Raw genomic sequence first — 55,211 nt, 5'->3', positions numbered from 1 at the left:
CCGATCTGCTCGAGCAGCACGTAGCGACCGGCCACGGGACTCGCTCGGCGCAGCTGCACGGGCGGAAACTAGCCGCGCTCGGCGTACGCCGGGGCGGGCTCTCCACAGGCCTCGGGCCCGCCGCTCGGATTCGTCCTGGCGCCCGGCCCGCTGCTAGCCTTTCCTGTCCGTCGCGGCCAGACGCCACGGCGTGACCAACGCACAAGCCCTCCTGCCACGGAGAGACCGTGGCCGCTGAGCCCACAGGAGGTGGAACTGCTTTGCGTGCCTATGAAGTGATGGTCATCCTCGACCCCAGTCTCGAAGAGCGCACCGTCGGTCCGTCGCTCGACAAGTACCTCAACGTCATCCGCAAGGACGGCGGGTCGGTCGAGTCGGTCGACATCTGGGGCCGTCGTCGCATGGCCTACGAGATCAAGAAGAACCAAGAGGGCATCTACGCGGTGGTCAACCTGACCGCCGAGCCCGCCACCGTCAAGGAGCTCGACCGCCAGCTCACGCTGAACGAGTCGATCCTGCGGACCAAGGTCATCCGGCCCGACAACAAGTAGGCCCGTGCCGCGGGCGCCCGGTCCGGCCGGGTCGCCTGTGGATGAGCCCTTCCCACCGTCGGTGCCTGCGGCAACGATGGGTGGGACCCACAGCGGGACGACACAGCGGGACGACAAGGAGACCCAATGGCAGGCGAGACCATCATCACCGTGGTCGGCAACCTCACCGACGACCCCGAGCTGCGCTTCACGCCTTCGGGCGCCGCGGTCGCCAACTTCACGGTGGCCTCGACTCCGCGCAACTTCGACAAGAACACCAACGAGTGGGTCGACGGCGAGGCCATGTTCCTGCGCTGCTCGATCTGGCGCCAGGCGGCGGAGAACGTCGCCGAGTCGCTCCAGCGGGGCATGCGCGTCGTCGTCCAGGGTCGCCTGAAGGCCCGCTCCTACGAGGACCGTGAGGGCCAGAAGCGCACGGTCTTCGAGATCGAGGTCGACGAGGTCGGCCCCTCGCTCAAGTTCGCGACCGCCAAGGTCAACCGCACCAGCCGCCAGGGCGGCGGGGGCGGCTACTCCGGCGGAGGCGGCCAGGGCGGACAGGCCGGCCAGGGCGGACAGTCCTCGCCCGCGGCCGACCCGTGGGCCACCCCGGCCCCCGCGGCCGGTGGCACCGGTGGCGGCGCTCCCGCCGGCGACCCGTGGGGCGCACCCTCGGCGCCGGCCGACGAGCCCCCGTTCTGACCTCGACAGCACCCATCCCAACCGACCATTCCGGCCCCGACGCGGGGCCGGGCTTCTGAGGAGGAAGCACCACAATGGCCAAGCCCGTACTCCGCAAGCCCAAGAAGAAGGTCTGCCAGTTCTGCAAGGAGAAGGCGACCGGTGCCGACTACAAGGACACCGCCCTGCTCCGCAAGTTCATCTCCGACCGCGGCAAGATCCGCGCGCGTCGGGTGACCGGCAACTGCGTCCAGCACCAGCGCGACGTCGCCATCGCGGTCAAGAACGCCCGCGAGGTGGCCCTGCTGCCCTACACGTCCACCGGTCGCTGAGAAAGGGGATCTGCGCGATGAAGCTCATCCTCACCCAGGAGGTCACCGGCCTCGGTGCCCCCGGCGACGTCGTCGAGGTCAAGGACGGCTACGGCCGCAACTACCTCGTCCCCCGTGGCGAGGCGATCCGCTGGACCCGCGGCGCCGAGAAGACCATCGACTCCATCAAGAAGGCCCGCACCGCCCGCGCGGTGCGCGACCACGACTCCGCCGAGGCCATCAAGGCCAAGCTCGAGGGCGGCCCGGTCGCGGTCAAGGTCCGGGCCGGCGAGGCCGGACGCCTCTTCGGTGCCGTCACGGTCACCGACATCGCCGAGGCGATCAGCGAGGTCTCCGGCCAAGAGGTCGACAAGCGGACCATCGCGGTCGGCAACCCGATCAAGTCGCTCGGCGCCCACGAGGTGACCGTCCGGCTGCACGACGAGGTGTCCGCCACGGTGGCCCTCAACGTCATCCCTGCCTGACCCGCACGCACGCTCGACGGCCCCGCCGGCTCCTCGTGAGCCCGCGGGGCCGTCGTACGTCGGGTGCCCGCCCGCCGCGTCCGGGCGTCAGCGCGCCACGATCGCGTCGACCGCGACCGCACCGTGCCGGGGGACCTTGAGCGCCTTGATCTGGACCACGCCGCTCAGACGGGTGGCGTCGGGGGCGCGCAGCTCGAAGACGTGCAGCCGCTCCCGCGTCGCCGACCGCAGCCGCACCTTGATCCACGGGTTCCTGCCCACCCGCACCGCCACCTTGCCGAGCCGCGGGCCGATCGGCGCGTAGAGCCGGAGCTCCCGCACGCCCACGACCTTGCCGAGACGGAGCCGGGCGCCCTTCGTCGCGGTGGCGACGTAGTCGCCGTCGTAGGACGCGCGGCTCCTGACCCTCTTCCAGGTCCTGGCCCCACCGGGCTCGAGGTCGAGGGGCACGAAGAAGGTGAGCGTGGCGGGCGTCGTGTCGAAGTGGCCGTCCTGGTCGACGGCCTGCGCGACGAAGACCTGGGGGCCGGGCTCGAGCCCGGTGAGCACGTTGAGCCCCGCCTGGCAGGGCACCGCCCGTGCGTTCACCGCGCAGTTGAACGACGCGGGCTCGCTGGCGCTGAGCTGGAGGCTGGGCCGCGCGGTCCGGGTGACGGGGTCGCCGGGCGTGATCTGGTCCTGCGGTCCCCCGCTGATCGCGGTGTCGGGCGCGTCGTCGGCGCCCGCCGCCGAGGCCGGCGCCGCCACCGTCGGTGCGAGCAGCGCCAGCACCGCGGTGGCCGGGACGACCAGCGCGAGGCGTGCCCGGCGGCGCCTGGGGGAGGGGGGCATGCGAGCAGGTTAGGGGGTGGTCGGTGCCCGCCCGCCCGTGGTCCCGGGACTAGTCACCGTAAGGGCCGGTGCGGCGGTGCTGGCCCGCACGGTACTAGTCCCTACACACCGGTGGATAAGGATGTGGATGAGCCCTTGACCGGCGACGCCCGCGGCCTTTGTCGACAAAGCCACCGGGTGATCGCGAGGTGACCGTCCGGTGACCGGACACCGGGGCGATCTATTTTCGCTCCACACCGGTGGACGGCCGTCCTCGCAGGTCAGAGCGCTGCGCACGGTGAGGTCGACCGTCAGGTCCACAGGGCTTTCCCCAAGCTGTGCACAGGGTTGCCGAGTGTCGTCCACGCGGATCGCCGGGTTCTCCCCAGGGGGTGTGGATGGCAGGCTTCCCAGGCGCGCCGAGGGGTGCCTAGGTTGCTCCGAGCGCATCCCGCGAACCGCGCCCCGCAAGCGCCGTCCGACCACCCGCCAGGCCCGCTCCGGGCCGGGTCGATCGGCGCTGTCGGCGGTCGGCCCTACCGTCGGCGACGTTCCCCCGTCGTCCCATCCGTCACACCCTCCCCACCCTCCCCGACCGCTCGCCACCACCCAGGAGTATCCCGTGAGCCTGACCGAGTCCGACGCCTGGCAGGCGCCCGGAGGCATGCCGGAGCCGGGGTCGGGTGGCGACCGGACGCCGCCCCAGGACATGGCGGCTGAGCAGTCGGTGCTGGGCGCGATGATGATCTCCAAGGACGCCATCGCCGACGTCGCCGAGGTGCTCCGCGGGGCCGACTTCTACCGCCCGAGCCACGAGACGATCCACGACGCGATCATCGACCTCTACGGCCGCGGCGAACCCGCCGACATGGTCACCGTCGGCAACGAGCTGCAGCGGCGGGGCGAGCTCCAGCGCATCGGCGGGGCGCCGTACCTCCACACCATCACGTCCGCGGTGCCGATCGCCGCCAACGCCTCCTACTACGCCGGCATCGTCCGCGAGAAGGCGATCCTGCGCCGGCTGGTCAACGCCGGCACCCGCATCGTGCAGTTCGGCTACGCCGGCGAGGGCGACGTCGACGACCTCGTCGACCAGGCCCAGGCCGAGGTCTACCAGGTCACCGACAAGCGCAGCAGCGAGGACTACGCGCCGCTCTCCGACATCATGGACGGCGTCCTCGACGAGATCGAGGCGATCGGCAACCGCGAGGCCGGCCTCTACGGCGTCCCGACCGGCTTCGCGGATCTCGACGAGCTCACCAACGGCCTCCACGCCGGCCAGATGATCATCGTCGCGGCGCGGCCTGCGGTCGGGAAGGCACTGGCACTCGACACCCCACTGGCCACCCCTTCGGGTTGGACGACCATGGGTGAGGTCCAGGTCGGTGACCAGCTCTACGACGCTCAAGGACGTCCGACCACGGTCGTGGCCGCGACCGACGTGATGACAGACCGCCCTTGCTACGAGCTCACCTTCTCCGACGGCTCGTCGATCATCGCCGACGCGCAGCACCAGTGGCTGACGGAGACCCGGGCCGCACGCAAGTCCACGTGGGCCGCGGACAACCAGTACAACCGGATGCGCAACCAGCACGTGTTCGCCAGCGTCGTCACGACCGAGCAGATCGCGGCGACCGTCAAGATCAACGCGGAGGGGCGGGCCAACCACGCGGTGCTCAACGCCGCCCCGCTGGAGGGCTCGTGGGCGCGACTGCCGCTGCCTCCCTACGTCCTGGGCGCGTGGCTCGGAGACGGGCACAGCGCGAGCGCCCGCATCACGTGCGAGACGGACGAGATCCCGATGTACATCGAGGCCTACGGCCTCCGCGCGGAGCCACGGGGAAGCATGCTCTACCAGCTCCTGCTCCCCGAGCGTGACGCGGTCACCGATGGCATCTGTCCCGACTGCGGCCGTCACTTCTTCGGCACCAAGATGTGCCACGAGTGCCAGACCGACCACGGCAGCGTCGCCGCGATCCTGCGCACGATGGGCGTGCTCAACAACAAGCACATCCCACCCGCTTACCTGCGCGCGTCCGAGCCGCTTCGGCGCGAGCTGCTCGCCGGGCTGATGGACACCGACGGCTACGTCCTGAGGCACAACGGGGCCTGCCAGTTCGCCGTGACCAGCAAGCGACTCGCGGACGACGTCCACGAGCTCGTCGTGAGCCTCGGATACAAGGTCTCCCGGACCACGAAGCAGGTTCGGGGTCGTAGCGAGGAGACCTCGACCTGCTACATCGTCAACTTCTCCACCTGCGACGACGTCTTCCGTCTCTACAGCAAGCAGCGGGTGCACAAGGAGCACCGACCTGCCACGACGGCGCGGATCGGGCGCCGGTACGTCACGTCCGTGCGACGGGTGCCGAGCGTCCCGGTCCGCTGCGTGCAGGTGGACAACGAGGACCATCTCTACCTCGCCGGGCGCTCGATGATCCCCACGCACAACTCGACGCTGGCCTTGGACCTGTGCCGGGCGGCGTCGATCCACAACAACCTCACCAGCGTCTTCTTCAGCCTGGAGATGACGAGGTCCGAGATCACCATGCGGCTGCTCTCGGCCGAGGCCAAGGTGCCGCTCAACCACATCCGCAACGGCCAGCTCAGCGAGGACGACTGGACCAAGCTGGCCCGCAAGATGGGCGAGGTCTCCAGCGCGCCGGTCTTCATCGACGACTCGCCCAACATGACGATGATGGAGATCCGGGCCAAGGCCCGCCGGCTCAAGCAGCGCCACGACCTGCGGCTGGTCGTCATCGACTACATGCAGCTGATGACCTCCGGCAAGAAGGTCGAGTCCCGCCAGCTCGAGGTCTCGGAGTTCTCCCGCCAGATCAAGCTGCTCGCCAAGGAGCTCGAGGTCCCGATCATCGCGCTCTCCCAGCTCAACCGTGGTCCCGAGCAGCGGTCCGACAAGCGCCCGATGCTGAGCGACCTGCGCGAGTCCGGCAGCCTCGAGCAGGACGCCGACATGGTCGTGCTGCTGCACCGCGAGGACCTGTACGAGCGCGAGTCGACCCGACCCGGCGAGGCCGACCTGATCGTGGCCAAGCATCGCAACGGCCCGACCCGTGACATCACCGTGGCCTTCCAGGGCCACTACTCGCGCTTCGTCGACATGGCCCACTGACCACCGCCGACGACCCTCGGCGGAAAGTTCTCGGTGGCCGCATGTCACCACACCCGGCGTTCGAGGCGTCTACCTGACGTGGACAAGGGAGCGGGCGACGACGAAGCGGCGAGCTTCGACGCGTTCGTGCGGGCGTCGGGCACCCAGCTCTACCGGACGGCGTACCTGCTCTGCGGCGACCACCACCTCGCCGAGGACCTCACCCAGAGCACCTACGCGAAGGTCTTCGCACGGTGGCGGCGCCTGGTCCGCAGCGACAACCCCGTCGGCTACGCGCGCACCACGCTGATCAACACCTACCTCTCCCACCGACGGCTGCGCCGCAACACCGAGACGCCGACCGAGGCCGTGGCCGACGCGGCGTACGCCGTGCCCTCCGGTGGTCCCGACGGCGACGTGCTGGCGACCAGGCACGACCTGATCGCCGCGCTACGACAGCTCTCGGCGCTGGACCGGGCGGTGCTGGTGGCGCGGTTCTGGGAGGACCGCAGCGTCGCCGAGACCGCGACCGACCTCGGCATCAGCGCCGCGGCGGTCAAGCAACGAAGCCACCGCGCCCTGGCGCGGCTACGACCACACGTGCGATCGCTGCACGAGGAAAGGACCGGCCATGAGCGCTGACCACGACCACACCGACCTCGACCACGAGCTCGGCCTCACGACCGCGCTGCGCGACCGCATGGAGGACGTGCGACCCGACCTCGACCGGCTCACCACCGTCGCGCGGTGCCAGGGCACGCGGATCCGGCGACGGACGCGGATCGCCTCCGCGGCGGGCGTCCTGGCCGTCGCCGCGGTCGTGGGCGGGATCGCCGTAGCGACCTCCGGCGGCGACCACGCCACCAGCCCCCGCGGGCAGCAGCCCGGCTTCGCCGCCGAGCCGTCGGCGTCGTCGTCGACCGGCCCGACCGACCCGGCCGCCCCGAGCGCGACGCCCGGGGCCGCCGTGCCGCCCGCGACCACGACGACGGCGCCGGGCGGGCCGCAGACCCTCACGCCGCCGCGACCGGAGACGTCGCCGGTCGCGCTCGCCCTGCCCGGCTGGACGTGCGCGCCGCCCGCGGACGAGAAGTTCATCTGCACCACCGACGACGGCCGGGCCGTGCAGGTCACCTGGCGACCGGGCAAGGACCGCCACTACTGGGGCGACAGCCCGGACAAGTCGGCCGACTTCATCAGCAACGTCCACGGCCGCTTCTTCGTGACGGTCGACGCCGCGCGCGGTACGCCGAGCGCCGCCGCGGTCACCGTCGGCCAGGCACTCGTCTGGCGCTAGGACGTGTCTCTCCATTCATGGCGGCGCCGGACGCCGTCCAGAGCACGCGCTGGCAGCGTTGCCGACACTTCGGAGACGCCCAGTCTGCGCGCGTGCCGGCGCCTTGCCAGCGCGCGCCTGGACGACGCCGGCATCCACCAGTAAGTGAGAGGCACGGCCTAGTTGTGATGCCCAGGGAGGTTGTCCGGTCTGGGCATCACACCTAGCCCTCGAAGTCGAAGCGGGTCGCGCCGCCGGGCTCGACGGTGGCGAGCACCACCGCCGAGACCGGCGTGATGCGGTAGACGTGCCACGGCGGTCTCCCGGCCGAGGGCGCGCTGAAGTCCGCGGTCAGCGCGGTGCCGGACTCGTCGACGCGGCACGGCCAACCGCCGGCGGCCCAGGCCTCGGCCAGCCGGGCGACGGTCGCCGGGTCGGTCACGACCTCCGCGGTGCCGTGGACGACGAGGTCGAACTCCTGGACGGCGAGGGCCAGCGAGCAGCGCGGGTCGCGGTCGAGGTTGCGGCCCTTGCGGGTGCCGCGGCCGGTCTCGAACCACCACGACCCGTCCAGCCACTCCGCGCCGATGCCGGTCGTGTGCGGCGCGCCGTCCGCGTCGAGCGTGGTGAGCCAGCAGGTGTGCCGGTCGGGCCCGCCCGACCCCGGTGCCTGGGTGAGGTCACGGGAGAGCCGGTCGGTCACCGTCGACCACTCCACGGACGGCAGGTCGTAGAGCCCGGCGAGGTTGTGGGAGCGCATGCAGGTCTGACCCGCCGTCGGACCCGAACTCACCGGACCACCCGTCCGGGCCATCCAGAACCACCCTCACAGGTGCCCGGATTCGTCTGCCGCTGCGCGGGCGCGCATGGCACGATCCCGTGGTGGCCCGGACCCCTCGGCCAGTTGCGCGGTCGTGGCAACCTGACGCCGCGCTGCTGGACGGCCTCACCATCGCCGCGGTGGCGCTCGACCCCGACGGCACGGTCGTCTATGCCAACGCCACGGCGGTCGACCTGTTCGGGTCGCCGTTCGACCGGCTGGTCGACGCCGACGCGCGCACCCGGCTCTTCGACGAGCCCGAGCGTGGAGCGGTCGACCAGGTCCTCAAGCTGCTCGCGCGCACCGGGTCGTGGACCGGTGAGCTGACGATGCTCGCCGGCGGCACCAGCCCGGTCGCGATGCGTACGTCGTGGAGCCCGCTGGGCGGGGACGTCGAGGGCGGGGCGCTGGTGCTGATCGAGGGCACCGAGGAGTCGTCCGACGCCTACGCGCCCGGCCAGCCGCTCGGCAGCAGGTTGCGCCGGTTGGCCGAGGTGACCAGCGAGCTGCTCGCCGCGGCCGACGTCGAGGCGGTCGCGGGCGTCGTCACCGACCACATGATGAAGGCCGCCGGCGCGACCGCCGCGTCGCTGTCGCTGATGGTCGACGACGAGACGATGGCGCTGATGGCGCTGCGCGGCGGGTTCGAGGACGCCGCGAGCCGCTGGGCGACGTACTCCGTGCACAGCAACATCCCCACCGCCGAGAGCGTGCGCACCGGCCGGCCGGTGCTGGTCCGCCGGGGCGAGGTCGAGCAGCGCTACCCGGACCTCGGCGGCCTGGCCGACGGCACCGGGTCGGTGCTCTGCCTGCCGCTGGCGGTGGCGGGGGGCCGGGTCCTGGGCGCCGTGTCGCTGTCCTTCCCGGGGCGGCGCGCGCTCAGCGAGGCGGAGAACCTCTTCCTCAAGCTGCTCGCCGACACCTGCGCGCTGACCCTCGAGCGGGTGGAAGCGCAGGGCGCCGCGCGTGACCGCGAGGCGAAGCTCGCGTTCCTGGCCGAGACGAGCGCGAAGCTCTCGAGCGACCTCGACTACGAGGCGACGTTGACGGCGGTCGCCGAGGCCGCGGTGCCGTGGTTCGCCGACTGGTGCGCCATCGCCCTGGCCGAGGACGGCCTGCTGCGCACGATCACCGTGGCGCACACGCACCCGGAGCGGATCGCGCTGGTGCGCGAGCTGCAGGAGCGCTACCCGAACGACCCCGCGACCGACCAGGGAGGGTACGGCGTGCTGCGCTCGGGCCGGAGCCAGCTGGTGCCGGAGCTCACCGACGAGCTGCTCGCCGCCGTCGCCCGCGACGAGGAGCACCTCGAGCTCATGCGGGCGCTCAACCTGGCCAGCGGGCTGTCCTGCCCGCTCAAGGTCGGCGACCGGACCTTCGGCGTCATCACCTGGGTCGCGGGCGAGGGCGGCCGGCGGTTCTCCGAGGACGACCTGGCCTTCGGCGAGGACCTCGCCCAGCGCGCGGCGATCGCGATCGACAACGCGCAGCTGCACAGCCAGGTGCGGACCGCCGCGCTCGAGCTGCAGCGCGCGGTGCTGCCGGACTCGCTGCCCGAGGTCGCGGGCTGGTCGACGAGCGTGCAGTACCACCCCGCCGGACGGACCGACGCCGGCGGCGACTTCTACGACGTCGTACCCCTCGAGGACGGCCGGCTGGCGATGTTCGTCGGCGACGTCATGGGCCGCGGCGTCCAGGCCGCGTCGGTCATGGCGCAGATGCGCTCGGCGATCCGCACGCTCGTGGCGGTCGACCCGACGCCCGAGGTGGTGCTCGCCGGCATGGACCGGGTCTTCGACGCGCTGCACCTCGAGCAGCTCGTCACGATGGTCTACGCCGTCGCCGACCCGGCGCGGCACCTGCTGCAGGTCATCAACGCCGGCCACCCGCCGCCGGTGCTGATCGCGGCGGACGGGCACATCGAGGTGCTCGAGCACCCGAGCACCCTGATCCTCGGCGTGGGCGGGGGAGAGCGCGCGGTGCGCTCGGCGGAGCTCCGGCCCGGCGACCGCCTGCTGCTCTACACCGACGGGCTGATCGAACGCCGCGGTGAGGACGCCGACCGGTCGATGGCCCGCCTCATCACGGCCCTGCGGACCGCCCGCTCCGACGCACCCGACGACTGGCTCTCCTCGGTCGTCGAGGAGCTGCGCGACCCCACCCGCGACGACGACGTCGCCGCACTCCTGGTCGCCCTGGACCCGCTCGCCCCCTGAGGTCGGCGTCTGCGGGATAGTCCCTGACGTTCGTGTTGCCGACACGCGGACCGGGCGACAGGTTCGTCAGGGACTATCGGCCCTGAGCGTCCCCCGAGCCGTCAGACCCAGTAGGTGTCGTGCCGGAGCATGAACTCGACGCGCTCCTCCTCGGTCAGGGGGTGCTCGGCCTGGGCGGCGAGGGTCTCGAAGTAGTCCTCGCGCGGGGCGCCGGGCGTGAACATCAGCAGCATCGACGACCGGTCGGCGCCCCGGAACCCGTGCAGGCCGCCCTCGGGGACGAAGAAGAAGTTGCCCGGTGAGCCGGTCTTCCAGCCCGTCCCGTCGTAGAGCTGCACCTCGCCGGTGAGCACGTAGAACGACTCGGTGATCGCGCGGTGGAAGTGCGGGTCGGGCCCCGACTCGTCCGGCCCGAACGTCCAGCGGTAGAGGCCGAAGGTGCCGTGGGTCTGGTCGCCGGTCGCGAGGTACTCGCAGGTGCCGCCGGAGCGGTAGGTGATCTCGGGCTCGGCGTCGTCGGGCCGGATCCACCCCGACACCTCGCCGGTGGTGCCGCGGTAGAGGTCCGGCGGGTACGGGCGGTGCAGCGGGCCGGTCATGACGCTGGTTCCTCGCTTCCGTAGGGGCGGGTGATGATCTCGAGCCAGTGGCCGTCGGGGCCCTCCCAGTAGAGCCCGCGACCGCCGTCGTCGTGGTTGACCTGCCCGGGGCGGCGCTTGAACGGGTCGGCCCAGAACTGCCGGCCCTGCTCGCGGATCCGGCCCCAGATCGCGTCGAAGTCGTCCTCGCCGACGAGGAACGCGTAGTGCTGCGACTGGATCTCCCCGTCGTCCTGGAGGAAGTCGAGCGACGCCCCGTTGTCGAGCTGCAGCACGGCGAAGGGGCCGTACGCCGCGGGCTCGGCGAGGCCGAGGACGCCCGCCACCTCGCGGGCGGACGACCAGACGTCGCGGACGTGGACGAGGGTGTGGTTGAGCTCCACGCTCATCGAGCTGCACCTCCCGGGTGGTGGCCGCGGCCGGGCTGGGCGGGCGCGGCGGGTCGCAGGAACGCCATGACCAGGACCGCGCCGACGACCAGCGTCACCGCGGCCCCTCCGGTCGCGGTGGCGAAGCCGTGCACCAGCGCCGCCGTCGGCGTCCCGACGAAGTCGCCGGTCGCGTCGACGGCCACGGTGTTGAGCACCGCCGTCCCCACGCTACTGCCGATCTGCATCGCGGTGTTGGCGGTGGCGGCGGCGATGCCGGCCTGCCGCGGGTCGACGCCGCTGGTGGCGACCCCGATCGACGGGGTGAACACGCAGCCGATGCCGAGCCCGACCAGCACCTCGGCCGGGAGGATGACCGACGCGTAGCCGCTGGTCGGGGTGAGCTGGGTCAGGAGGCCGAGTCCCACGGCGGCGACCACCAGCCCCGGCGCCACCAGCACGCGCGGGGCGACGCGGTCCATCAGCCGGCTGGCCAGCCCGTAGGAGCTGCCCGCGACGGCGAGGCTCATGGGCAGGAACGCGAGACCGGTGCGCACCGGGCTCCAGCCCAGCACTACCTGGAAGTGGTAGGTCAGCATCAGGAACATGCCGAACGTGCCGACGACGCTGATCGCGGTGGCGACGTACGCCGTCGCGCGGCCGCGGTCGCGCAGCACGCTCAGCGGGAGCAGCGGCGCGGCCAGCCCGCGCTGGCGCAGCACGAACGCCGCGATCAGCCCGAGTCCGGCGAGCCCGGGGAGGAGCACCTCGAGCGACCCCCAGCCGTGGGCGGCCGCCTCGCTGGCGCCGAGCACCAGCCCGGCGAGGCCGCCGGTGGCGAGCAGGCCCGACACGACGTCGACCGGCACCGGGTAGCCGTCGTCGCCGGGCAGCACGCGCCGCCCGACCACGAGCACGACGACGGCCACGGCGACGTTGACGTAGAGGCACCAGCGCCACCCGGCGTACTGCGTCAGCACGCCGCCGAGGAGGAGGCCCACGACGGCGCCGCTGCTCGCCACCGCGCCGAAGACACCGAAGGCCTTGCCCCGCTCGCGCGGCTCGGTGAACGTCGACGCGATCAGCGCGAGCGCGGCCGGCGCCATGAACGCCGCGCTCGCGCCCTGGAGAGCGCGCCCGGCGACGAGCACCTCGAACGTCGGCGCCGCGCCGGCGAGGGCCGAGGCCAGCCCGAAGCCGGTCAGCCCGATGGTCAGGGCCCGGCGGCGGCCGACCCGGTCGGAGATCTTCCCGCCGAGCAGCAGCAGCCCGGCGAACGAGAGCGTGTAGGCCGTGACGACGTAGGAGCGGTGGGCGTCGTCGAAGCCGAGCGCCCGCTGCGCGGTCGGCAGCGCGACGTTCACGATCGTCGCGTCGAGCGCGACCATCAGCTGCGCGAGCGCGATGACGCCGAGCGCGGCCCAGCGGTGGTCGGGAGGCGCGGCCGTGCCGGCCGGCGCGGTGGTGATGGTCATGGGATGTCCTTCCCTTGAAACGGAGCGTTGTCCTCCGTTTCACTGTCCGCCGGTGCCGCGACGATGTCAAGAGATCTGGAGAAAAAACCTCCGGTTCGGTAGGGTGGTCGTCGTGACCATGCGCGCCGACGCCCGCCGCAACCTCGAGCAGCTGCTCGCGGCGGCGCGTGACCTGGTCGCCGAGAAGGGCGCCGGCGTCGCGCTCGACGAGGTGGCCCACCGGGCCGGGGTCGGCATCGCGACCCTCTACCGCCGCTTCCCCGACCGGAGCGCCCTGCTGCGCGGGGTCGTGCTCGACGCGCTGGAGCAGACCCGGCTCGCCGCCGAGCAGGCGGCCGAGGAGCACGACGACGCCTTCGAGGCGCTCGCGGCCTACCTGCGCGCGGCGCTCGAGCTGCGGGTCTCCGCGGTCATCCCGCAGGTGCTCGACGCGCTCGACCTCGACGAGCCCGAGCTGGCCACCGCCTGCGAGGCGTCGGCGCGGGCGACCGAGCGACTGGTCGACGCCGCCCACGAGGCCGACAGCCTGCCCGCCGACGTGACCTTCGCCGACGTCGGCATGATGCTGGTGCGCATCGCTCGCCCGCTGCCCGGACCGATGCCCGAGGAGCTGAAGCACGAGCTGGCCCGGCGACACCTCGAGCTGTTCATCCGCGGGCTCGGCGGCGAGCATCGCTCGCTCGACGGACCTGAGCTCTCCCGCGCGGATCTCGCGGACCTGGCGCACCCAGGCAATACCTTGTCCGGGTGAGGCGCCCGTGACGACCTACCTGGGCATCGACCTGGCGTGGGGGACGAAGAACCCCACCGGCCTCGCGGTGCTCGACGACGACGCACGCCTCGTGCACCTCGAGGCCGTCCGCACCGACGACGAGATCGCGGCTGTCCTGGCGCCGTACGCCGAGGGCCGGGTCGTCGCCGGCATCGACGCCCCGCTCGTCGTCACCAACCCGACCGGGTCGAGGCCCGCCGAGCAGGCACTGAGCGCCGACTTCCGCCGCTTCCACGCGGGCACGCACCCGTCCAACACCGGCAAGCCCGAGTTCGCCGACGGCACCCGCGGCGCGCGGGTCGCCGAGCGGCTGGGGCTGGTGGTCCACGAGACGGCGCTCGAGGTCTACCCGCACGCCGCCCTGGTCGCGCTGTTCGGCCTCGACCGGATCCTGACCTACAAGGACAAGCGGGGTCGTGACCTCGAGCACCTGCGCTCCGAGCTGTTGCGGCTGCTCGGCCTCCTCGAGAGCGTCGTGGTGACCGGCGAGCAGTGGAGCGAGCTGGTGGTCTCCGTCGAGGAGGCGTCCCGCAAGAGCCAGCTGCGCGTCGTGGAGGACCAGGCCGACGCCGTCGTGTGCGCCTACGTCGCGTGGTACGCCGACCGGCACCCCGACCGGGTGACGAGCTACGGCGACCCCGACACGGGCGTCATCGTCACGCCCACGCTCGGCCTGCCCGCAGTGGCCGCCCGCGAGGCTCCCGACCGCGCCGCCGTCCAGGCCTACGCCGAGCAGCACCCGGCGCTCGTCGAGGCGGCGCGGCGGACCGCCACCGTCATCGGCTCGATGCTCGACGAGGCCGGCATCAATTACCTGACCATCGAGGGCCGCGCGAAGAGCATCGCGTCGTTCGCCGAGAAGGCCAGCCGCACGCAGGACGGACGCCTGGTCTACCCCGACCCGTTGCGCGACATCGGCGACCAGCTCGGCATCCGCGTGATCACCTACGTGCGCGACGACGTCGAGGCCGTCGCCGGCCTGCTCGCCGAGCAGGTGCCCGTGCTCGACGACCGCGACTTCGGCGAGCTGACCGCGAGCCAGGGCCGGTTCGGCTATGCCAGCCGGCACCTCCAGCTCGAGATCGACGGCCGCGTGGTGCAGGTGCAGCTGCGCACGGTCCTGCAGCACGCGTGGGCGGAGTTCGAGCACGACATCCGCTACAAGGGCACCGTGCCCCCCGAGCACACCAGCGAGTTCGACCGGAGGTTCACGCTCGCCGCCGGCCTGCTCGAGCTGGCCGACCAGGAGTTCTCGGCGATCCGCGCCGGGCTCCGCGGCGCAGCCAGCACCGAGGGCGGCGACGACGACCCCAGGATCGCGGCGCGCGAGGTGGCGGCGTTCCTCGCCGGCCAGTATCCCGACGCGGGCTGGTCGCGCACCGACCACTACGCGTGGATGTCGCGCCTGCTGCTCGAGCTGGGGATCACGACGCTCGAGGAGCTCGCCGACCTCCTGCGCGCGACCGACGAGCAGCAGATCCGCGACCGGATGGGCTACCGCTACCCGCCCGGAGCCGTGCGCCGCCTGGACGACGCGCTGCTGGCGGCCTTCGGCGAGCGCTACGTCGCGCTGCCGAGCAACGAGCACCGCCGCGAGCTGCTCACCGCACGTCTGGAGCGCCTGCGCGGAGCCGAGTGAGGTCCTGGACAGATCTCGCCATCTGTCTCATGCTCACGACATGACGGCCACGACGTCTCCGAGCTTCACGCCTGGCGGTGGAGCGGCGTGGGCCAGTCCGTGGGCGATGTACGCCGGGCTGCGCGACCACGACCCGGTCCACCACGTGGTCCCTCGCGGCCGGCCGCACGACGACTACTACGTGCTCTCGCGGCACGAGGACGTCCTCCGCGCTGCCGTCGACACCGACACCTTCTCGAGCGCGCGCGGCCTGACCGTCGAGTACGGCGAGCTCGAGAAGATCGGTCTCGCCGACAACCCGCCGATGGTGATGCTCGACCCGCCCGAGCACACGGCGTTCCGCAGGCTCGTCTCGCGTGGGTTCACGCCCCGGGCCGTGCGTGAGATCGAGCCCGACGTCCGCCGCTTCGTCGCCGCCCGCCTCGACGCCTTCGTCGTCTCCGGCGGTGGCGACATCGTGGTCGAGCTCTTCAAGCCGCTGCCGAGCATGGTGGTGGCCCACTACCTCGGCGTCCCCGCCGAGGACCGCGACCGTTTCGACGGCTGGACCGACGCGATCGTGGCCGCCAGCTCGGCGGGCGACCCGACCGGGGCGGCGGACGCGACGGCCGCCATGCTCGGCTACTTCTCCGAGCTGATCGAGCGCCGGCGCCGGGAGCCGGCCGAGGACCGCGGCGACGACACGGTGTCGCACCTGGTCGCGGCCGGTGTCGGCGACGACGACGCGGGCCTGCTCAGCATCCTCGGTTACGTCTTCGCGATGGTGACCGGCGGCAACGACACCACCACGGGTGCGCTCGGCGGGGCGGTGCAGCTGCTCGCCGCCCGCCCCGACCAGCGGGCCCTCCTCGCGGCTGATCCGGGCCTGCTCGGCAGCGCGGTCGAGGAGTTCCTGCGGCTCACCTCGCCGGTGCAGGGCCTGGCCCGCACGGTCACCCGCGACGTCGAGCTGCACGGCGTGACCGTCCCGGCCGGACGCAAGGTGCTGCTCTGCTACGCCGCCGCCAACCGCGACCCCCGCAAGTACGGCGCCGACGCCGAGCGGCTCGACGTACGCCGCCACCCGACGCAGATCCTCACCTTCGGCCAGGGCAACCACCACTGCATCGGCAACGCCGCCGCCCGCCTGATGGTCCGCGTGGCGCTCGAGGAGCTGCTCGCCCGCATCCCGTCGTTCACAATCGACCTCGACGGGGTCACCTGGGCGCCCGGCCGCTACGTCCGCCGCCCGCTCACCGTCCCCCTGGCCGCGGCATGAGCTGGCTCGCGGACGACCGCACGAGGCTTGCGGCCGAGAGGATCCTCGACGCCGCGGGCGAGCTCTTCACCGACTCCGCCGCCCACAGGGGCGGCATCGGCGCGGTCGCCATGGGCGACGTGGCGCGGGCCGCCGGCTGCTCCCGCGCCACCGTCTACCGCTACTTCGCGGACCGCCACGAGCTGCACCTGGCCTACGTCCATCGCGAGGCCCGGCGCGTCGGCGGGCTCGTGGCCGCCGACGCGGCCCGGGTCGAGGACCCGCAGCAGCGGCTCGGCACCGCGATCCTGTCCGCGCTGGCGCGGGTGCGCGAGGCGCCGGCCCTGTCCGCCTGGTTCGCACGCGCTGACGCCGCGGCGACCGCTGAGATGGCTCTCGCGTCGCCGGTCGTCGAGGCGCTCGTGCGCGGGGTCGACACCGATCCGCTGGCCGCGCGCTGGCTCGTGCGGGTGATCGTCTCGCTGTTGATCGTGCCGGGCCGCGACGCCGCCGAGGAGCGTGCGCTCGTCGAGCGGTTCGTGGTGCCCTCGCTCAGCGGTGCCGCTTCGCCTTCGTGATCGTGAACCTGGCCGTCGCGGGCCTGCGGTCGGGCACACCCTGAGGACTGACCGCCCGCACCTGCAGCCGGTGCTTGCCGATGCCGAGCGTCCGCTTGAAGGGCGACGAGCACCTCTTCCACTTCTTGTGGCCGTCGAGCCGGCACTGGAACGTCGAGCCGGCGATCGAGGAGGTGAACCGGATCGTCACCTTCACCTTGTGACGCGTCGACGCGTGCTTGGGCTTCCTGGTGATCCTGGTGTCGGGCTCGGGGCAGACCGCGGTGGTGAGCGCCGAGCGCGGGCACGCGTCCTGCGTGTAGTCGCCGAACCCGTCGCCGTCGGCATCGGGCTCGAAGGAGGCCGCGATGTTGGGTCGGTAGCTGCCGACGAACGAGCCCGTGGGCGCGAAGACGGGGTTCACGTCGGCGTCGAAGGGCGCCGACGCGACACTCGTGTCTCCGGCCGTGCCGACGGTCAGGCAGGCCATCAGGTTGGTGGAGTACCACAGCGCCAGCCGCTCGCCGGCCCTCATGCGCAGCTGGACCCCGAACGCGTTGAGCTTGTTGACCGACACCGTCATCTTCGCGCTCTTGGCGACGACGATCTTGTTGCTCGTCGAGGGCGCGTCGGCGAGCACCAGCGCACGCACCTGCCCGGCCGTGCCGTTGGCCTGGTGGCTGAAGCCGGTCACGACGCCGTCGACGGGTGCGACGTACGCCGGCCCGGCGGAGCCGCCGGCCAGGACCGCGGCCGGTGCGGTCGCGTTGCAGACGGCCACCGCCGGTCCGGCCTGGCCGATCCGCGGCGGCGTGACGCGGCTCGCGGGGACGGCGCCGGCGCCCGCGGGCGCGAGCAGCCCGACCGCCAGCGCGGCCACGGTGGCGAGGACGAGGGACGGACGCACGGCCATATGGTGGCCCACGACCCCGCATCGCGTCAGTGCGTCGAGTGCCGCGGGCGGACTACCGTCGGTGGGCATGACACCCGCGGAGCTGCTCTCCGACGCCTTCGACCGCATCCGCCAGACCGCGACGGCCGCGGTCGACGGTCTCACCGACGACCAGCTGGTCGCCCGCCCGGCACCCGGCGCCAACTCGATCGCCTGGCTGGTCTGGCACCTGGCGCGCGTCCAGGACGACCACGTCGCCGAGGTCGCCGGCACCGAGCAGGTGTGGACCGCGCAGGACTTCGTGGGCCGCTTCGGCCTGCCGATCCCGCCTGACGCCACCGGCTACTCGATGACGAGCGAGGAGGTGGGGCAGGTCCGCGCGAGCGCCGACCTGCTCGCTGCGTACGTCGAGGCGGTCCACGAGGCCACGGCCGCCTACCTGGCGACGGTCAGCAGCGAGGACCTCGACCGGGTCGTCGACGAGCGGTGGGACCCTCCCGTGACGCTCGGCGTCCGCCTGGTGAGCGTGCTCAGCGACGACCTGCAGCACGCGGGCCAGGCGGCGTACGTGCGGGGTCTGCTGACCTCCGGCTGACCTGCGACTGGCCTGCGTCAGCGCGGCGCGATCCTGCGGAACTTCACGGTGGCCGGCTTCGCCTCGACGATGCCCGCCGGGCTCGTCGCGGTGATGCGCACCTTGTGCTTGCCGAGGGAGTAGCGCTTGCGGAACGGCGAGGAGCACGGCTTCGCCGGCTTGCCGTCCACCGAGCAGGTGAACGTCGACCCGGGGACCGACGACACGAAGCTGATCTTGATCTTCGCCTTGGGCGTCGCCTTGGGTGCGGACTTGACCCGCGTGTCCGGCGCCGGGCACGCCGCCTGGCTGCGGGCCGACTGGGGACAGAGGTCCTGGGTCACGTCCCCGAACCCGTCCGCGTCCGCGTCGGACTCCCAGACCGCGGCGGCGTTGAGCAGGTAGGAGGCCGGGGTGCCGGTGAAGGGGACCGGGTTGTCCGGGTCGTAGGTGGCGAGGTACTCGAGCGAGCTGCCGGCGTCGGCCACCCCACAGGCCATCGACGGGTTGGTGAACTGCATACCGAGGGTCGCACCTGCGGGCACCGGGATCCGGGTTGGGAACGTGTTGAGCACGGCCGGCGTGACGGCCGCCAGGGCGCTCTTCCCGACCTGCGCGTAGGTGCCGGCTCCTGCGGGGACGAACATGACCGCCCTGACGCTGCCGACGAGGGGCGTCGTCCTGGCGGCCGTGGAGAATGAGGTGATCACACCGGCCGCCGGCACGACGTACGGCTGGGGGGCGGCGCTCGACGCCTGCACCGCGGTGAACGCCGAGCCGCAGCTCGCGGCGGTGTCGGGGCTCGCCGCGACCTGCCCGATCGTGGCCGACGTGCCTGCTCGGGCATGGACCGGGGCGACTGCGCTGACCTGGGACGCCTCAGGTGCGGCCGCCCCTGGCGGCGACGCGAGGGAGGCCAGGGCGAGGCCGGCGACGAGCGCGCCGGCCGTGGTGAGGGTGCGTCGTCGGGAGGGCATGGGTGGACGGTAGTGACACCGGGAGCCGCGGCGCATGGCCCAAGTAGGCCATTGCGCCGTTCGTCCGCGATCGACGTCTGGATCGATGACCTGGCGAGCGCGACGCCGCGGGCCGCCTGACCCGAACGGGCCGTGCTGGACCCGGGCTCCCCGGGGGACTACCGGCCGAGGCGGTAGCGCACGAATGCGGGCGCGAGCAGCGCTGCGACCACGGTGCCGATGACCACGAGGACTCCTCCGCCGGCCGCTGCCGCGGCGGTGCCGACCGCAGCGGCGCTGGCTCCGTGCACGACGTCGGCGATGCGTGGCCCGCCGGCCACGACGACGATGAACACGCCCTGCAGCCGGCCCCGCACGGCGTCGTCGGCGGCGCTCTGGAGCATGCTCGTGCGGAACGCCGCCGAGGCCATGTCGGCCGCGCCTCCGATGACCAGCATGAGCAGCGCGACGATCAGCATCGGCGTGCGCGCCACGTCCGCGAGGCCGATCGCGAGGCCGAAGCCGGCCATCGCCACGCCCCACACGAGGATGCACGCGATGACCGCGCGGCCCTGCGCGTCGACCCGCGAGACCCAGCCGCTGAACACGCCGCCGAGCACCGCACCGGCCGGGATCGCGGCGAACAGCAGCGCGAAGGCGAGCCCGCCCGCCTCCGGCCCGCCGAGGTCGACGTGCGCGATCTCGGGGAACAGCGCGCGCGGCATGCCGAAGACCATCGCGATGATGTCGACCACGAACGACATGAGCAGCACGGGCTGGTGCCGGAGGTAGGCGAAGCCCTCGACCACCGCGCGGACGCCCGGCGCGGCGGTGCTCGCGTCCACGACCGGCAGCCGCGGCAGGCGGACGACCGCGGCCAGCGTCGCGAACAGGGTGGCCGTGTCGACGAGGTAGAGCCAGTCGAGTCCGATCACCGGGATCAGCACCCCGGCCAGGAGCGGCCCGCCGATCGCTCCCGCCTGGAAGACGGTCATGTTCAGCGAGTTGGCGGCCGGCAGCAGCTCGAGGGGGACGATCTTGGGCAGCACGGCGCTGCGGGTCGGCTGGTTGACCGCGAAGAAGGCCTGCTGGACGGCGAAGAGACCGAGCAGCAGCCAGACGTTCGCCCCGCCGAGGAACGCCTGGAGCCAGAAGAGACCGCTGGTCACGATCAGGCCGGCGGTCGTGACGAGGAGGATCGTGCGCCGGTCGAAGACGTCGGCCAGCGCGCCGCCGTACAGCCCGAAGACGAGCAGCGGCACCAGGCCGAAGACCCCCGTGAGGCCCACGTACGCCGACGACCCGGTCTCGGTGTAGATCTGCGCCGGCACCGCCACCACCGTCAGCTGGGCGCCGACCACGGTGACGATGTTGGCGAGCCACAGCCGCCGGAAGTGCTCCTCCTGGAGGGGCCGGGTGTCGGCCACCAGGCTCCGGAGGTCCACCACCGCTCAAGTGTCGGGCAGCGGCGGGTCGCTCTGCGACGGGGGTGCTGCGGCTCGAGGTGACGCGGCCCGTGAGCCCGACGCCTCGCGAAGGTGCTGACCGAGCTGCGCGGCCGAGGAAGGGCCGCCACCTACGATCCTCGCGTGACCGAGCGCGCGCGATGGGTGATCTGGGCCGCCGGCGCGGTCTACGCGGTCGGCGTGGCACTGCTGGCCGTCGCGGTCTACGTCGACCTGCCCGGCTTCCTCGGCGCGTACGGCGACCCGCGGGCGGCCTGGCCGATCGCGGTCAACCTGGCCGCCGGCCTGCTCGCCTACGGGACCTGGCGCTGGGTCCACCGGCGCAGCAGCAGGCCCTTCGCGGTCGTCCTCCTCGGTCTGGGCATCGCGACCGTGCTGGTGCTGGCGTCGGCGTCGTACGGCCGCTGCCCGGAGGAGGGGCTCAGCACCGGCTGGAGCGTCGTGACCCGCGTGGTGGGGCTGCTCACCAACAACTACGCGGTCGACATGTTCTCGGCGCCCGGCTGCGACACCGGTGGCGTGCCGCTGGCACTGCAGTTCGCTCGCCTCACACAGCTCATCGTGCTGCTCGTCGCCGCGACGAGCGCGCTGGCCGCGCTGCTGCGCACGCAGGTCGACCGGGTGGCCGTGCGCTGGTCGCCGCGGCTCTCCGTGGTGCTGGGGGTGGACGCCACCTCGGCCCCGCTGCTGACCGCACTCGCCGCCGACTCCGACCGGTACACGCTCGCCGTCCTCACCCCCGACCCGCTGGCACCCTGGGTCGGCCAGGCGCGCGCGGCCGGCTGGCGGGTGGTGGTCACCGACCCTCGCAGCGTCGACGCCGTCGCCCGGCTGCTCGTGCGGCCGTCGAGGCGGCACGCGCTGCGCCGGCTGGCCGTGCTGGCTCCGGACAGCACCGAGGCGCAGCGCCTGATGGGCGTCGTGCAGACCGCGGTCGAGGGGCGTCGGACGGTGACGGGCAACCACCCCGTCCGCGCGCTGGTGCGGATGGACGAGGCGTGGCAGGCCGAGGACTGGCGGCGCCGCTACCTGTCCCGCATCCCGGAGTGGATCGTCGACACCATCAGCGAGAACGAGGTGACCGCCCGGCTGCTCGTCGACCACCTGGTCGAGCGCGGGGTCGACCACGTGCTGCTCGCCGGGCAGTCCGACCTGACCTTCGCGGTGGTGGCCGAGCTCGCGCAGCGCGCTCGCGAGGGCGGCCTCGGCACCGGGCGTCCCGGCCACCGCGGGGCTTCGGCGCCGGGAGTGACGATCGTCGGGGAGAGCGCCGACGAGGTGCTGGAGGAGCACGCGCTCTCCCAGCGCCGCTTCGGCAACGCCCAGCTCGACCGGGTGCACGCCGAGACCGACCACGAGCTCGACGAGGTGGTGGCCGAGGCCGTCGAGGAGCACGCCGCTCCGGCCCTGGTCTTCAGCGACGTGAGCCTCCCCGACCAGCGCCTGGCCTCGCGGCTCGGTGCGTCGTACCCACGCCTGCTGGTCTACTCGCGCCACGCGGAGGTCTCGGGCCTGGGCGCGGAGCCGCTGCTCGCGCAGGTGCGGGCGTTCGGCTCGACGCTCGACGCGGGTCAGGGCCGGCCCGTGGACAGCTGGGAGCGCATCGCGCGGCTGCTGCACGAGGACTACCTCCGCGACCACCCCGACGCCGACGACCCCGCGCGCCGGCCGTGGGCCGAGCTGGCGCCCTTCTACCGCGAGTCCAACGTCCGGCAGGTGCTGACCACGCTGGGCTCGGCGGTCGCCGTCGGGCGCAGCTGGGGCGCCAGCGCCGACGCCGCGTCGCCGCCGAGCGACGACCAGCTCGACGAGATGGCCCGCCGCGAGCACGACTCGTGGCTCGACCACTACCGGCGCTACGGGTGGACCTGGGGCCCCACCCGCGACCGCGCGACGAAGAAGCACCCCGACCTGCTGCCGTGGGACCGGTTGCCCGACGAGAGCCGGGCCAAGGACCGCGAGGGCGTCGTCGACAGCCTCGCCCTCCTGGAGACGCTGGGCTACCGGTCCTTCGACGACCCCCACGCCACCTGGGTGCGGCTGCGACGCCGCGGCGAGGTCACGGCCGTGCGCCGCGACGAGCCGTGGTCGTGGACGACCGCCGCCGGCGCGGTCATGCGAGGGCGGGCCGGCGACTGGGAGGTCATCGACGACGGCGGCTCCCGCTCGGTGGACGCCGCGATCTTCGAGGAGACCCACGAGCCGCTCGGCGGCGACCGCTGGCGTCGGGTGGGCGAGGTGCGCGGCCGCCTGGCCAGGCCCGGCGAGGTCGTGCACAGCCTGGAGGGCGACCAGACCGCGCGCCCGGGCCAGTGGGTGCTGCGCGGCGTCGCCGGCGAGGAGTGGCTGGTCTCCGCGGCACACCTCGAGTCGGCGTACGACCGCGTCGAGGGCTGAGCGCGACGCGGCCGGCCGGACCGGCCACCGGGCGCACGTCGCGGGGGCTCCGCTCAGCCGATCCCGGCGACCCGATCGAGCTCCTGCAGCAGGTCGTGGGCGGCGAGCTCGACCGCCTTGTGCCGCCACTCTGAGGCGCGGTAGACGCAGGCGATGAGCCCGCTGCGGTGCACCCGCCGCAGGTCGCCGTAGACGAACGCGTAGCGCGCCTTGGTCTCGTCGGCGGCACCCTCGGTGAGGCCGAGGTGCCACGCGGCGTACTCCTCCCACGTGTGCCGCTCGAGGTAGGCGGTGCCGGTCGCGGCACCGGGCTGGGCGTCGCCCCAGTCGGACTCGAGGACGTACTGCTTGCCCCGGATCAGCTCGCGGCACCGCGCCACCGCGGCCTCGTTGACGGAGTAGCGGGCCACGGTGTCTCCTCTCAGGCCGGGACGGGCTGGTCGTCCTCGCGAGGACCGAAGATGCACAGCTCGTCGAGCTCCTCGGCGGACAGGCCGGTACCCCACGCCTGCATCTGCGCGCGCGAGCGCCGCGAGAACACCGCCCGGAACAGCTCGTACGGCGCCACCTCGCCGGTGAGCCGGGACACCTGGGGCGCGACCGCCTCCGCGACCGGCGCCCACAGGTGGTCGGGCAGCCGCGGCAGTCCGAGCGACTCGTGCAGGTCGGCGTGGTGCACCGCGATGTTCCAGACCAGCGCCGGTCGCGGGTTGCCGGCGACCGACGCGGCCACCGCGTCCTCGTGCTCGCGCAGCTCCTCGACCAGGTCGGCGACCGCCAGGTGCACCCGCTCGTTGACGTGGCGCGAGGTCCACTCCGGGCCGGGCGCGCCGTCCATCCGGCCGGTGACGCCGTCGCTCGCCACCCCCGCCAGGTGCGCCAGCACCTCGTGCACGGTCCAGGCCGGCGTGCCGTCCACCTTCGAGGCGAGCTGCTCCCCGGTCAGGGTCGGCGCCAGCTCGCTGATCGCCGCGACGTGCTCGCGGTAGAAGGCTCCCCAGTCGGTCACCGTGGTGACGCTAGCCCCACCCCGGCCCACTGAGACACCCTCCGCCCGAGGCCGGAGGACGCGCGGCGAGGCGCTCAGCCGCCGGGCGCGAACAGGCAGAACGGGTGGCCGGCCGGGTCGAGCAGCACGCGCACGTCGTCCTGCGGCTGCCACTCGGCCTGGCGCGCGCCGAGCGCCTCTGCCCGGGCGACCTCGGCGTCGAGGTCGCCGACGCCGATGTCGAGGTGCAGCTGCATCTGCTGGCTGCCCCGCGCGGTCGGCCACGTGGGCGGCTCGTGCTGGGTCTCGAGCTGGAACGAGAGCCCGGCGCCCCCGCCCGGCGGCTTGATCACCACCCACTCGTCGTCCGCCTGGTGGTCCTCGTCGCGGTAGACCCAGCCGAGGAGCTGCCGGTAGAACTCCGCCAGCCCGGGTGGGTCGGGCGTGCCGAGCACGGTGCTGGACAGGTAGGGGTGGGCCGGCCGCGCCATCCAAGGACCTTAGACCTCGCGCCTGACCGGGCCACCGAGAATTTTCTCCCGCGGGTGTCGTTTCGCGGTTCCGGCGTTCGTGGTGGGGTTGAGGGCGCCACCCCGGCACCCCTGACGAAGGAGACCGAGATGACCCAGTACATGCTCGCCGTGCACGGCACGGTCGACGACCCCGAGTTCGACCTCGAGGCGATGCAGCCGGTGTTCGAGGCCGTGGACGCCGTCAACAAGAAGATGATGGACGCCGGCGTGTGGGTCTTCGGCGGAGGGCTCGAGCCGATCGACGTGGCGACGACCGTCGACAACACCGGTGCGGAGGCGATCGTCACCGACGGTCCGTTCGCCGAGGCCAAGGAGTGGATCGGCGGCTTCTGGATCCTCGAGCTCCCCGACCTCGACGCGGCCCTCGAATGGGCGACCGAGGCGTCGAAGGCGTGCCAGGGCAAGGTCGAGGTCCGCCCGTTCCAGCCCGAGCCTCCGGCGGCCTGACGACCCGGATGGACTCCACCGACAGCACCGGCAGCGCCGACAGCACCGACAGCACCGGCAGCACGGCGGCGATCGAGCGGATCTACCGCGAGGAGTACGGCCGGATCGTCGCGTCACTGACGCGGCGGTTCGGCGACCTCGACATCGCCGAGGAGGCGGCCGGCGAGGCGCTCCTCGCGGCCGTCGAGCGCTGGCCGCGTGACGGCGTGCCGCCGAACCCCGGCGGCTGGCTGACCACGACGGCCGGCAACCGTGCGATCGACAAGATCCGGCGCGAGTCCCACCGCGACGCCAAGCACCAGGCGGCCCTCATGATGACCGACGACACCCCGCACGAACCGACCGGCGTGGTCGAGGACGACCGGCTGCGGCTGATCTTCACCTGCTGCCACCCGGCCCTCGCACCCGAGGCGCGCGTGGCCCTCACCCTGCGCCTGCTCGGCGGGCTGACCGTGGCCGAGATCGCGCAGGCGTTCCTCGTCCCCGAGACCACGATGGCGCAACGGATCACCCGCGCGAAGAAGAAGATCAGCGCGGCCAGGATCCCCTACCGCGTCCCGTCCGCGGAGGACCTCGGGCAGCGCGTCGACGGCGTGCTCGCGGTGATCTACCTGGTCTTCAACGAGGGCTACCTCTCCTCCTCGGCCGACGCCTCGCCCATCCGCCACGAGCTGACCTCCGAGGCGATCCGGCTGGCCCGCATCCTGCGCCTGCTGCTGCCCGACGTCGCCGAGGTGGCCGGTCTGCTCGCGCTGATGCTGCTGACCGACGCGCGTCGTACGGTCCGGGTGGCCGGCGGCGAGCTGGTCCCGCTGCACGAGCAGGACCGCGGCGGCTGGGACCGCACGCTGATCGCCGAGGGACACGAGCTGGTCCGCGAGTGCCTGGCGCGGCACGCGGCGGGTGGCCCGCGACCGGGCCACTACCAGCTGCTCGCCGCGATCAACGCCGTGCACACCGATGCGCCGACCGCGGCCGACACCGACTGGGCACAGATCGCCACCCTCTACTCCCAGCTCTACGCCGTCTCGCCCTCGCCGATCGTCGCCCTCAACCGCGCGGTCGCGGTGGCCGAGCTCGACGGGGCCGAGGTGGCGCTGGCCGAGGTCGACCGCCTCTTGCTCGAGGGCTACCACGCCTGGCACGCGACCCGCGCGGACCTGCTGCGCCGGCTCGGTCGCTCGGCCGAGGCGCGGGCGGCCTACGACGCGGCCATCCGGCTCACCGAGAACCAGGCCGAGCGCGGCTACCTCGGCCGGCGGCGCGACCAGCTGGCCTGACGGCGGTCCAGACCACCTGCCAGCAACCTGTCCGCGGCGGCGCCACGGCGACACAGTGAGGTCCTTCGCTCGCATCCGGGAGGCCGCTCGTGCTCGTCCGTCATCTCACGTTCGCCAACGTCTGCTCGGTCCTCGCCCTCGCGGTGGCGCTCGGCACGGGCGGTGCCTACGCGGCCAACACGGTCCGCTCGAAGGACATCGTCAACGGTCAGGTCAAGACCGTGGACCTGAAGAACAACGCCGTCACCTCGGACAAGATCAAGGACGGTGGCGTGGGGCTCACCGACCTGCTCGCCGGGTCGGTCGACGGCAGCAAGGTCGCTGACGGGAGCCTCACCGGCGCCGACCTCGGGGCCGAGACGATCGGTGGCGGCCAGCTCACCAACGGCTCCGTGACCGGCGCCGACATCGCCGACGGCACGGTAGCCGCCGTCGACGTGCTGCTCGCCACCCTCACCGGCGCCCACATCGCCGACGCCAGCATCACGGCCGCGGACCTCGCCGCCAACTCGGTCGAGGCCTCGGAGATCGCGGACAACTCCATCGACGGCGGCGAGATCGTCAACGACTCGCTGGGGGCCGCCGAGCTGGCCACCGGGTCGGTGACGACCGCCGAGCTGGCCACGGGCGCGGTGGCCAACGCGGACATCGCGGCGAATGCCGTGGACGGCAGCAAGATCCAGAACGCGAGCATCACCTTCTCCGACATCGTCGGCGGTGCCGCCACGGGCAGCGTGTCCATCGGGGCGAACGCCGTCGCGAACGGCCGGTGCGAGACGGTCAGCATCGGCATCGGCGGCGCCACGGCCGGTGACGCGGTGGTGTTCTCGGTGCGGGGTGCGATGCAGGAGGGCGTGTTCTTCTACGGCGTCGAGGTCACGTCGGCGACCACCGTGCGCGCGGCGCTGTGCAACTTCAGCGGCGGCGCGATGTCGGCGATCAGCGACCTGCCGGTCCGGATCCTCACCTTCCACTGAGGGTCGCCTGCCGGGGTCTCCGCCGTTCGGCCCTCGCCGAATGGCCGCGCGCGCCGTCGCCACCGCCTCCTAGGCTGGGTGGCATGACGCCGCCGACCCCGCTGCAGCTGCCCCCAGCCGACGAGGCACTGGCCTGGGTCCGGGAGCGGACCGCGACCGGGCTGGCGGCCGCGCGCGAGCTCGTCGACGGGCTGCGCACCGATCCCCCGGCCGAGCCCGAGGGCGTGCTGCGGCGGTGGGACGAGGTGACGTTGACGCTGAGCAACGTGGGTGCGATCGCCGGCCTCTTCTCCAACGCGCATCCCGACCTCGAGGTCCGGACGGCCTGCGAGGAGGCCGAGATCGAGGTCGACAAGCTGGTCACCGAGCTGCGCCAGGACCGCGCCCTCTACGACGTGTTCGACGCGCTCGACCCGGCGGGCCTCGACCCGACCGGAGCCCGCCTGCTGGAGAAGACGCTCGAGGAGTTCCGGCGCGCCGGTGTCGACCAGGACGACGCCACCCGCAGCCGCCTGGCCGAGATCAGCGAGCGGATCACGGCGATCGACCAGGAGTTCAGCCGCAACATCCGCGACGACGTCCGGTCGGTCAGGGCGACCCCCGAGCAGCTCGCCGGGCTGCCGGAGGACTGGCTGGCCGAGCACCCGGTCGACGACGACGGGCTCGTCACCGTCACCACCGACTACCCCGACGCGGTCCCCGCCCGGATGTTCGTGCGCGACCGCGAGGTCCGCCGCCAGGTCACGGTGGCCTTCCTCGAGCGCGGGTGGCCCGACAACGAGCCGCTGCTCAAGGAGCTCTTCGACCTCCGCCACGAGTACGCCAACCTGGTCGGCTACTCCGACTGGGCGTCGTACGACGCCGCGGTGAAGATGATCGAGAAGGGCCCGGCGATCCCGGAGTTCATCGACCGCATCGCGCAGGCCGCGCAGGGTCCGATGGAGCGCGACCTCGCCGTCGTCATGGAGCGGTTCCGCCAGGACGTCCCCGACGCCGAGGCGATCACCTCTGCCGACGCCATCTACTACGAGGAGCTGGTCCGCAAGGAGCAGCACGACGTCGACTCGCAGCTGGTGCGCACCTACTTCCCGTTCGACAAGGTGCGGCAGGGCCTGCTCGACGTGACCGGACGGTTGTTCGGGCTGCGCTACGAGCCGGCCGAGGACGCCGTGCTGTGGCACGGCGACGTGACGGCCTACGACGTCTTCTCGACCGCCGACGGCGAGTCCGGCGACGGCGAGAGCCTGGGGCGGATCTACCTCGACCTGCACCCGCGCGAGGGCAAGTACAAGCACGCCGCCCAGTTCACGATCACCAACGGCGTCGCCGGCCGGCAGCTGCCCGAGGGCGCGCTGCTGTGCAACTTCAACAAGGGCCTGATGGAGCACGACCATGTCGTGACGCTGTTCCACGAGTTCGGGCACCTCGTCCACCACGTGCTCGGCGGCCACGTCGGTTGGACCCGCTTCTCGGGCGTCGCCACCGAGTGGGACTTCGTCGAGGCGCCGAGCCAGATGCTCGAGGAGTGGGCGTGGGACGCCGACGTCCTCCAGACCTTCGCGACCAACGCCGACGGCGAGCCGATCCCTGCCGACCTGGTCGCCCGGATGCGCGCGGCCGACGACTTCGGCAAGGGGCTGCAGGCCCGCCAGCAGATGTTCTACGCCTCGGTGTCCTACTGGTTCCACACCGAGCGGCCGGCCGACCTGTCGCGCAAGCAGGTCGAGCTCCAGGAGCGCTACTCGCCGTACCGCTTCATCGACGGCACCCACTTCTTCGCCAACTTCGGCCACCTCGGCGGCTACTCGTCGGCCTACTACACCTACATGTGGTCGCTGGTGATCGCGAAGGACCTGTTCTCGGCCTTCGACCCCGACGACCTGTTCGACGTCGACGTCGCCACGCGCTACCGCGACCGGATCCTGGCCGCCGGCGGCACGAAGGACGCCGCCGACCTGGTCGCCGACTTCCTCGGCCGGCCCTACACCTTCGACGCGTACGCCGCCTGGCTGGCGCGCTAGGCCGGGCAGTTTCACCGGGTACCCGGTGAAACTGCCTTGCCCAGCCGGCCTCGTCGGCGTACTATAACGATATATCGCGACAGAGACGCGATATCACACAGACATTCCGTCAAAGGAGTCCGGCATGGGACACCCAGGCTTCAACCGACAGTGGGCTCGTGCCGACGAGCCCGGACGACGACAGCGACGCGGCGGCCGGCGCGGGCCGTGGGGCGAGTTCGGCGGGTGGGACGGCCCCGGCCGCCCCGGCATGCAGGGACCGCCGCCGTGGGTCGCGGGCCTCTTCGGCCTCGGCGGGACCCACGAGCAGCGCCGCGGGCCCCGGGCCCGGCGCGGCGACGTCCGCTCGGCGATCCTCGACGTCCTGCGGGCGGCCGAGGAGAGCGGTGAGCGGGTCAACGGCTACCAGGTCATCCAGCAGATCTCCGAGCGCAGCGGCGGCTCGTGGCGGGCAAGCCCCGGCTCGGTCTACCCGACCATCCAGCAGCTGCACGACGAGGGGCTGGTCGAGACCGACGACGAGCGCGGCCGCAAGACGCTGGCGCTGACCACCGAGGGCAGGCAGTACGTCGCCGAGCACGCCGACGAGCTCGCCGGCGTGTGGCGACCCTTCGACCGGCATGCCAGCGAGGAGTCGCCGTTCTCGGGGCTGAAGCCGGAGATCGGCCAGGTCATGGGCGCGGTGTGGCAGATCGTCACCGCGGGGTCGGAGTCGCAGCAGCGCGCGGCCATCGACGTGCTGGTCGAGACCCGCCGCAAGCTCTACGGCATCCTCGCCGACGGCGACGAGGCCTCCGCCGACGACGCCGCCGACGAGGACGAGGACCGCGACGCATGACCGACCACACGATCCGGCTCAGCGACGCCGAGCGCGAGGCCGCCGCCGCCGACCTGGGCGAGCACTTCGTGCAGGGCCGGCTCACCGCCGACGAGCACGCGGAGCGGCTCGAGCAGGTCTGGAGCGCGAGGACGAGGGGCGAGATCGCGCCGATCTTCCGCGACCTCCCGAGCCCGTACTCTTCGAGGCTCGCTGCGCTCGCACCTCAGAGCGAGCGCTCCGACGAACCCAGGTACTGGAGCTCTGGCGTCCGTCCGTTTCGTCGCGGGCTTCCGGGCCCGCTCCTGGTGGTGCTGGCCGTGCTGATCGCCGTCTCGGCGCTCGCGCACCTGCCGCTGTTCCTGCTCGGCTTCGCGATCTTCTGGTTCGTGGTGCTCCGCCACCGCGGGCCGCGCCGGGCCTACGCCGCCGAGAGTTTCGGCCGGCGCCCGCGCTGGCCCTGACTCAGGCGTCGGGTGGCCGCCGGGCGAGCAGCTCGTCCACCCACGCGTAGCAGCGGAGCGAGAGCTCCTCCGGCGTCGCCGACGCGGCGCCCGGCACCAGCGCCTCGACGCCGTCCGCGATCTCTGGAGGCAGGTCCTCGCGGAGGTAGCGCAGGCCGAAGTCGTAGCGCCACGGGCAGTGCTCGATCCGCAGCAGCCGGACGAGCGTCCCGAGCGCGAAGCGCAGGTAGAAGTCGACGGCCTCGGCGACCTGGCCGCGGGCGACGGCCCGGTTGACCAGCCACTCGTCGACCATGCGGCGCTGCCGGGCCTGCTCGAGCGCCGCGGCGATGCCGGCGCTGACGTCCTCCTCCTCGAGGACCACGAGGCCGTCGGGGTCGTGCAGCACGATCGGCGTGCCGTGCCGGCGTACGTCGACGTGGGAGTGCGCGTCGGACAGGTCGGAGATGTGCAGGTCGATGATGCGCGTCGGCTCGAGGAGGAGACCGGGCCGGTCCTGGAGGTGGAGGAAGCACTGGCGGCCGTCGGGCCACACGTGCTCGGGCACGGCCCAGACCCCACGGACGTCGAAGTCGGCGCTGGCCCGGGCCAGCCAGCGGGTGTAGACGTCGGTCGACGTGCCGGGCGTGCACAGGACGTCGAGGTCGAGGTCCGACCACTGGTCGTAGCCGCCCGTCGCGGCGGAGCCACCCACCCACACGCAGTGCACGTCGGGGTCGGCGGCCGCCTGCTCGGTGAGCCAGGCGGTCCAGTCGGCGTAGCGGGACAGGTCCGTCATGGGGTGGGAGTCTGCTCGTCGGGCCGCCCGGGCGCGAGGCCTTTCGGCCGCCGCCGAAGCGCGGACCGCGGTGGGGTGTCAGTCCCGCAGCACCCGGTAGCGCAGGTGGGTCACGCCGCGCCCCTCGTGCACGACCGGGTCGGAGAGCCGGACCGGCCCGCGGGCCCCGGCGAACCACGGGATGCCCGCGCCGAGCACGACCGGGACGAGGCTCACGTCGATGACGTCGAGCAGCCCGGCGTCGAGCGCCTGCCGCGCCACCGAGCCACCGGCGACGGCCCCGTCGAGGTCGCCGGCCAGCTCGCGGGCCCGGGCGATCGCCGTCGGCACGTCGTCGGTGAAGACGTAGGGCACGCCCTCGGGGTGGGAGGGCGGCGCCTCGTGAGTGACGACGACGATCGGCGCCTCGTTGCCCGGGTGGCCGTCCCAGCCGTTGGTCAGGTCGTAGAGCCGCCGCCCCATCACGTGGCAGCCGGTCCGCGCGACCGCCTCCTGGAAGAGCGTCGCGCTGGGCTCGTCCATGTGGAAGGCCGGCCAGCCGTCGGCGACCCGGAGCTCCGCGCTGCCGTCCTCGTAGAAGCCGAAGAGGTCCTCGCAGCCGTCACCGGGGCCGGCGATGAAGCCGTCGACGGACATCGCGAGGTTGGCGATCACCTGGGTCATGGCAGCCTCCAGCGTTTGTCGTGGACTCGAGATGGAGACCGGGCGGAACGGCGAGGCTCATCGCCACCCATCGAACCCATCGCCTCTCGGGAGGTTCGCAATGTCGTCGTCCGCCCGCTGGACCATCGTCGTGGTCCTGCTCGCCCCTGCCGTGGTGCTGCCCCTGCTCGTCGGGATCTACGACCGCACCGACCCCGAGCTCTGGGGCTTCCCGTTCTACTACTGGTTCCAGTTCCTGCTGATCCCCGTGGCCGCGGTGCTCACCACGTCGGCGTACCTGCTGACCAGGTCGGAGCGACCGCCGCGGACCCGGGCCGAGAAGGCCGACGACCCCGCGGAGACCATCCGATGAACGGCGTCGCAGTCGGCGTCTTCGTCTTCCTGTTCCTGCTCGTCACGATCCTCGGCTTCGCGGCCGCCCGCTGGCGGCGGGCCAAGGACATGGGCAGCCTCGACGAGTGGGGCCTCGGCGGCCGCGGGTTCGGCACGTTCATCGCGTGGTTCCTCATCGGCGGCGACATCTACACGGCGTACACGTTCATCGCCGTCCCGGCGACGCTCTACGCCGGCAGTGCGGTCGGCTTCTTCGCCGTGCCCTACACGATCGTGGTCTACCCGCTGATCTTCCTGTTCCTCCCGCGGCTGTGGTCGGTCAGCCACCGCCACGGCTACGTCACGCCGGCCGACTTCGTCGAGGGGCGCTACGACAGCCGGCCGCTCGCGCTGGCCGTCGCGGTCACCGGCATCCTCGCGACGATGCCCTACATCGCGCTCCAGCTCGTGGGCATGCAGGTGGTGCTGGAGGTGATGGGGATCGGCAGCGAGGACGACAACTGGTTCGTCAAGGACCTGCCGCTGTTCATCGCGTTCGCGGTCCTGGCGGCCTACACCTACTCCAGCGGCCTGCGGGCGCCCGCGCTGATCGCGTTCGTGAAGGACACGCTGATCTACCTCGTGATCATCGTCGCGGTGCTCTACCTGCCGCACGAGCTCGGCGGCTGGGGCAACATCTTCGACACGGTGAGCAAGGGCTTCGGCGACTTCAACACCGAGAACGCCGATGCGATCGCGGCGGGCGAGGCGACGCCGAAGGCGATCATGCCGCCGGAGACCCTGCACCTCGCCTACGGCAGCCTCGCCCTCGGCTCGGCGCTGGCGCTGTTCATGTACCCCCACTCGATCACCGGCGTGCTCTCCACGCGGAGCCGCTCGGTGATCCGCCGCAACGCGTCGCTGCTGCCGGCGTACTCCTTCCTGCTCGGGCTGCTCGCGCTGCTCGGCTTCGTCGCGATCGCGGCCGGCGTCAAGGTCGCGAACCCGCAGCAGGCCGTGCCGCAGCTGTTCGAGAACGAGTTCCCGGCGTGGTTCGCCGGTGTCGCGTACGCCGCGATCGTGATCGGTGCGCTGGTGCCCGCGGCGATCATGTCGATCGCGGCCGCCAACCTCTGGACGCGCAACATCTACCGCGCCTTCATCAACCGCGACGCGACGCACGCGCAGGAGGCCAGGCAGGCCAAGGTGGTCTCGCTGCTGGTGAAGTTCGGCGCGCTGGTCTTCGTGCTCGCGCTGTCGAAGGACTTCGCGATCAACCTGCAGCTGCTCGGCGGCGTGTGGATCCTGCAGACGCTGCCTGCGATCGTGGCCGGCCTCTACACGCGCTGGTTCCACCGGTGGGCGCTGCTTGCGGGCTGGGCCGTGGGCATGGCCTACGGCACCTGGCTCGCCTACGGTGTCGCGTCGCCGACCCAGTCCCACTTCGGCGGGCCGCTCGTGCTGCTGCCGTGGTCGGACACGACGAAGGTCTACATCGCGGTGCTCGCCTTCGGCCTCAACCTGCTGGTCGCGATCGTGCTGACGGTCGTGCTGCGCGCGGCGAACGTCTCCGCCGGCACCGACCGGACCCGGGCCGACGACTACACCGCCGACTTCGGTGACGAGGGGGTGCAGGCCGAGCTCGACCCGGACGTCGTCGCCCGCTGACCTCCCCACGAGGGCGCCGAGCGGAGTAGGTTCCGCGCCATGAGGGTCCCCGCGGGGATGGCGCTGGCCGCACTGGTGACGGTGTGCCTGCTGCCCGTGCCGGCCGTCACGGCGACGGGCGCCGAGGCGGGCAGGCGGGCGGCGGGTTACACGACGTACGTCGCGTGCAGCGCCAAGACCTCGGCGAAGCCCGCCACCGTGTGCAGGGCCTCGCAGCCCAAGGCGGCGTTCTTCCGCAGCGCGCGTCACGACGCGGTCTACAAGGTCTGCGTGAGGTTCCCGGGCAGGAAGAAGCCGCTGTGCGCGAGCGCCCAGCCGGCCGACAAGGGTGAGACGCGGGTCGTGAGCATCACCAGCGACCGGGTCGGCACCCATCGGGTGCGGTGGTACGTCGCCGGGCGGAAGGTCGGCAGCTGGAGCTTCCGGGTGGTCGAGGGCTGAACCCGGAGGTGACCCGCGGGTAACCTCGACGCGTGAGCGACGACGCACCGAGCACGCCGAGCTTCGCCCTCGGGGACGACCACGTCGAGCTGCAGAAGTGGGTGCACACCTTCGCCGAGGACGTCGTGCGCCCGGCCGCCGCCGAGTGGGACGAGCGCGAGGAGTTCCCGTGGCCGGTGGTCGAGGAGGCGGCCCGGATCGGTCTCTACTCCCTCGACTTCTTCGCCACCCAGAGCTTCGACCCGACCGGGCTCGGCCTGCCGCTGACGATGGAGGAGTTGTTCTGGGGTGACGCCGGCATCGGGCTCGCCATCGTCGGCTCGTCGCTCGCCGCCGCGGCGGTGGCCGCCAACGGCACGCCCGAGCAGATCGGTGAGTGGGCGCCGCAGATGTTCGGCTCGCCGGGCGACCTCAAGGTCGCCGCCTTCTGCTCCTCCGAGCCCGACGCCGGCAGCGACGTCGGCGCGATGCGCACGCGCGCGACGTACGACGAGGCGAAGGACGAGTGGGAGCTCAACGGCACCAAGACGTGGGCGACCAACGGCGGGATGGCCGACGTGCACGTGGTCACGGCCGTGGTCGAGCCGGAGCTGCGCGCGCGGGGCCAGGCGAGCTTCGTCGTGCCGCCCGGCACCGAGGGGTTGAGCCAGGGCCAGAAGTTCGCCAAGCACGGCATCCGCGCGTCGCACACCGCCGAGGTGGTGCTCGACCACGTCCGGGTGCCGGGCTCCTGCCTGCTCGGTGGCAAGGACCGCCTCGACGCGCGGCTGGCGAAGGCGCGCGAGGGCGTGCGCAGCGGCGGCTCGGCGAACGCCTCGATGGCGACGTTCGAGCGCACCCGCCCCGCCGTCGGGGCGCAGGCGATCGGCATCGCGCGGGCGGCCTACGAGGTCGCGCTCGACTACGCGAAGACGCGCGAGCAGTTCGGCCGCCCGATCATCGAGAACCAGGCGATCGCGTTCGCGCTGGCCGACATGAAGACCGGCATCGACGCGAGCCGCCTGCTCGTGTGGCGGGCGGCGTGGATGGCCAAGCAGGGCACGCCGTTCGAGGCGGCCGAGGGCTCGATGTCGAAGCTGTACGCCGGCGAGACCGCCGTGCGGGTGACGGGCCAGGCGATGCAGATCCTCGGCGGCAACGGCTACACCCGCGAGTACCCCGTCGAGCGGATGGCCCGCGACGCCCGGATCTACACGATCTTCGAGGGCACCTCCGAGATCCAGCGGCTGGTCATCGCCCGCGCGATCTCGGGGATGCAGATCCGCTGAGGCAGCGGTTCCGCGGACACATCGCGGGCATCGGCAGCACCTCGGGCACGCGGGTGGTCGTCGGGCGGTGGACGGACACCCCGCTCGGCGAGTTCGGCGACGCGATGGTCGAGACCGCTGCGGGCCACCGCGTGCTGCTCGCACCCCGCCAGGACGTGGCCGACTTCATCGGCGCGACGTACTCCTTCGACGAGGTGCGGCTGGAGCCGTTCGCCGTGACCGGCGACGGGGAGCGGTGGCGGGTGCGGTCGCCGTCACTGCGGCTCGAGCTCTCGGTGGGTGGCCGCACGACGCTCGGTGCGGCGCTGCGCCTGGTCCCGCGGCGGGTCGCGGAGTCGCCGGCGTGGTGCGCCCTCACCAACCCGGTCGCCCGGGTCGCCCTCCGCGGCGTGCGCACCCGCGGCACCGCGGGGGGCGACCGCCGGGAGTGGTACGGCGCCACCGACGTCCACCGCGTGGTGTCGATGACCGGGAGCCTCGACGGCGACGATCTGGGGCAGCTCGCCGACGTCGACCCGCCGTGCCGCTTCGGGTTCTCCTCGACGCCCCGCACCCCGTCGGTCACCGCCGTGGTCACCACCGTGGCCCTCCGCTCGGGGTGAGGACGAATCGGGGTGACGGGCGGGGCTCGTCTAGGGTGCGCGGGTGAGCTCGAACCCCGCCGCCGACCTCTACCTCGACCTGCTGGCCAAGGTGCTCACGCGCTACGGCTTCGAGGGTCGCAACGTCACCGTCAGCCTCCCGCTCGGCAGCTACGAGTCCTACCTCTGGCAGCTGCTCACCGCCACGATGCCGGGGCGCCAGGTCCGGATGGTCGAGCCCGGCACGTTCGACGCGAAGCTCCGCGAGGAGGGCGTCGACTGGCCGGCCGACGCCGAGAGCATGGTCGGCCTCAAGCGGCTGGCCAACATCCGCGAGTGCGTGGAGCGGACGCTCACCGACGGCGTCCCCGGCGACCTCGTCGAGACCGGGGTCTGGCGAGGCGGGTCGTGCATCTTCATGCGCGGGGTGCTGGCCGCCCACGGCGACCCCGACCGCCGGGTGTGGGTCTGCGACTCCTTCGAGGGGCTGCCGGAGCACGACGGCCGCTACGCCGCCGACATCGGCGACCAGTTCCACGCCTTCAGCGAGCTGGCCATCTCGGTCGAGGAGGTGCAGGAGAACTTCCGCCGCTACGACCTCCTCGACGACCGGGTGGAGTTCCTGAAGGGCTGGTTCGCCGACACCCTCGGCACCGCACCCATCGAGCAGATCGCGGTGCTGCGCCTCGACGGCGACATGTACGCCTCGACGATGGACGCGCTGGAGCCGCTCTACGACAAGGTCTCGCCCGGTGGCTTCGTGATCGTCGACGACTACGGCGCGGTGCCGGCCTGTGCGCAGGCGGTCCACGACTTCCGCAAGGACCGCGGCATCACCGACGAGATCCACCAGGTCGACTGGACGGGCGCCTACTGGCGCAAGGGCGTGCCGGCGTGAACGAGCCACTCAGCGCCGACGAGGGAGCGGCCCGCCTGCAGGAGGTGCTCGCCGAGACCCGGCGGAACGCCGAGCGGGCCCTGCGCGAGCTGCACCACGCCATGTCGCGCGACCTGCGCCGCGCCGAGCGGCGGGCAGCGCGCGCCGAACGCCGCGTCGCCGAGCTGCGCGAGCGGCTGCGCAAGACCCGCCGCAAGGCCACGCGGCTCGAGCGCCGGCTGGCCAAGGCCCAGGCAGCGCGGACGTCCCCCGGGCTGCGGCAGACGCTGGGCCGGGTGCGCCGCAAGCTCAGCCGCTGAGCCTCACGCCGTGACCAGGCCGGACTGGTAGGCGAACACCACCAGCTGTGCGCGGTCGCGAGCACCCAGCTTGGTCATCGCCCGGCTGACGTGCGTCTTGGCCGTCATCGGGCTGAGCACCATCCGCTCGGCGATCTCGTCGTTGCTGAGCCCGTGGGCGACCAGGGCCACCACCTCGCGCTCCCGGTTGGTGAGCCGGTCGAGGTCGGCCGAGGGCAGCACGACGGCCGGCCGCGCGACGAACTCGCTGATCAGCCGGCGGGTCACGCCCGGCGAGAGGAGCGCGTCGCCGCGCACGGTCACGCGGAGCGCCTGCAGCAGGTCGGCGGGCTCGGTGTCCTTGACCACGAAGCCGGACGCGCCGGCCCGCAGGGCGCCGAAGACGTGCTCGTCGAGCCCGTAGTTGGTCAGCATCACGACGTGCACCTCGGCCAGCCGCTCGTCGTTCGCGATCCGGCGGGTGGCCTCGATGCCGTCGAGCTCGGGCATCTGCACGTCCATGAGCACGACGTCGGGACGATGGGCGACCGCCAGCTCGACGGCCTCCCGGCCGTCCGCGGCCTCCGCCACCACCGTGATGTCGTCCTCGGCGTCGAGAAGGGCGCGGATGCCGCTGCGGATCAGGGCCTGGTCGTCGGCCAGCAGCACTCGGATCACGTCGTGGTCGCGGTGGTCGCGGGGAGCTCGGCGCACACCGCGAACCCCCGCGTCGGCAGCGGCTCCGCGATCAGCCGCCCGCCCAGCGCGGTGACCCGCTCGCGCATCCCGATGAGACCGAAGCCCGGGACGGGGGTGTGCAGGGCCGCGGCCCCGTCGTCCTCCACGCGCACGGTCAGGCAGGCCGGGCCGTAGGTGATCTCCACGGTCGCGGTCGCGTCGACGCTGTGGCGGGCCGCGTTGGTCAACGCCTCCTGGACGACGCGGTACGCCGTCTGGTCGACCTGAGGCGGCAGCGGCCGCACGTCGCCGCGCACGACGAGCCGGGTGGGCAGCCCCGACGACCGCGCCCGCTCGACGAGCGCCGGCAGCCGGTCGAGCCCGCTGACGGTGGCCTCGTCGTCGCGGCGCAGCACCTCCAGCGTCGAGCGCAGCTCGCGCGCCGCGTCGGTGCTGGCCTCCTGGATGGCGAGCAGCGCGGCCGACGGCTCCTCGCCGTTCTTGCGCGCGAGGTGGGCCGCGACGCCGGCCTGCACCTTGATCACCGAGATGCTGTGGGTGAGCGAGTCGTGCAGCTCGCGCGCGATGCGGAGCCGCTCCTCGACCGCGCGCCGCCGGGCGGTCTCGTCGCGGGTGCGCTCGGCCTCCTCGGCGCGCTGCTCCACCTCGCGCATCCGGGCCTTCCACTGCACCGACGCGACGGCGCCGAACGCCGCGGACACGAGCCACCCGGTGCCGTAGAACCTTCGCCAGCCGCGGTCGGTGCGCATCCTCCGAGCGTAGGACGGCCGGGCCTGCCTGCACGTCCCACCGCGGGAGTAGTCGCGGCCTACCACGGGCGTCGTAGTCACACCTCGCGCCACCGACTCGTCGGGTAGGTGGAAGTGACGCCCGTGGGGCGACGCCGGCCGGCGCGATCCGCAGCACGATCGAACCGCCGAGCACACGAGACGAGGAGAGACGATGAGACTGCACGAGAACGACCTGGCCACCGAGGCGCTGCGGCCGGGCGACGACGGCTATGACGAGGCGGCGCGGGTCTTCTTCGCGACCGGGCGGCCCGCGCTGATCGCCCGCCCGCGCGATCCCGGCGAGGTCGCCACGGTGCTGGGGCACGCCCGCGACCGCGGCCTTCCCGTCTCGGTGCGGTCCGGCGGGCACAGCCCGGTCGGGCACAGCACGAACGACGGGGGCGTGGTCATCGACCTCGCACACCTCGACTCGGTCGAGGTCCTCGACGCCGGCCGGCGCCTGGTGCGCGTCGGCGGTGGCGCGACGTGGGGCCGGGTCGCGGCGGCCCTCGACCCGCACGGGTGGGGGCTGACCTCCGGCGACACCACCGGTGTGGGCGTCGGCGGGCTGACCCTCGGCGGCGGCATCGGCTGGATGGTTCGCCGGCACGGCCTGGCGATCGACAACCTCGTCGGCGCCCGCGTCGTGACAGCCGACGGTGCTCTCGTGACGGCGTCCGCCGAGGAGCACCCGGACCTGTTCTGGGCGCTGCGCGGTGGCGGCGGCAACTTCGGCGTGGTCGTCGACTTCGACTTCGTCGCGCAGGAGGTCACCACCGTCCACCACGGCACCGTGACCTACCAGGTCGACGACGCGACCGTCCTGCTGCGGAGGTGGCGCGACGTGATGCGGGGGGCGCCGGAGGAGCTGACCAGCTCCATCGCGCTCCTGCCGCAGGCTCCCGGCTCGCCCCGGATGGCGATGATGCTGCTCTGCTACGCAGGCGCGCCCGGCAGCTCGGTGGCCGACGCCGACGCTGCCATCGAGCCGCTGCTCGAGCTCGGGACCGTGGTGTCCGCGAGCATCACCGAGCAGAGGTACTCCGAGATCCTCGAGGACGCCATGCACCCGCCGGCCGGCGTGCGGCCCTCGGCGCGCAACACGCTGGTGCCGGTGCTGGACGGCGACACCATCGCCGCGATCGACCGGCTCTGGGGTGCGGCGCCGACCGTCATCGCGGTCCGGAGCCTCGGCGGTGCCTTCGCGCGGGTGCCGGCGGACGCGACGGCGTTCGCGCACCGCGACGCCGAGGCGATGGTGGTGTGCATGCTCCTGCAGCCGGAGACCGCGAGCGACGCGGACGTCGAGCAGGCGCTGCTGCCGTGGCGGGAGGTGGCCGCGCACGGCACCGGCACCTACATCAACTTCCAGGGTGCCGCGACGCCCGGCGACGTGGCGGCGGCGTACCCGCCGGCGACGTACGCGCGGCTGGCCGCGGTGAAGCGCGCCTACGACCCGGACAACGTGTTCGCGCGCAACCACAACATCGCGCCCGCCGAGGACGACCTGGCCGAAGGCCCCGCCGCCTGATGCCGGGTCGTCCGCCGGGTCACCCGAGCGGCTGGCGGCTCACAGGTCCAGCGCGCGGTTGACCCAGGTCGAGGTGACCACCATGCCGACCTTCTCGTAGAGGCCGAGGGCGCCGGTCCGCGAGTCGGTCGACAGGTAGCACCGGACGGCTCCGTGGCTCCGGGCCAGGGCGAACGCGTCGGCGAGCATCGCCCTGGCCAAGCCGTGGCCCCGGCGGTCGCGGCGGACGGCGATGCGGGCGACGTAGCCCGCGTCACCGGACAGGTACACGTGGGTGGCGCCCACCGCCTCGCCGGCGGCGTCGGTGCAGAGCCGCAGGTTCCAGGGCTCGTGGCCGGGGCGTCCCCAGACCATCGCGCCGAAGTCCGCCATCGGCTGCCGGTCGCGCCACTCCGAGAACGCGTCCTCGACGACCGTCCACACGAGCTCGTGCTCGTCGGCCCGGGCATCGCGCAGCGCGTGTCCCGCCGGCAGCGGCTGCGTGACGATCGCGGTGCCCGCGGGCAGCTCGAGGTCCCACGCCGTCCACCGGACCCGGTAGCCGCGCGCCTCGAGCCGTCGGTCGGCGTCGCCCCCGCCGGGCACCTGGGTGCTGATCAGCGCGCCGCCGCGGGCGCGGGCGGTGGTCTCCAGCCAGCCGAACAGCGTGTCGCGCAGGCCGCGGCCGTGGTCGTCGGGGTGCACACCGGTGTAGCCGAAGTCCGGGCGCACGAGGTCGGCGTACGCCACGAGCCGGTCGCCCGCGAACAGCCCGAGCGTGCTCGACGCGAGGTCGTACGACGGCCGCTGCCACTCGGCGACGATGTCCTCCTCGGTGGTGTCGCCCTCGCCGACCTCGTGCACCTCCTCGGCGGCGGTGACCTCGGCGACGGCGGCGGCGTCGGCGAGCGCCAGCGGGCGCGCGGTCAGGCCCTCCGGCGGCTCGACGTCCTTCACTCGCCGACCCCGGCGCCGGTGAGCGCCAGCCCGCGGTTGACCCACGTCGAGGTGACGACCATGCCGACCTTCTCGTAGAGGCCGAGAGCGCCGGTGCGCGAGTCGGTCGACAGCTCGAACCGGGTGGCGCCGTGGGCGCGCCCGGCGGCGAACGCGTCGACGAGCAGGGCCTGCGCGAGACCGCGTCCCCGCTCGGGCCTCGTGGTGGCGAGGCGGGCGATGAACGCCGACTCGGCGCCGAGCTGCACCCACCCGAACGAGACCACCGCGCCGGCGGGGTCGGCGACGACGCGGAGGTTCCACGGCTCGAACCCGGGCCGCAGCGTCACCCCGGCCAGCCAGTCGTCGTAGGACTCGCGCTCGCGGACCGACCACTCGAGGAACGCGTCCTCCTGGACGGTCCAGCACTGCTCGTACTCGGACGGCTCGGCCGCGCGGACGACGTACCCCTCCGGCAGCGTGCGCACCGGGACCGTCGCGCCGGGAGGGAGCTCGAGGCCCCAGCTCTCCCACCGCACGCGGTAGCCCAGCGCGGTGAGGAGCCGGTCGCCCGGGGAGCCCAGCGGCACCGGCATCCCGATCTCCGCGATGCCCCTCGCGCGGGCGTTGGCCTGCGTCCAGTGCGCCAGCGAGGTGCCGATGCCGCGGCCGCGGTAGGCCGGGTCGACCGCGGCGTCGCAGCGGCCGGACGACCCGACCTCGGCGTAGGCGACCAGCCGGTCGCCGTCGAGGACGCCGATCGTCGACGCGGACACGTCGAAGGAGGGCTGCGCCCAGTCGCCGACGATGTCGGCCTCCTCGATCATGACCTCGCCGAGGTCGGCAGCCTCCTGGGCGGCCATCACCTCGAAGACGGCGTGTGCGTCGTCCTGCCGGAGCGGGCGGCTCTCGAGTCCATCGGGAAGGTCCACGAGGCCGTAGTAGACACGACAAATGGCCGACGGGGCCGCCGATTTAACCGGCGGCCCCGTCGTGCGGGAGGTGACTGGGTCAGGCGTTCTTGATCGCCGAGATGTCGAACTGCAGCTTGATCTTGTCGGAGACGAGGACGCCGCCGGTCTCGAGCGCGGCGTTCCAGGTCAGGCCCCAGTCCTTGCGGAGCAGGGTCGCCGAGCCCTCGAAGCCGATGCGGGTGTTGCCGAACGGGTCCTGGGCCGAGCCGGTGAACTCGAAGGGGACCGAGATCGACCTGGTCACGCCCTTGACGGTGAGGTCGCCGGTGATGACCCAGTCGTCGCCGTCGCGGCTGACGTCGGTGGAGGTGAAGGTGATGTTCGGGAACTCCTCGGTCTCGAAGAAGTCGCCGGACAGGAGGTGCCCGTCACGCTGCTCGTTGCCGGTGTTGATGCTGTTGGCGGCGATGGTCAGCTCGACCTTGGAGCCGGCCGGGTTGGCGGTGTCGACGTGCGCGGTGCCGGTGAACTCGCTGAAGTGGCCGCGGACGGTCGCGACCATCGCGTGCCGGGCGCTGAAGCCGAGGCGCGTATGCGCGGGGTCGAGGGTGTAGTCACCGGAGATGTCGTCGAGGACGGTGGTGGCGGGGTCGAAGTCGGTGCTGGTCATGCGGAGCTCCTGTGTGTCGGTGTCGGACGGGTGGTGCAACCTTCAATCACCCCTAACGGACCGTGGTCCGGTTGTATTCCCGGCCGCCTCCGGCGCCGGCGCCCAGAATCGCCCGCCCGCCATTTGCACCACATCCGACTCCCCCCACGTCCCAGATGTGGTGCACATCGGTGACTGACCTCGCGGGGTCGGTGTCGGCTGCCGACTGCACCGCATCCGGGCCTCCCTGGCGGCCAAATGCTGCACTGTCGGGCAGCGGGGTCGGCTGGACGCACGACCCCACCCAGCTGACCACCGACGTACCTTCGGCGACATTTGTGCCCGAAATCGGGCAGAAAATTGTACTTTGACGTCGCTGGCGCGCATTCTGGAGGCGTGCCCGCAGACCGGACCCTCGTCGACCACCTGGTCGCGACCACCGACCTGACCGCGCCGGAGGCCGCGCGGGTCGTGGACGACGTCGTCGCGTTCCTCGCCGAGCCGGTCGAGGACTACGTGCGGCGCCGGCACGCGGAGCTGCAGACCCACGGCGCCCGCAACCCCGAGATCTTCGCCCGGCTGGCCGAGGAGCTCGCGCACCGGGTCGTCGCCGCGCCCGCCCTCAGCGAGCGCCAGCTGCGGCGGATCGTCTACGGATGAGCCGCCCCCCAAGAGGCAGGAGCTGAACATGTGCGGAATCGTCGGGTACGTCGGGTCGCAGCAGGCCGCGCCGCTGCTGCTCGAAGGGCTGGGCCGGCTGGAGCACCGGGGCTACGACTCGGCCGGCATCGCGGTGCTCGGCCCCGGCAAGGAGAGCCGGCTGCGGATGGCGAAGAAGGCCGGGCGGGTGCGCGACCTGACCGAGGAGCTGCCCAAGCGGTTCGCGGGCCGGGTCGGCGTGGGCCACACGCGCTGGGCGACCCACGGGCCGGCCAACGACCTCAACGCCCACCCCCACCTCGACACCAAGGGCGACGTCGCCGTCGTGCACAACGGGATCATCGACAACGCGGCCGCCCTCCGTGCCGAGCTGACCGACGCCGGCGTCGACCTCGTGTCCGACACCGACACCGAGGTGCTGGCCCACCTGATCGGGCGGTCGGAGGCCGAGACGCTCGAGGAGAAGGTCGCCGAGGCCCTCGCCCGCGTCGAGGGCACCTACGGCCTGGCGGTCCTGCACGCCGCCTTCGCGGACCGGGTCGTCGTCGCGCGCAACGGCAGCCCGCTGATCATCGGCATCGGCGACCACGAGATGTTCGTCGCCTCCGACCTGGCCGCGCTGGTGCGCTACACGACGAGGGTCGCGCACCTCGACGACGGCGAGCTGGCGACGATCACGGCGGAGGGGTTCACGACCTACCGGCGCGACCACGGCGGGGTCAGCGCGGTGCCCCGGACGGCGACCGAGGTGGACGTCGACCCCGCGGCGTACGACGCCGGTGAGCACGAGTCGTTCATGCACAAGGAGATGCTCGAGCAGCCCGAGGCGGCCGAGCGCGTCCTGCGGGGGCGCCTCGACGAGCGGTTCGGCACCTCGCACCTCGGCGGACTCGAGATGGATGCGCGCGACCTGCGCGCGATCCGCCGGGTCAAGGTGCTCGGCTGCGGCTCGGCCTACTACGTCGGGCAGATGGGCGCCGGCCTGGTCGAGGAGCTGGCCCGCATCCCCGCCGACGCCGAGGCCGCCAGCGAGTTCCGCTACCGCAACCCGATCATCGAGCCCGACACGCTCTACGTCGCGGTGAGCCAGTCGGGCGAGACCATCGACACGCTGCTCGCCGTGCAGGAGATCCGGCGCAAGGGCGGCCGCGTCGTGGGGCTGGTCAACGTCGTCGGGTCGGCGATCGCGCGCGAGTGCGAGGGCGGCATCTACCTCCACGCGGGTCCCGAGGTGGCCGTCGCCTCGACCAAGGCGCTGACCAACATGTTCCTGGGCTTCACGCTGCTGGCGCTGCAGCTCGGCCGGGTCCGCGACCTCTCGATCGCCGACGGCCGCCGCCTCGTCGCCGGCCTGCAGCGGCTGCCCGGACAGGTCGCCGAGGTGCTCGCCGGGGAGCCGGACCTGGTCGCACCGGCGGCGCGCCTGGCCGAGGCCGAGAGCCTGTTCTTCGTGGGCCGGGTGCGCGGCTACCCCGTCGCGCGCGAGGGCGCCCAGAAGTTCAAGGAGATCAGCTACCGGCACGCCGAGGCCTACCAGACCTCCGAGCTCAAGCACGGCCCGCTCGCGCTCATCGACCCCCGCGTCCCGACGGTGGCGGTGGTGCCGCACGACGAGCTGACCGACCGCAACGTCGGTGCGCTGCACGAGGTGGCCGCCCGTGGCGGACCGCTGGTGGTCGTGACGCACGCCGAGGTCGACCTCGGCGACCTGCCGTCGCAGGCGTCCGTGCACCGCATCGACGTGCCGCGCAACGAGCGCGAGCTCGACCCCATCCTGCTCACGGTGCCGCTCCAGCTGCTCGCCTACCACGCCGCACAGTCGCTGGGCCACGACATCGACAAGCCGCGCAACCTGGCGAAGTCCGTCACCGTGGAGTGAGGTCGGCCGGCGCCGGCCCGGCCGCGCGCCGTACGACGGGCCGCGCGAGGGGGCGCGCGGTGGGGCGCTGGGCGGGCGGCGAGGTAGGCACGCTGCCGTGCACGGTGGTGCCCCCGCCCGGGGACGACTCGACGCGGAGGGTGCCGCCACTCGCGCCGAGCCGGTCCTGCATGTTGACCATGCCGCCAGAGCCCGGGGCGTCCGGGTCGAAGCCGATCCCGTCGTCCGCGACGGTGAACCACATCGAGTCCTCGTCGGCGCCGAGCGAGACGCGCACCCGGCTCGCCCCCGAGTGCTTGGCGGCGTTCTGGAGCGCCTCGATGCAGCAGAAGTAGACCGCCGCCTCGAGCTCGCTGGGGTGCCGGCCGGGGTCGTGGAGGTCGAGGGTCACGGGCAGCGCGTAGCGGTCCACCGCGGAGCGCAGCGCCTCGACGAGCCCGTGCTCGGAGAGCACCGGGGGGTAGACGCCCTGCGCGAGGTTGCGCACCTCGTCGTGGGCCAGGTGCAGCTGGCGGCGGAGGTCGGTGAGCGCGGCGACGGCCGCGTCGGGATCGGTACGGCACAGCGACGTGACACCCGCGAGCCCGATGCCGATCGAGATCAGCCCCTGCTGCGCCCCGTCGTGCAGGTCGCGCTCGATGCGCCGGCGCTCGCGGTCGGTGGCGGCGACCACCCGGGCGCGCGAGCGCCGCAGCTCCTCGGCCTGGTCGGCCAGCTCCCGCTGCGCCTCGAGGGCGCCGGCCAGCGCGCCCTGCAGGCGCAGGCTGTTCTGCAGGACGATCAGTCCCACCATCGCGGCCATCGCCGGGATGAACAGCGCGAGCAGCCAGTGCTGCAGGCCCAGCGGCGTCTTCTCGGTCAGGCCAGACACGTCCTGGAGGACGCCGAGCGCGACGACCGCGGTGCACACCGCGACCGAGCCGATGACGTACCACGTCAGCGCGCGCCCGGTGGCGGTCGCCGTCGCGAGCACGGCCGGGAGCAGCGCGGCGAGCATCATGAGCGGCCACGCGAACGTCGCGATCGCGGCGGCCACGATGGCGATGCCCCAGTTGGCGGCCGCCCACCAGAGCACGGCTTGCGGCACGTCGCCGCGGCGCAGCGGCCACAGCGCGCGGGCCATCACCGCGCCGGCCACGGCCACCGCCACGGTCACGACCGGCAGCACGGGGGAGTCGACCCACAGGATCCAGCTGACGAACATCAGGACCGCCGCGGTGAAGGCGGTCGCGCAGTCGACGAGGATCAGCACCCGCAGCCGGGCGACCTGCTCGTCGGTCGGCGTCATGAGCCGCCCGGCCCGCCGGCCGGCTCCGGCTCCGGCGTACGGCCCGCGAGGAACATGACCACCGCCTTCACCCGGCGGTTGACCTCGACGTCCTCGGCCAGCCCGAGCTTGGCGAAGATCGCGCTCGCGTGCTTCTCCACCGAGTGGGCCGAGACGAAGAGCGACTCTGCGATCGCGGAGTTCGTCGCGCCGGTGGCCATCTCGGTGAGCACCTCCAGCTCACGCGCGGACAGCGACGCGAGCGGCGAGTCGACCGTGCGGGTGCGGCTGCGCACGAGCACGTCGACCACGTCGTCGTCGATGAACGACCCGCCCGCGGCGACGGTGCGGATCGCGCCGGCGAACCGGTCGACCTCGTCCACGTGGTCCTTGAGCAGGTAGCCGCGCCCGCGGGTGCCCTCCTCGAGGAGGGCCAGGACGTACGCCGCGTCGAGGAACTGCGAGAGCACGAGCACGCCGAGGTCGGGGTGGGAGGTGCGGAAGCGGTTGGCGGCCCGGATGCCCTCGTCGCGGTGGCCGGGCGGCATCCGGATGTCGGTGATCACCACGTCGGGGGCGTAGTTGTCGACCGCCGCGAGCAGCTCGTCGTAGTGGCTGCAGGACGCGGCGACCCGCACCCCCTCGATCCCGGCGACCAGGCGGAGGACGCCCTCCCGCACCAGCAGGTTGTCCTCCGCGACGATCAGTGTCAGCTCGCGCACCCCTTGAGCGTAGACGCGCGCCGACCCGCGGGGACGGTGGTTGGCGGGGGTTCCGAGGTAGGGAAATCCGTAGGCGGGGCGGGGGATCCCCGGACGCGGAAACGGGGGCTGGCGCGGTGCTGCACGGGCCCCTGCTCGGCCAGCCTTCTGGGTGTCGGTCGGGGTCGCCCCGGCCAGCACCCCGAGGTCCGGACAACGAGGTCCGGGCCTACCAGAGAGGACTCGGAACACATGAACGCCACCAGCACCCACACCCGCCCGTCCCGCCGCAACCGCCGCCTGCTCGGCGGTGCCGTCGCCGTCGCGGGTCTCGCGCTGCTCGCCTCCACCGCGCCCGGCGTGGCCGGCAGCCTCGTGACCAGCAAGGACCTCGCCAAGGGCGCGGTGACCACGTCCAAGATCGCGAAGAAGGCCGTCGTCACGAAGAAGATCGCCGACGGCGCGATCAAGACCAAGAAGATCGCGAACGACGCGGTCACCGCCGACAAGCTGGCCAACGGCTCGGTCGGTCGCGACCAGCTCGCGCCCGAGCTCCAGCCGCTGTGGGCCTTCGTGTGGGGCGGCCCGACCATCAACAAGGGCCGGGGCGCCGTCGCCGTCGAGAGCCTGAGCGCCGGCAACTACATCCTCACCTTCGACCGCAACGTGTCGGCCTGCGGCTACACCGCCACCATGGCGGCGCCGACGTCCGTCAGCCCCGAGCAGGTCGGCTTCATCAGCGTCTCGTCGTCGACCGCCGACCCGAAGGCCGTCAACGTCCGCACTCGCGACTTCGACGGCACCCCTGCGGCCCACGGCTTCACGGTCCAGGTCTGGTGCTGACCCTGGCGTGATCCGAGCGGCCGGTCTCCCTGCGGGGAGGCCGGCCGTTCGTCTGCCTCAGCCGGGCCCCGCTCTGCCGAGGTCCGCCCCGAAGACGAGCACCGGCTTGCCGTTCTTCTCCGTCTCGCGCTCCAGCGAGAGGCCGATCCTGCGGGCCACGCCCTGCGAGGCGAGGTTGTCGGGGCGGATGATCGCGACGAGGTGCTCGACCCCCGCCTCGCGCGCGGCGTCACGGACCGAGGCGGCCGCCTCGGCGGCGTACCCCTGGCGGCGGTGCGAGGCGCGCACGTGCCAGCCGGCCTCGACGTGCCACTCACCGTCGACCTCCTGCATGGTGAGGCCGCAGTCGCCGACGAACTCCCCCGCGTGGGTCTCGACCACCCAGAGGCCGAAGCCGTGCTCGGCGTAGTTGCGCACGTTCCACTCGATCCAGCCCCGCGGACCGCGGGTGCCGCCGAGCTCGAGGGTCTCGATGTCGGGGAGGTCGGCCGCGGTCATCTCGCGCAAGCGGAGGCGTGACGTCGGGGCCGGTAGCACCGCGCCAGCGTAGGCCGGGAGCCTCGCGCCCGCGCCCGGCTACACCGCCTTGCGCAGGCCGGCGTCGACGACGACGTCGGAGCCCGTCGTGCTGGCCGAGCGCGGCGAAGCCAGCAGCACGATCACGTCGGCGATCTCCTGGGGGTCGATCAGCCGCCCCGTCGTCAGGTTCATCAGCTCCGCGGCCGAGCGCTCCAGGACCGTGGCCCGGTCGGACCCGAGGGCCTGCGCGAGCACGTCGGCCGCCCCGCCCTCCTTGGTCCACCACGGCGTGCGCACCGGGCCCGGGCTCACGGTGTTGACGCGGACGCCGCGCGGCCCGAACTCCTCGGAGAGGGCCTGCGTCAGGTTGTTGACGCCCGCCTTCGCCACGCCGTAGTCGACGTTGACGCCGCTCGGCACGTGGGCGTGGGTCGACGAGACGTTGACGATGCTGCCGCCCTGCTCGAGCAGGTGCGGCAGCGCCGCCCGCACCGCACGCACCACGCTCATCACGTTGAAGTCGAGCATCGCCGTCCAGTCCCCGTCGTCGAGGTGCTCGAAGGAGAACCGCGGCATCGTCACCCCGGGCGGCGGACCGCCCGCGTTGTTCACGAGGACGTCCAGACGCCCGAACCGCTCCACGGTCGCCTCGACGGCGCCCGCCGGGCCGCGCTCGGTCGCCAGGTCCGCCGGGACGTGCACGAGCGAGTCGTCGAGCGCGGCAGCCAGCTCCGGCGAGCAGCGGCGCGAGACCGCGGCGACGCACGCCCCCTCGGCGCGCAGGGTCAGCGCCGCCGCCAGCCCGATCCCCTGGGACGCCCCGGTCACCATGGCCACCTTGTCCTTCAGCATGAGATCCATGCGCTCCACGGTGCCGGTCCGTCGGAGCTGGCGCTGGCGGGATTCGGCTGGGGCATGCGCGCGGGAATCGGACCCGGCTTCCGGCCGCCGCACCCGCCGTGCGACGTACCGGCACGGGTTCCGCGTCCGTGGTGACCCAGCCCACCGCGACGGAGAATCGGAGGGCCGGCGGCGGGGCGACTACCGTTGACAGGTGAGCAGCACCCCCGATGAGCAGACCTTCGCCGACCTCGGCCTGGCCGACGGCGTGCTCAGCGCGGTCGCGGGCGTGGGCTACGAGGCGCCGTCCCCGATCCAGGCCGCGACGATCCCGCCGCTGATGGAGGGCCACGACGTGGTCGGCCTCGCGCAGACCGGGACCGGCAAGACCGCGGCGTTCGCGCTGCCGATCCTCTCCCGCCTCGACCTCTCGCAGCGCGAGCCGCAGGCGCTGGTCCTGGCGCCGACCCGTGAGCTCGCGGTCCAGGTCGCCGAGGCGTTCGAGAGGTACGCCGTCGACCTCCCCGGCGTCCGCGTGCTCCCGATCTACGGCGGCCAGGGGTACGGCGTCCAGCTGTCGGCGCTGCGCCGTGGGGTGCACGTCGTCGTCGGCACGCCCGGCCGGATCATGGACCACCTCGAGAAGGGCACCCTCGACCTCGGGTCGCTGCGCTTCCTCGTGCTCGACGAGGCCGACGAGATGCTCAACATGGGCTTCGCCGAGGACGTCGAGACGATCCTGGCCGACACCCCCGCGGAGAAGCAGGTCGCGCTGTTCTCCGCGACCATGCCGGCGCAGATCCGGCGGCTGTCGAAGCAGTACCTCGACGACCCGGTCGAGATCAAGGTGCAGAGCAAGACGGCGACCGCGGCCAACATCCGGCAGCGCTACCTGCTGGTGTCCTACCCGCAGAAGGTCGACGCGCTCACCCGCATCCTCGAGGTCGAGAACTTCGAGGGGATGATCGTCTTCGTCCGCACCAAGCACGAGACCGAGACGCTCGCCGAGAAGCTGCGGGCCCGCGGGTTCTCCGCGACCGCGATCAACGGCGACGTCGCCCAGCCGGTGCGCGAGCGGACCGTGCAGCAACTGCGCTCCGGCGACCTCGACGTCCTCGTCGCCACCGACGTGGCGGCCCGCGGTCTCGACGTCGAGCGGGTGAGCCACGTCATCAACTACGACATCCCGACCGACACCGAGTCCTACGTGCACCGCATCGGCCGCACCGGCCGCGCGGGCCGCAGCGGCGACGCGATCTCGTTCGTGACCCCGCGCGAGCGCTACCTGCTGCGCCACCTCGAGAAGGCCAACGGCACGCCGCTCGAGCAGATGTCGCTGCCCAGCGTCGAGGACGTCAACAGCACCCGGCTGGCCCGCTTCGACGACGCGATCACCGAGGCCCTCGAGGCGCGGCCGCGCATCGAGCGGTTCCGCGAGATCATCGCCCACTACGTGCAGGAGTACGACGTCCCGGAGGTCGACGTCGCCGCGGCCCTCGCCGTCGTGGCCCAGGGCGACGAGCCGCTGCTGCTCTCGCCGGAGCCCGAGCCGCCGGCCCGTCCGGCGCGGGGCGAGCGAACCGAGCGGGGCGGTGCCGAGCGCGGCCCGCGCGTCGCGCGCGACGGCAGCCCCCTGGCGACGTACCGCATCGCCGTGGGCAAGCGGCACAAGGTCGAGCCGCGCCAGATCGTGGGGGCCATCGCCAACGAGGGCGGCCTGCGCCGCCAGGACTTCGGCGCGATCACCATCCGGCCGGACTTCTCGCTCGTCGAGCTCCCCGCCGACCTGCCGGCCGAGACCTGGGACGCGTTGAGGTCGACCCGCATCTCCGGGAAGCTGATCGGCCTCAAGAAGGACGACGGCCCGCCGTCGTCCCGGCCGTCGTCCTCCTCCCGGCCCGCCGGCAAGAAGCCCCGCCACAAGAAGGGCTGATCCGTCGAGCGGGTCGCCTCAGAGGAGGTACGCCGCCAGGGACGCGGCGGCCACCTGGCCGGACGCGGCGGCGGTCAGCACCGACGCCATCGGCATCGGGAGCGCGGCGACATGGGCCATGTCGCCGGCCGCGTGCACGCCCGGCAGGCTGGTGCGGCCCATCACGTCGACCTCGACGCAGCCCGACGGGTTCAGGCGGAGTCCGAGCTGCTCGGCGAACGGCGCGCGCTGGGCGAACGTCGTCGAGACGAACAGCCCCGCGACCTCCTCCGAGGGGCCGTCGGCGAAGCTGATCGTCGCGCCGGCGGCGCTGCGGCACAGGCCGGTCACCGCGTCGGTGCGGACCGCCACCCCCGCCGGCAGGTCGGCGCCGAGGTCCTCACCGTCGGTGTAGACGGTGATCCGCGAGGCGATCGGCCCGACCAGGCCCGGCAGGTGGCCCGCGCCGCCGACCCCGAGGATGCCGACGTGGCCGCCGGCGAACTCGTGGCCGTGGCAGAACGGGCAGTGCGCGACCACCGAGCCGAACAGCTCGGACAGCCCGGGCTTGTCCGGGAGCGTGTCGACCACGCCGGTCGCGAGCACCACCCCGCGGGCGCGGACCAGCTCGTCGCCGAGCGAGACCACGACGTGGTCGCCGTCCATCGCCACCGAGGTGACGGTCTCGTCGCGCACCGTCGCGGTGTCGTACGCCGCCAGGTCCTTGCGGGCCGCCGCGCGGAACTCGCCCGGCGGCGTCCCGTCGTGGGTCACCACGTTGTGCATGTGGCCGGCCGGGTCGTTGCGGTAGCTGCCCGAGTCGATCATCAGCACCCTGCGGTGCACCCGGGCCAGGGTCAGGGTCGCCTGCAGGCCGGCCGGTCCGCCGCCGATCACCACTGCGTCGTAGCTGTCCATCTGTGCACTCCTCGCGCTCGAACTTGTGTCAACCACGAGGATGTGACTTCATGTTGACATGAAGTCAAGCCTCGACTGGTCCATCGGTGAGACCGCCGAGCGGTTCGGTCTCGAGACCCACGTGCTGAGGCACTGGGAGGACGTCGGCCTCCTCGCGCCGGCGCGCGACGGGGCGGGCCGACGGAGGTACGGACGCGAGGACGTCGTGCGCGTCGCGACCGTGGTGCGCAGCAAGGCCGCCGGCATGAGCCTCGACCAGATCCTCGTGCTGCTCGACGCGGAGGCCGCCGACCGCCACGAGATCCTGGAGGCGCACGTCGCCGACCTCGACCGGCGGATGGAGGAGATGCGTCGCTCGCGGGAGATGACCGAGCACGCGCTGCGCTGCCGAGCGCACGACATCGCCACCTGTCCGCGGTTCAGCGCAATCGTCGAGGACCTCGTCTCCGGCCAGCGCGCGTCCTTCCCACCCATCCACTCGGCCCAGCACGTCTGACCCGGCCCCCCGTCGCCGAGTCGGCGTTACTGATCATCAGTAACGCCGACTCGGCCGGTTACTCGTCAGCAGCAACGCCGACTCGGCCGGCTACTCGTCAGCAGCAACGCCGACTCGGCGAGAATCCGGCTGGCGCGGGCCTGTTACAAAGGTCGGCATGACGATGCGACCTCGGGCCGCCGCACTCGCCCTGATCCTCTCCGTCGTGCTCGTGGCAGCCGGGTGCTCCGGCGACGACTCGGGCAGCGGGGGCGAGACCGACGAACCGGACCCGCAGGACGCCGCCACCGCCCTCGCCTCCGGGCTGACGGCGAAGGACCTCTCGAAGGTCGCGTTCACGCCGGACACCGCGACCACCGCCCAGGCGTCGTACGAGCGCATCGTCCAGGAGCTCGGCTCGGCCGAGCTCCGCGTCGACACCGCGGGCGTGAAGCGGACCGGCTCCACCGCGGTGGCGACCCTCCACTGGACGTGGGACCTGACCGCTGCGACATGGGAGTACGACGCGAAGGCGGACCTGAGGTTCGCCGACTCCGGCTGGCAGGTCGAGTGGGCGCCCTCGGCGGTGGAGCCCTCGCTCGTCGAGGGCGAGAACCTCGACGCGTCGTCCGTGCTCGCCGACCGCGGCGACATCCTCGGTGCGGGCGGGCAGCCGATCGTCACCGAGCGCCAGGTGTCGCGGGTCGGGATCGACAAGCCCCAGCTCGAGTCGGCCGACGCGGCGCAGTCGGCCCGCGCCCTGGCGCGACTGGTCGGCATCGAGCCCGGACCGTACGTCAAGGCCGTGAACGCCGCCGGTGCGCAGGCGTTCGTCGAGGCGATCGTCTTCCGGCGCGAGGAGCTGCCGACGCAGGTGAGCAGCGGCGTCGCCACGATCCCCGGGGCCCGCATCGTCTCGGCCGAGCTGCCGCTGGGTCCGACGCGCGACTTCGCGGCGCCGCTCCTGGGCCGGGTCGGCCCGGTCACCGCGGAGATCATCGAGGAGCACCCGGAGTACCACCCCGGCGACCTCGCGGGGCTCTCCGGCCTCGAGGCGAGGTACGACGGGCGCCTGCGCGGCACGCCCGGCGTGGTCGTCCAGGCCGTGCCCGAGGAGGGCAACCCGCGCGAGCTCTTCCGCACCGACGCGACGCCCGGCGACCCGCTCGTGCTCTCGCTCGACGTCGACCTCGAGACCAAGGCCGAGCAGGCGCTCGCCGGGGTCGGCCCGGCCAGCGCGCTGGTGGCCATCCGGCCGAGCACCGGCGAGATCCTCGCCGCCGCCAACGGGCCCGGCACCGGCGGGCAGAACATCGCGACGTTCGGGCAGTTCGCGCCCGGCTCGACGTTCAAGAGCGTGACCTCGCTCGCGCTGCTCCGGGCCGGCCTGACGCCCGAGACCGTCGTGCCGTGCACGCCGACGATCGTCGTGGACGGCAAGCGGTTCAAGAACTACAGCGACTATCCCGGCAGCGCGCTCGGCAACATCCCGCTGCGGACCGCGGTTGCCAACTCGTGCAACACCGCGTTCATCTCGCAGGCCGACAAGCTCGGCGGCACCGACCTGTTCGACGCGGGGGTCTCGCTCGGCATCGGGCTCGACCACGACCTCGGCTTCCCGGCGTACTTCGGCAAGACCGACCCCGACAACGGCAGCGAGACCGGCGCAGCCGCCCAGCTGATCGGGCAGGGCACGATCCTCGCCTCACCGATGGTGATGGCCACCGTGATCGCGTCGGTGCAGCAGGGCTCGCTCGTCGTGCCGCGGCTCGTCGAGGGCGTCGACGTGAGCGCGCCCGACGGTGCCGCGCCGCTCACCGAGTCGGAGGTCACGGCGCTGCGCTCGATGCTGCGGGCCGTGGTGACCGACGGCAGCGGCCGCGGCCTGCTCGACGTGCCCGGCCCGCCGGTGATCGCGAAGACCGGCACGGCGGAGTTCGGCACCGGCGAGGACCTGCAGACCCACGCGTGGATGATCGCCGCGCAGGGCGACCTCGCGGTCTGCGTCTACGTCGACGTCGGCCAGTCCGGCAGCGGCACCGCCGGCCCGATCATCGAGGAGTTCCTGCGGGCCGCCAGGGGGTGACGCGCCTGAAATGGAGCGGACCCCCCGCTGCATGGGGTCAACGAGGGGC

At 73.0% G+C, this 55,211-nt stretch carries 58 protein-coding genes (1 of these 58 only partly in view); 34 read left to right on the top strand and 24 right to left on the bottom strand.

All coding sequences use genetic code 11. The annotated features are described in order from the left end of the window. On the bottom strand, positions 1-59 hold the start of the coding sequence (locus G514_RS28690) for a serine/threonine-protein kinase (RefSeq protein ID WP_211222220.1). 667 nt of this gene lie to the left of the window's left edge; only the first 59 of its 726 coding nucleotides appear in the window; the start codon lies at positions 57-59; its stop codon lies beyond the left edge, outside the window. Between the two features lie 201 nt (positions 60-260). Between G514_RS28690 and rpsF the strand changes: the two genes are divergently transcribed. The 4 genes from rpsF (at position 261) to rplI (ending at position 2,007) form a co-directional block, all read left to right on the top strand. After that, positions 261-551 carry a 30S ribosomal protein S6 gene (gene rpsF / locus G514_RS0123610; protein WP_028653759.1) on the top strand — a complete coding sequence of 97 codons (291 nt, stop codon included), beginning with the start codon at positions 261-263 and terminating at the stop codon, positions 549-551. Between the two features lie 126 nt (positions 552-677). Beyond that, on the top strand, positions 678-1,232 hold the full coding sequence (locus G514_RS0123605; RefSeq protein WP_028653758.1) for a single-stranded DNA-binding protein: 555 nt from the start codon (positions 678-680) through the stop codon (positions 1,230-1,232). A gap of 74 nt (positions 1,233-1,306) precedes the next feature. Next, a complete protein-coding gene (rpsR, locus tag G514_RS0123600; protein ID WP_028653757.1) occupies positions 1,307-1,543 on the top strand; it encodes a 30S ribosomal protein S18 in 237 nt (78 codons plus the stop codon). A 17-nt stretch (positions 1,544-1,560) separates the two neighbouring features. Further along, positions 1,561-2,007, top strand: coding sequence for a 50S ribosomal protein L9 (rplI, locus tag G514_RS0123595; RefSeq protein ID WP_028653756.1), 447 nt, complete (start codon positions 1,561-1,563; stop codon positions 2,005-2,007). An 87-nt stretch (positions 2,008-2,094) separates the two neighbouring features. Here the strand turns inward: rplI and G514_RS0123590 are convergent, their stop codons facing one another. Next, positions 2,095-2,838, bottom strand: a complete 744-nt coding sequence (locus tag G514_RS0123590) for a hypothetical protein (RefSeq protein ID WP_028653755.1) — start codon at positions 2,836-2,838, stop codon at positions 2,095-2,097. Positions 2,839-3,481: 643 nt separating this feature from the next. Here G514_RS0123590 and dnaB point away from each other — a divergent pair. The 3 genes from dnaB (at position 3,482) to G514_RS29640 (ending at position 7,223) form a co-directional block, all read left to right on the top strand. After that, positions 3,482-5,947 carry a replicative DNA helicase gene (gene dnaB, locus G514_RS0123585; RefSeq protein WP_028653754.1) on the top strand — a complete coding sequence of 822 codons (2,466 nt, stop codon included), beginning with the start codon at positions 3,482-3,484 and terminating at the stop codon, positions 5,945-5,947. A gap of 78 nt (positions 5,948-6,025) precedes the next feature. Next, the gene (locus tag G514_RS28685; RefSeq protein ID WP_036566171.1) at positions 6,026-6,568 is read left to right on the top strand and encodes a SigE family RNA polymerase sigma factor; all 543 of its coding nucleotides are present in this window, start codon (positions 6,026-6,028) and stop codon (positions 6,566-6,568) included. Continuing rightward, the gene (locus G514_RS29640) at positions 6,558-7,223 is read left to right on the top strand and encodes a hypothetical protein (RefSeq protein WP_051248186.1); all 666 of its coding nucleotides are present in this window, start codon (positions 6,558-6,560) and stop codon (positions 7,221-7,223) included. Before G514_RS28685 ends, G514_RS29640 begins: the two co-directional genes overlap by 11 nt. A 202-nt stretch (positions 7,224-7,425) precedes the next feature. Here G514_RS29640 and G514_RS0123570 read toward each other — a convergent pair whose 3' ends face one another. Continuing rightward, positions 7,426-7,962: a pyridoxamine 5'-phosphate oxidase family protein gene (locus tag G514_RS0123570; RefSeq protein WP_028653753.1), complete on the bottom strand. Its 537-nt coding sequence runs from the start codon at positions 7,960-7,962 to the stop codon at positions 7,426-7,428. A gap of 122 nt (positions 7,963-8,084) precedes the next feature. Between G514_RS0123570 and G514_RS0123565 the strand changes: the two genes are divergently transcribed. Continuing rightward, the gene (locus tag G514_RS0123565) at positions 8,085-10,238 is read left to right on the top strand and encodes a SpoIIE family protein phosphatase (protein ID WP_157545197.1); all 2,154 of its coding nucleotides are present in this window, start codon (positions 8,085-8,087) and stop codon (positions 10,236-10,238) included. A gap of 101 nt (positions 10,239-10,339) precedes the next feature. On the opposite strand, the gene G514_RS0123560 is transcribed toward G514_RS0123565, so the two are convergent. From G514_RS0123560 to G514_RS28675, 3 genes are read right to left on the bottom strand one after another with little or no spacing between them, the layout of a single operon-like run. Continuing rightward, positions 10,340-10,837 (bottom strand): cupin domain-containing protein, encoded by a 498-nt coding sequence (locus G514_RS0123560; protein WP_028653751.1) that lies wholly within the window; start codon positions 10,835-10,837, stop codon positions 10,340-10,342. Next, the gene (locus tag G514_RS0123555) at positions 10,834-11,226 is read right to left on the bottom strand and encodes a VOC family protein (protein WP_028653750.1); all 393 of its coding nucleotides are present in this window, start codon (positions 11,224-11,226) and stop codon (positions 10,834-10,836) included. Before G514_RS0123555 ends, G514_RS0123560 begins: the two co-directional genes overlap by 4 nt. Continuing rightward, positions 11,223-12,680, bottom strand: coding sequence for an MFS transporter (locus tag G514_RS28675; RefSeq protein WP_051248184.1), 1,458 nt, complete (start codon positions 12,678-12,680; stop codon positions 11,223-11,225). Before G514_RS28675 ends, G514_RS0123555 begins: the two co-directional genes overlap by 4 nt. 118 nt (positions 12,681-12,798) lie before the next feature. On the opposite strand from G514_RS28675, the gene G514_RS28670 reads away from it, so the two are divergent. The 4 genes from G514_RS28670 to G514_RS0123530 are packed head-to-tail and all read left to right on the top strand — an operon-like array spanning position 12,799 to position 16,906. Continuing rightward, the gene (locus G514_RS28670) at positions 12,799-13,431 is read left to right on the top strand and encodes a TetR/AcrR family transcriptional regulator (RefSeq protein WP_245582325.1); all 633 of its coding nucleotides are present in this window, start codon (positions 12,799-12,801) and stop codon (positions 13,429-13,431) included. 7 nt (positions 13,432-13,438) lie between these two features. Then, positions 13,439-15,091 carry a DUF429 domain-containing protein gene (locus tag G514_RS0123540; protein ID WP_028653749.1) on the top strand — a complete coding sequence of 551 codons (1,653 nt, stop codon included), beginning with the start codon at positions 13,439-13,441 and terminating at the stop codon, positions 15,089-15,091. A 40-nt stretch (positions 15,092-15,131) separates the two neighbouring features. Further along, positions 15,132-16,349 carry a cytochrome P450 gene (locus G514_RS0123535; RefSeq protein WP_028653748.1) on the top strand — a complete coding sequence of 406 codons (1,218 nt, stop codon included), beginning with the start codon at positions 15,132-15,134 and terminating at the stop codon, positions 16,347-16,349. After that, a complete protein-coding gene (locus tag G514_RS0123530) occupies positions 16,346-16,906 on the top strand; it encodes a TetR/AcrR family transcriptional regulator (protein ID WP_028653747.1) in 561 nt (186 codons plus the stop codon). The genes G514_RS0123535 and G514_RS0123530 overlap by 4 nt, the downstream gene beginning before the upstream one ends. Here G514_RS0123530 and G514_RS0123525 read toward each other — a convergent pair. Further along, entirely contained in the window at positions 16,881-17,792 is a 912-nt protein-coding gene (locus tag G514_RS0123525; RefSeq protein ID WP_157545194.1) for a hypothetical protein, read from the bottom strand. The genes G514_RS0123530 and G514_RS0123525 overlap by 26 nt on opposite strands. A gap of 73 nt (positions 17,793-17,865) precedes the next feature. Here G514_RS0123525 and G514_RS0123520 point away from each other — a divergent pair, with 73 nt between their 5' ends. Beyond that, the gene (locus G514_RS0123520; RefSeq protein ID WP_028653745.1) at positions 17,866-18,372 is read left to right on the top strand and encodes a mycothiol transferase; all 507 of its coding nucleotides are present in this window, start codon (positions 17,866-17,868) and stop codon (positions 18,370-18,372) included. 17 nt (positions 18,373-18,389) lie between these two features. Here the strand turns inward: G514_RS0123520 and G514_RS29635 are convergent, their stop codons facing one another. Both G514_RS29635 and G514_RS0123510 read right to left on the bottom strand, forming a co-directional pair. Continuing rightward, positions 18,390-19,328: a hypothetical protein gene (locus G514_RS29635; protein WP_028653744.1), complete on the bottom strand. Its 939-nt coding sequence runs from the start codon at positions 19,326-19,328 to the stop codon at positions 18,390-18,392. Positions 19,329-19,486: 158 nt separating this feature from the next. Continuing rightward, positions 19,487-20,755, bottom strand: a complete 1,269-nt coding sequence (locus G514_RS0123510) for an MFS transporter (RefSeq protein ID WP_028653743.1) — start codon at positions 20,753-20,755, stop codon at positions 19,487-19,489. A 141-nt stretch (positions 20,756-20,896) separates the two neighbouring features. On the opposite strand from G514_RS0123510, the gene G514_RS0123505 reads away from it, so the two are divergent. Continuing rightward, complete coding sequence (locus tag G514_RS0123505; RefSeq protein WP_028653742.1) at positions 20,897-23,170, top strand: RyR domain-containing protein; 2,274 nt, start codon at positions 20,897-20,899, stop codon at positions 23,168-23,170. A 53-nt stretch (positions 23,171-23,223) separates the two neighbouring features. On the opposite strand, the gene G514_RS0123500 is transcribed toward G514_RS0123505, so the two are convergent. The 3 genes from G514_RS0123500 to G514_RS0123490 form a co-directional block, all read right to left on the bottom strand. Then, complete coding sequence (locus G514_RS0123500) at positions 23,224-23,580, bottom strand: hypothetical protein (RefSeq protein WP_028653741.1); 357 nt, start codon at positions 23,578-23,580, stop codon at positions 23,224-23,226. 11 nt (positions 23,581-23,591) lie between these two features. Then, the gene (locus G514_RS28655; RefSeq protein WP_051248180.1) at positions 23,592-24,179 is read right to left on the bottom strand and encodes a maleylpyruvate isomerase N-terminal domain-containing protein; all 588 of its coding nucleotides are present in this window, start codon (positions 24,177-24,179) and stop codon (positions 23,592-23,594) included. Positions 24,180-24,253: 74 nt separating this feature from the next. Beyond that, complete coding sequence (locus tag G514_RS0123490) at positions 24,254-24,649, bottom strand: VOC family protein (protein WP_028653740.1); 396 nt, start codon at positions 24,647-24,649, stop codon at positions 24,254-24,256. Positions 24,650-24,778: 129 nt separating this feature from the next. On the opposite strand from G514_RS0123490, the gene G514_RS0123485 reads away from it, so the two are divergent. From G514_RS0123485 to G514_RS29630, 6 genes are all read left to right on the top strand, one after another. Further along, positions 24,779-25,138: a YciI family protein gene (locus G514_RS0123485; RefSeq protein ID WP_028653739.1), complete on the top strand. Its 360-nt coding sequence runs from the start codon at positions 24,779-24,781 to the stop codon at positions 25,136-25,138. Between the two features lie 8 nt (positions 25,139-25,146). Then, complete coding sequence (locus G514_RS0123480) at positions 25,147-26,418, top strand: RNA polymerase sigma factor (RefSeq protein ID WP_051248178.1); 1,272 nt, start codon at positions 25,147-25,149, stop codon at positions 26,416-26,418. An 89-nt stretch (positions 26,419-26,507) separates the two neighbouring features. Beyond that, positions 26,508-27,395 (top strand): hypothetical protein, encoded by an 888-nt coding sequence (locus G514_RS0123475; protein ID WP_028653737.1) that lies wholly within the window; start codon positions 26,508-26,510, stop codon positions 27,393-27,395. An 83-nt stretch (positions 27,396-27,478) separates the two neighbouring features. Continuing rightward, entirely contained in the window at positions 27,479-29,416 is a 1,938-nt protein-coding gene (locus G514_RS0123470) for a M3 family metallopeptidase (RefSeq protein WP_028653736.1), read from the top strand. Positions 29,417-29,540: 124 nt separating this feature from the next. Next, on the top strand, positions 29,541-30,254 hold the full coding sequence (locus G514_RS28650) for a PadR family transcriptional regulator (protein WP_084152349.1): 714 nt from the start codon (positions 29,541-29,543) through the stop codon (positions 30,252-30,254). Further along, on the top strand, positions 30,251-30,697 hold the full coding sequence (locus tag G514_RS29630) for a DUF1707 SHOCT-like domain-containing protein (RefSeq protein ID WP_051248177.1): 447 nt from the start codon (positions 30,251-30,253) through the stop codon (positions 30,695-30,697). Before G514_RS28650 ends, G514_RS29630 begins: the two co-directional genes overlap by 4 nt. Before the next feature lies 1 nt (position 30,698). On the opposite strand, the gene G514_RS0123455 is transcribed toward G514_RS29630, so the two are convergent. Together G514_RS0123455 and G514_RS0123450 are read right to left on the bottom strand one after the other, a co-directional pair. Further along, positions 30,699-31,475: a hypothetical protein gene (locus tag G514_RS0123455; protein WP_028653735.1), complete on the bottom strand. Its 777-nt coding sequence runs from the start codon at positions 31,473-31,475 to the stop codon at positions 30,699-30,701. A gap of 78 nt (positions 31,476-31,553) precedes the next feature. Beyond that, positions 31,554-32,138, bottom strand: coding sequence for a dihydrofolate reductase family protein (locus G514_RS0123450; protein WP_028653734.1), 585 nt, complete (start codon positions 32,136-32,138; stop codon positions 31,554-31,556). Between the two features lie 100 nt (positions 32,139-32,238). Between G514_RS0123450 and G514_RS0123445 the strand changes: the two genes are divergently transcribed. The 7 genes from G514_RS0123445 to G514_RS0123415 are packed head-to-tail and all read left to right on the top strand — an operon-like array spanning position 32,239 to position 37,605. Next, positions 32,239-32,490 carry a DUF3311 domain-containing protein gene (locus G514_RS0123445; RefSeq protein WP_028653733.1) on the top strand — a complete coding sequence of 84 codons (252 nt, stop codon included), beginning with the start codon at positions 32,239-32,241 and terminating at the stop codon, positions 32,488-32,490. Continuing rightward, entirely contained in the window at positions 32,487-34,118 is a 1,632-nt protein-coding gene (mctP, locus tag G514_RS0123440) for a monocarboxylate uptake permease MctP (RefSeq protein ID WP_028653732.1), read from the top strand. The genes G514_RS0123445 and mctP overlap by 4 nt, the downstream gene beginning before the upstream one ends. A 39-nt stretch (positions 34,119-34,157) precedes the next feature. Then, a complete protein-coding gene (locus G514_RS0123435) occupies positions 34,158-34,559 on the top strand; it encodes a hypothetical protein (protein WP_157545191.1) in 402 nt (133 codons plus the stop codon). Positions 34,560-34,591: 32 nt separating this feature from the next. Continuing rightward, the gene (locus tag G514_RS0123430; protein WP_028653730.1) at positions 34,592-35,827 is read left to right on the top strand and encodes an acyl-CoA dehydrogenase family protein; all 1,236 of its coding nucleotides are present in this window, start codon (positions 34,592-34,594) and stop codon (positions 35,825-35,827) included. Between the two features lie 53 nt (positions 35,828-35,880). Beyond that, entirely contained in the window at positions 35,881-36,429 is a 549-nt protein-coding gene (locus G514_RS0123425; RefSeq protein WP_245582320.1) for a hypothetical protein, read from the top strand. Between the two features lie 43 nt (positions 36,430-36,472). After that, positions 36,473-37,306, top strand: a complete 834-nt coding sequence (locus G514_RS0123420) for a TylF/MycF family methyltransferase (RefSeq protein ID WP_028653728.1) — start codon at positions 36,473-36,475, stop codon at positions 37,304-37,306. Continuing rightward, positions 37,303-37,605, top strand: coding sequence for a hypothetical protein (locus tag G514_RS0123415; RefSeq protein WP_028653727.1), 303 nt, complete (start codon positions 37,303-37,305; stop codon positions 37,603-37,605). The genes G514_RS0123420 and G514_RS0123415 overlap by 4 nt, the downstream gene beginning before the upstream one ends. Positions 37,606-37,608: 3 nt before the next feature. Here G514_RS0123415 and G514_RS0123410 read toward each other — a convergent pair whose 3' ends face one another. Together G514_RS0123410 and G514_RS28640 are read right to left on the bottom strand one after the other, a co-directional pair. Further along, positions 37,609-38,262 (bottom strand): response regulator, encoded by a 654-nt coding sequence (locus G514_RS0123410; RefSeq protein WP_028653726.1) that lies wholly within the window; start codon positions 38,260-38,262, stop codon positions 37,609-37,611. Further along, positions 38,259-39,032, bottom strand: a complete 774-nt coding sequence (locus G514_RS28640) for a sensor histidine kinase (RefSeq protein ID WP_051248175.1) — start codon at positions 39,030-39,032, stop codon at positions 38,259-38,261. The genes G514_RS0123410 and G514_RS28640 overlap by 4 nt, the downstream gene beginning before the upstream one ends. 193 nt (positions 39,033-39,225) lie before the next feature. On the opposite strand from G514_RS28640, the gene G514_RS0123400 reads away from it, so the two are divergent. Beyond that, entirely contained in the window at positions 39,226-40,584 is a 1,359-nt protein-coding gene (locus tag G514_RS0123400; protein WP_028653725.1) for an FAD-binding oxidoreductase, read from the top strand. Between the two features lie 39 nt (positions 40,585-40,623). Here G514_RS0123400 and G514_RS0123395 read toward each other — a convergent pair whose 3' ends face one another. The 3 genes from G514_RS0123395 to G514_RS0123385 all read right to left on the bottom strand — a co-directional run bounded on the left by G514_RS0123395 (position 40,624) and on the right by G514_RS0123385 (position 43,083). Next, positions 40,624-41,520, bottom strand: coding sequence for a GNAT family N-acetyltransferase (locus G514_RS0123395; protein WP_028653724.1), 897 nt, complete (start codon positions 41,518-41,520; stop codon positions 40,624-40,626). Further along, entirely contained in the window at positions 41,517-42,431 is a 915-nt protein-coding gene (locus tag G514_RS28635; protein ID WP_036566165.1) for a GNAT family N-acetyltransferase, read from the bottom strand. The genes G514_RS0123395 and G514_RS28635 overlap by 4 nt, the downstream gene beginning before the upstream one ends. Positions 42,432-42,510: 79 nt before the next feature. Continuing rightward, positions 42,511-43,083 carry a YceI family protein gene (locus G514_RS0123385; RefSeq protein ID WP_028653723.1) on the bottom strand — a complete coding sequence of 191 codons (573 nt, stop codon included), beginning with the start codon at positions 43,081-43,083 and terminating at the stop codon, positions 42,511-42,513. A gap of 375 nt (positions 43,084-43,458) precedes the next feature. Between G514_RS0123385 and G514_RS0123380 the strand changes: the two genes are divergently transcribed. Then, on the top strand, positions 43,459-43,722 hold the full coding sequence (locus G514_RS0123380; protein ID WP_028653722.1) for a hypothetical protein: 264 nt from the start codon (positions 43,459-43,461) through the stop codon (positions 43,720-43,722). Positions 43,723-43,750: 28 nt separating this feature from the next. Further along, positions 43,751-45,601: a glutamine--fructose-6-phosphate transaminase (isomerizing) gene (gene glmS, locus G514_RS0123375; protein ID WP_028653721.1), complete on the top strand. Its 1,851-nt coding sequence runs from the start codon at positions 43,751-43,753 to the stop codon at positions 45,599-45,601. On the opposite strand, the gene G514_RS29625 is transcribed toward glmS, so the two are convergent. Beyond that, on the bottom strand, positions 45,588-46,889 hold the full coding sequence (locus tag G514_RS29625) for a sensor histidine kinase (protein ID WP_028653720.1): 1,302 nt from the start codon (positions 46,887-46,889) through the stop codon (positions 45,588-45,590). The two genes, glmS and G514_RS29625, sit on opposite strands and share 14 nt — an antisense overlap. Beyond that, positions 46,886-47,590 (bottom strand): response regulator transcription factor, encoded by a 705-nt coding sequence (locus tag G514_RS28625; protein ID WP_157545188.1) that lies wholly within the window; start codon positions 47,588-47,590, stop codon positions 46,886-46,888. The genes G514_RS29625 and G514_RS28625 overlap by 4 nt, the downstream gene beginning before the upstream one ends. A 231-nt stretch (positions 47,591-47,821) precedes the next feature. Between G514_RS28625 and G514_RS0123360 the strand changes: the two genes are divergently transcribed. Further along, the gene (locus tag G514_RS0123360; RefSeq protein WP_028653719.1) at positions 47,822-48,412 is read left to right on the top strand and encodes a hypothetical protein; all 591 of its coding nucleotides are present in this window, start codon (positions 47,822-47,824) and stop codon (positions 48,410-48,412) included. A 57-nt stretch (positions 48,413-48,469) separates the two neighbouring features. On the opposite strand, the gene G514_RS0123355 is transcribed toward G514_RS0123360, so the two are convergent. Then, positions 48,470-48,949, bottom strand: coding sequence for a GNAT family N-acetyltransferase (locus tag G514_RS0123355; RefSeq protein ID WP_028653718.1), 480 nt, complete (start codon positions 48,947-48,949; stop codon positions 48,470-48,472). Positions 48,950-48,988: 39 nt separating this feature from the next. Beyond that, complete coding sequence (locus tag G514_RS0123350) at positions 48,989-49,792, bottom strand: SDR family NAD(P)-dependent oxidoreductase (RefSeq protein ID WP_028653717.1); 804 nt, start codon at positions 49,790-49,792, stop codon at positions 48,989-48,991. A gap of 193 nt (positions 49,793-49,985) precedes the next feature. On the opposite strand from G514_RS0123350, the gene G514_RS0123345 reads away from it, so the two are divergent. Further along, positions 49,986-51,704 (top strand): DEAD/DEAH box helicase, encoded by a 1,719-nt coding sequence (locus G514_RS0123345; RefSeq protein ID WP_028653716.1) that lies wholly within the window; start codon positions 49,986-49,988, stop codon positions 51,702-51,704. 18 nt (positions 51,705-51,722) lie between these two features. Here G514_RS0123345 and G514_RS0123340 read toward each other — a convergent pair whose 3' ends face one another. Next, positions 51,723-52,601: an NAD(P)/FAD-dependent oxidoreductase gene (locus G514_RS0123340; protein ID WP_028653715.1), complete on the bottom strand. Its 879-nt coding sequence runs from the start codon at positions 52,599-52,601 to the stop codon at positions 51,723-51,725. Positions 52,602-52,659: 58 nt separating this feature from the next. Between G514_RS0123340 and G514_RS0123335 the strand changes: the two genes are divergently transcribed. Both G514_RS0123335 and G514_RS28620 read left to right on the top strand, forming a co-directional pair. Next, on the top strand, positions 52,660-53,097 hold the full coding sequence (locus G514_RS0123335) for a helix-turn-helix domain-containing protein (RefSeq protein ID WP_028653714.1): 438 nt from the start codon (positions 52,660-52,662) through the stop codon (positions 53,095-53,097). A gap of 157 nt (positions 53,098-53,254) precedes the next feature. Continuing rightward, positions 53,255-55,162, top strand: coding sequence for a penicillin-binding transpeptidase domain-containing protein (locus G514_RS28620; RefSeq protein WP_051248171.1), 1,908 nt, complete (start codon positions 53,255-53,257; stop codon positions 55,160-55,162). Positions 55,163-55,211 lie beyond the last annotated feature (49 nt).

The organism is Nocardioides halotolerans DSM 19273, assembly GCF_000422805.1.
GTDB classification, from domain to species: domain Bacteria; phylum Actinomycetota; class Actinomycetes; order Propionibacteriales; family Nocardioidaceae; genus Nocardioides; species Nocardioides halotolerans.
This window is presented reverse-complemented; position numbering and strand designations above follow the sequence as displayed.

Coding starts and splice junctions, on each gene's coding strand:
- G514_RS28675 (WP_051248184.1), bottom strand. CDS start 12,680: ATGACCATCACCACCGCGCCGGCCGGCACGGCCGCGCCTCCCGACCAC.
- G514_RS0123360 (WP_028653719.1), top strand. CDS start 47,822: ATGAACGCCACCAGCACCCACACCCGCCCGTCCCGCCGCAACCGCCGC.
- G514_RS0123435 (WP_157545191.1), top strand. CDS start 34,158: ATGAGGGTCCCCGCGGGGATGGCGCTGGCCGCACTGGTGACGGTGTGC.
- G514_RS0123400 (WP_028653725.1), top strand. CDS start 39,226: ATGAGACTGCACGAGAACGACCTGGCCACCGAGGCGCTGCGGCCGGGC.
- G514_RS0123570 (WP_028653753.1), bottom strand. CDS start 7,962: ATGCGCTCCCACAACCTCGCCGGGCTCTACGACCTGCCGTCCGTGGAG.
- G514_RS0123480 (WP_051248178.1), top strand. CDS start 25,147: ATGGACTCCACCGACAGCACCGGCAGCGCCGACAGCACCGACAGCACC.
- glmS (WP_028653721.1), top strand. CDS start 43,751: ATGTGCGGAATCGTCGGGTACGTCGGGTCGCAGCAGGCCGCGCCGCTG.
- dnaB (WP_028653754.1), top strand. CDS start 3,482: ATGCCGGAGCCGGGGTCGGGTGGCGACCGGACGCCGCCCCAGGACATG.
- G514_RS0123520 (WP_028653745.1), top strand. CDS start 17,866: ATGACACCCGCGGAGCTGCTCTCCGACGCCTTCGACCGCATCCGCCAG.
- G514_RS0123605 (WP_028653758.1), top strand. CDS start 678: ATGGCAGGCGAGACCATCATCACCGTGGTCGGCAACCTCACCGACGAC.
- G514_RS29630 (WP_051248177.1), top strand. CDS start 30,251: ATGACCGACCACACGATCCGGCTCAGCGACGCCGAGCGCGAGGCCGCC.
- G514_RS0123455 (WP_028653735.1), bottom strand. CDS start 31,475: ATGACGGACCTGTCCCGCTACGCCGACTGGACCGCCTGGCTCACCGAG.
- G514_RS28640 (WP_051248175.1), bottom strand. CDS start 39,032: ATGCGCACCGACCGCGGCTGGCGAAGGTTCTACGGCACCGGGTGGCTC.
- G514_RS0123340 (WP_028653715.1), bottom strand. CDS start 52,601: ATGGACAGCTACGACGCAGTGGTGATCGGCGGCGGACCGGCCGGCCTG.
- G514_RS28670 (WP_245582325.1), top strand. CDS start 12,799: ATGCGCGCCGACGCCCGCCGCAACCTCGAGCAGCTGCTCGCGGCGGCG.
- G514_RS28650 (WP_084152349.1), top strand. CDS start 29,541: ATGGGACACCCAGGCTTCAACCGACAGTGGGCTCGTGCCGACGAGCCC.
- G514_RS29640 (WP_051248186.1), top strand. CDS start 6,558: ATGAGCGCTGACCACGACCACACCGACCTCGACCACGAGCTCGGCCTC.
- G514_RS0123490 (WP_028653740.1), bottom strand. CDS start 24,649: ATGGCGCGGCCGGCCCACCCCTACCTGTCCAGCACCGTGCTCGGCACG.
- G514_RS0123560 (WP_028653751.1), bottom strand. CDS start 10,837: ATGACCGGCCCGCTGCACCGCCCGTACCCGCCGGACCTCTACCGCGGC.
- G514_RS0123530 (WP_028653747.1), top strand. CDS start 16,346: ATGAGCTGGCTCGCGGACGACCGCACGAGGCTTGCGGCCGAGAGGATC.
- mctP (WP_028653732.1), top strand. CDS start 32,487: ATGAACGGCGTCGCAGTCGGCGTCTTCGTCTTCCTGTTCCTGCTCGTC.
- G514_RS0123470 (WP_028653736.1), top strand. CDS start 27,479: ATGACGCCGCCGACCCCGCTGCAGCTGCCCCCAGCCGACGAGGCACTG.
- G514_RS28620 (WP_051248171.1), top strand. CDS start 53,255: ATGACGATGCGACCTCGGGCCGCCGCACTCGCCCTGATCCTCTCCGTC.
- rpsR (WP_028653757.1), top strand. CDS start 1,307: ATGGCCAAGCCCGTACTCCGCAAGCCCAAGAAGAAGGTCTGCCAGTTC.
- G514_RS29635 (WP_028653744.1), bottom strand. CDS start 19,328: ATGCCCTCCCGACGACGCACCCTCACCACGGCCGGCGCGCTCGTCGCC.
- G514_RS0123535 (WP_028653748.1), top strand. CDS start 15,132: ATGACGGCCACGACGTCTCCGAGCTTCACGCCTGGCGGTGGAGCGGCG.
- G514_RS29625 (WP_028653720.1), bottom strand. CDS start 46,889: ATGACGCCGACCGACGAGCAGGTCGCCCGGCTGCGGGTGCTGATCCTC.
- G514_RS0123485 (WP_028653739.1), top strand. CDS start 24,779: ATGACCCAGTACATGCTCGCCGTGCACGGCACGGTCGACGACCCCGAG.
- G514_RS0123555 (WP_028653750.1), bottom strand. CDS start 11,226: ATGAGCGTGGAGCTCAACCACACCCTCGTCCACGTCCGCGACGTCTGG.
- G514_RS0123335 (WP_028653714.1), top strand. CDS start 52,660: ATGAAGTCAAGCCTCGACTGGTCCATCGGTGAGACCGCCGAGCGGTTC.
- G514_RS0123450 (WP_028653734.1), bottom strand. CDS start 32,138: ATGACCCAGGTGATCGCCAACCTCGCGATGTCCGTCGACGGCTTCATC.
- G514_RS0123590 (WP_028653755.1), bottom strand. CDS start 2,838: ATGCCCCCCTCCCCCAGGCGCCGCCGGGCACGCCTCGCGCTGGTCGTC.
- rplI (WP_028653756.1), top strand. CDS start 1,561: ATGAAGCTCATCCTCACCCAGGAGGTCACCGGCCTCGGTGCCCCCGGC.
- G514_RS0123445 (WP_028653733.1), top strand. CDS start 32,239: ATGTCGTCGTCCGCCCGCTGGACCATCGTCGTGGTCCTGCTCGCCCCT.
- G514_RS0123385 (WP_028653723.1), bottom strand. CDS start 43,083: ATGACCAGCACCGACTTCGACCCCGCCACCACCGTCCTCGACGACATC.
- G514_RS0123350 (WP_028653717.1), bottom strand. CDS start 49,792: ATGGATCTCATGCTGAAGGACAAGGTGGCCATGGTGACCGGGGCGTCC.